At 57.9% G+C, this 55,269-nt stretch carries 61 protein-coding genes and 1 tRNA gene (2 of these 62 cut by a window edge); 24 read left to right on the top strand and 38 right to left on the bottom strand.

The genetic code is table 11. The features are described 5' to 3' along the window. The 9 genes from ACR0NO_RS01440 to ACR0NO_RS01400 all read left to right on the top strand — a co-directional run. Positions 1–386, top strand: the end of a protein-coding gene (locus ACR0NO_RS01440; RefSeq protein ID WP_480722732.1) for a sensor histidine kinase. 661 nt of this gene lie to the left of the window's left edge; 386 of the gene's 1,047 nt are visible here — the last part of the coding sequence; the start codon falls outside the window, past its left edge; its stop codon occupies positions 384–386. Between the two features lie 184 nt (positions 387–570). Next, positions 571–1,611 (top strand): substrate-binding domain-containing protein, encoded by a 1,041-nt coding sequence (locus ACR0NO_RS01435; protein ID WP_170548721.1) that lies wholly within the window; start codon positions 571–573, stop codon positions 1,609–1,611. 85 nt (positions 1,612–1,696) lie between these two features. Then, on the top strand, positions 1,697–3,169 hold the full coding sequence (gene pstC / locus ACR0NO_RS01430; RefSeq protein ID WP_170638703.1) for a phosphate ABC transporter permease subunit PstC: 1,473 nt from the start codon (positions 1,697–1,699) through the stop codon (positions 3,167–3,169). Further along, positions 3,166–4,497, top strand: coding sequence for a phosphate ABC transporter permease PstA (gene pstA, locus ACR0NO_RS01425; RefSeq protein ID WP_480722731.1), 1,332 nt, complete (start codon positions 3,166–3,168; stop codon positions 4,495–4,497). The genes pstC and pstA overlap by 4 nt, the downstream gene beginning before the upstream one ends. Positions 4,498–4,510: 13 nt before the next feature. Then, positions 4,511–5,308 (top strand): phosphate ABC transporter ATP-binding protein PstB, encoded by a 798-nt coding sequence (gene pstB / locus ACR0NO_RS01420; RefSeq protein WP_209254708.1) that lies wholly within the window; start codon positions 4,511–4,513, stop codon positions 5,306–5,308. Between the two features lie 16 nt (positions 5,309–5,324). Continuing rightward, entirely contained in the window at positions 5,325–6,032 is a 708-nt protein-coding gene (gene phoU / locus ACR0NO_RS01415) for a phosphate signaling complex protein PhoU (protein ID WP_170373720.1), read from the top strand. Positions 6,033–6,044: 12 nt separating this feature from the next. Further along, complete coding sequence (gene phoB / locus ACR0NO_RS01410; RefSeq protein WP_170373721.1) at positions 6,045–6,734, top strand: phosphate regulon transcriptional regulator PhoB; 690 nt, start codon at positions 6,045–6,047, stop codon at positions 6,732–6,734. Positions 6,735–6,860: 126 nt separating this feature from the next. After that, positions 6,861–8,090, top strand: a complete 1,230-nt coding sequence (locus tag ACR0NO_RS01405; RefSeq protein WP_480722730.1) for an acyl-CoA dehydrogenase — start codon at positions 6,861–6,863, stop codon at positions 8,088–8,090. Between the two features lie 120 nt (positions 8,091–8,210). Further along, positions 8,211–8,978 (top strand): SDR family oxidoreductase, encoded by a 768-nt coding sequence (locus ACR0NO_RS01400; protein ID WP_480722729.1) that lies wholly within the window; start codon positions 8,211–8,213, stop codon positions 8,976–8,978. Here ACR0NO_RS01400 and ACR0NO_RS01395 read toward each other — a convergent pair. Genes ACR0NO_RS01395 through ACR0NO_RS01380 form a run of 4 tightly spaced genes read right to left on the bottom strand, consistent with a single transcriptional unit; the run spans position 8,975 to position 12,984 of the window. Continuing rightward, positions 8,975–9,844 (bottom strand): acyl-CoA thioesterase, encoded by an 870-nt coding sequence (locus tag ACR0NO_RS01395; RefSeq protein WP_170638831.1) that lies wholly within the window; start codon positions 9,842–9,844, stop codon positions 8,975–8,977. The two genes, ACR0NO_RS01400 and ACR0NO_RS01395, sit on opposite strands and share 4 nt — an antisense overlap. Positions 9,845–9,895: 51 nt before the next feature. Beyond that, the gene (locus ACR0NO_RS01390; RefSeq protein WP_480722728.1) at positions 9,896–11,119 is read right to left on the bottom strand and encodes a serine hydrolase domain-containing protein; all 1,224 of its coding nucleotides are present in this window, start codon (positions 11,117–11,119) and stop codon (positions 9,896–9,898) included. 18 nt (positions 11,120–11,137) lie between these two features. Further along, entirely contained in the window at positions 11,138–12,163 is a 1,026-nt protein-coding gene (locus ACR0NO_RS01385) for a phosphotransferase family protein (protein WP_480722727.1), read from the bottom strand. 2 nt (positions 12,164–12,165) lie between these two features. Continuing rightward, entirely contained in the window at positions 12,166–12,984 is an 819-nt protein-coding gene (locus ACR0NO_RS01380; protein WP_480722726.1) for an SDR family NAD(P)-dependent oxidoreductase, read from the bottom strand. 105 nt (positions 12,985–13,089) lie between these two features. Between ACR0NO_RS01380 and ACR0NO_RS01375 the strand changes: the two genes are divergently transcribed. From ACR0NO_RS01375 to ACR0NO_RS01365, 3 genes are all read left to right on the top strand, one after another. Next, positions 13,090–14,091, top strand: a complete 1,002-nt coding sequence (locus tag ACR0NO_RS01375) for an NADPH:quinone oxidoreductase family protein (RefSeq protein ID WP_480722725.1) — start codon at positions 13,090–13,092, stop codon at positions 14,089–14,091. Between the two features lie 115 nt (positions 14,092–14,206). After that, on the top strand, positions 14,207–14,656 hold the full coding sequence (gene aroQ / locus ACR0NO_RS01370; protein WP_170665121.1) for a type II 3-dehydroquinate dehydratase: 450 nt from the start codon (positions 14,207–14,209) through the stop codon (positions 14,654–14,656). Then, a complete protein-coding gene (locus tag ACR0NO_RS01365; RefSeq protein WP_170373729.1) occupies positions 14,653–15,408 on the top strand; it encodes a LuxR family transcriptional regulator in 756 nt (251 codons plus the stop codon). Before aroQ ends, ACR0NO_RS01365 begins: the two co-directional genes overlap by 4 nt. Positions 15,409–15,770: 362 nt before the next feature. Here ACR0NO_RS01365 and tsf read toward each other — a convergent pair whose 3' ends face one another. From tsf to ACR0NO_RS01340, 5 genes are all read right to left on the bottom strand, one after another. After that, complete coding sequence (gene tsf, locus ACR0NO_RS01360) at positions 15,771–16,646, bottom strand: translation elongation factor Ts (protein ID WP_170373730.1); 876 nt, start codon at positions 16,644–16,646, stop codon at positions 15,771–15,773. 77 nt (positions 16,647–16,723) lie between these two features. Continuing rightward, a complete protein-coding gene (gene rpsB, locus ACR0NO_RS01355) occupies positions 16,724–17,506 on the bottom strand; it encodes a 30S ribosomal protein S2 (protein ID WP_170466928.1) in 783 nt (260 codons plus the stop codon). A 165-nt stretch (positions 17,507–17,671) separates the two neighbouring features. After that, positions 17,672–18,508, bottom strand: a complete 837-nt coding sequence (olsA, locus tag ACR0NO_RS01350) for a lyso-ornithine lipid O-acyltransferase (protein ID WP_480722724.1) — start codon at positions 18,506–18,508, stop codon at positions 17,672–17,674. A gap of 4 nt (positions 18,509–18,512) precedes the next feature. Then, positions 18,513–19,268 (bottom strand): L-ornithine N(alpha)-acyltransferase, encoded by a 756-nt coding sequence (gene olsB, locus ACR0NO_RS01345; RefSeq protein WP_480722723.1) that lies wholly within the window; start codon positions 19,266–19,268, stop codon positions 18,513–18,515. A 100-nt stretch (positions 19,269–19,368) separates the two neighbouring features. Further along, positions 19,369–19,551: a DUF3553 domain-containing protein gene (locus tag ACR0NO_RS01340; RefSeq protein WP_170393080.1), complete on the bottom strand. Its 183-nt coding sequence runs from the start codon at positions 19,549–19,551 to the stop codon at positions 19,369–19,371. A 40-nt stretch (positions 19,552–19,591) separates the two neighbouring features. Here ACR0NO_RS01340 and ACR0NO_RS01335 point away from each other — a divergent pair, with 40 nt between their 5' ends. After that, entirely contained in the window at positions 19,592–20,188 is a 597-nt protein-coding gene (locus ACR0NO_RS01335) for a histidine phosphotransferase family protein (RefSeq protein ID WP_480722722.1), read from the top strand. Here ACR0NO_RS01335 and ACR0NO_RS01330 read toward each other — a convergent pair. From ACR0NO_RS01330 to ACR0NO_RS01290, 9 genes are all read right to left on the bottom strand, one after another. Then, positions 20,185–21,447 carry a glutamate-5-semialdehyde dehydrogenase gene (locus ACR0NO_RS01330; protein ID WP_480722721.1) on the bottom strand — a complete coding sequence of 421 codons (1,263 nt, stop codon included), beginning with the start codon at positions 21,445–21,447 and terminating at the stop codon, positions 20,185–20,187. The two genes, ACR0NO_RS01335 and ACR0NO_RS01330, sit on opposite strands and share 4 nt — an antisense overlap. A 21-nt stretch (positions 21,448–21,468) precedes the next feature. After that, positions 21,469–22,575 (bottom strand): glutamate 5-kinase, encoded by a 1,107-nt coding sequence (proB, locus tag ACR0NO_RS01325; RefSeq protein ID WP_170466919.1) that lies wholly within the window; start codon positions 22,573–22,575, stop codon positions 21,469–21,471. Continuing rightward, positions 22,563–23,597: a GTPase ObgE gene (obgE, locus tag ACR0NO_RS01320; RefSeq protein ID WP_170458227.1), complete on the bottom strand. Its 1,035-nt coding sequence runs from the start codon at positions 23,595–23,597 to the stop codon at positions 22,563–22,565. Before obgE ends, proB begins: the two co-directional genes overlap by 13 nt. Positions 23,598–23,635: 38 nt before the next feature. Beyond that, entirely contained in the window at positions 23,636–24,172 is a 537-nt protein-coding gene (locus tag ACR0NO_RS01315) for a GNAT family N-acetyltransferase (RefSeq protein ID WP_170458229.1), read from the bottom strand. After that, entirely contained in the window at positions 24,169–24,777 is a 609-nt protein-coding gene (locus ACR0NO_RS01310; protein ID WP_170373740.1) for a LysE family translocator, read from the bottom strand. The genes ACR0NO_RS01315 and ACR0NO_RS01310 overlap by 4 nt, the downstream gene beginning before the upstream one ends. 96 nt (positions 24,778–24,873) lie before the next feature. Beyond that, on the bottom strand, positions 24,874–25,143 hold the full coding sequence (gene rpmA / locus ACR0NO_RS01305; protein WP_039535512.1) for a 50S ribosomal protein L27: 270 nt from the start codon (positions 25,141–25,143) through the stop codon (positions 24,874–24,876). 11 nt (positions 25,144–25,154) lie between these two features. Continuing rightward, a complete protein-coding gene (locus ACR0NO_RS01300) occupies positions 25,155–25,766 on the bottom strand; it encodes a 50S ribosomal protein L21 (protein ID WP_170373741.1) in 612 nt (203 codons plus the stop codon). Positions 25,767–25,975: 209 nt separating this feature from the next. Further along, on the bottom strand, positions 25,976–26,776 hold the full coding sequence (locus ACR0NO_RS01295; protein WP_480722720.1) for a DUF2059 domain-containing protein: 801 nt from the start codon (positions 26,774–26,776) through the stop codon (positions 25,976–25,978). Beyond that, a complete protein-coding gene (locus tag ACR0NO_RS01290; protein WP_480722719.1) occupies positions 26,776–27,618 on the bottom strand; it encodes a DUF2059 domain-containing protein in 843 nt (280 codons plus the stop codon). The genes ACR0NO_RS01295 and ACR0NO_RS01290 overlap by 1 nt, the downstream gene beginning before the upstream one ends. Positions 27,619–27,741: 123 nt before the next feature. Here ACR0NO_RS01290 and ACR0NO_RS01285 point away from each other — a divergent pair. The 3 genes from ACR0NO_RS01285 to ACR0NO_RS01275 all read left to right on the top strand — a co-directional run bounded on the left by ACR0NO_RS01285 (position 27,742) and on the right by ACR0NO_RS01275 (position 30,171). Continuing rightward, positions 27,742–27,831 (top strand) — tRNA-Ser (locus ACR0NO_RS01285). A gap of 581 nt (positions 27,832–28,412) precedes the next feature. Next, positions 28,413–28,967 (top strand): hypothetical protein, encoded by a 555-nt coding sequence (locus ACR0NO_RS01280; protein ID WP_480722718.1) that lies wholly within the window; start codon positions 28,413–28,415, stop codon positions 28,965–28,967. Positions 28,968–29,142: 175 nt separating this feature from the next. Beyond that, positions 29,143–30,171: an alcohol dehydrogenase catalytic domain-containing protein gene (locus ACR0NO_RS01275; protein WP_480722717.1), complete on the top strand. Its 1,029-nt coding sequence runs from the start codon at positions 29,143–29,145 to the stop codon at positions 30,169–30,171. A 62-nt stretch (positions 30,172–30,233) separates the two neighbouring features. Here ACR0NO_RS01275 and rpsI read toward each other — a convergent pair whose 3' ends face one another. The 3 genes from rpsI to ACR0NO_RS01260 all read right to left on the bottom strand — a co-directional run bounded on the left by rpsI (position 30,234) and on the right by ACR0NO_RS01260 (position 32,750). Next, positions 30,234–30,719 carry a 30S ribosomal protein S9 gene (gene rpsI / locus ACR0NO_RS01270; RefSeq protein ID WP_039535473.1) on the bottom strand — a complete coding sequence of 162 codons (486 nt, stop codon included), beginning with the start codon at positions 30,717–30,719 and terminating at the stop codon, positions 30,234–30,236. A 6-nt stretch (positions 30,720–30,725) separates the two neighbouring features. Beyond that, complete coding sequence (rplM, locus tag ACR0NO_RS01265; protein ID WP_170373746.1) at positions 30,726–31,184, bottom strand: 50S ribosomal protein L13; 459 nt, start codon at positions 31,182–31,184, stop codon at positions 30,726–30,728. A 162-nt stretch (positions 31,185–31,346) separates the two neighbouring features. Beyond that, a complete protein-coding gene (locus ACR0NO_RS01260; protein WP_480722716.1) occupies positions 31,347–32,750 on the bottom strand; it encodes an aminotransferase-like domain-containing protein in 1,404 nt (467 codons plus the stop codon). 99 nt (positions 32,751–32,849) lie between these two features. On the opposite strand from ACR0NO_RS01260, the gene ACR0NO_RS01255 reads away from it, so the two are divergent. Beyond that, positions 32,850–33,077 (top strand): DUF1127 domain-containing protein, encoded by a 228-nt coding sequence (locus ACR0NO_RS01255; RefSeq protein ID WP_480722715.1) that lies wholly within the window; start codon positions 32,850–32,852, stop codon positions 33,075–33,077. A gap of 63 nt (positions 33,078–33,140) precedes the next feature. Here ACR0NO_RS01255 and ACR0NO_RS01250 read toward each other — a convergent pair whose 3' ends face one another. Further along, positions 33,141–33,584 (bottom strand): PaaI family thioesterase, encoded by a 444-nt coding sequence (locus ACR0NO_RS01250; RefSeq protein ID WP_475215944.1) that lies wholly within the window; start codon positions 33,582–33,584, stop codon positions 33,141–33,143. A gap of 58 nt (positions 33,585–33,642) precedes the next feature. Between ACR0NO_RS01250 and ACR0NO_RS01245 the strand changes: the two genes are divergently transcribed. From ACR0NO_RS01245 to gluQRS, 4 genes are all read left to right on the top strand, one after another. After that, positions 33,643–34,428: an enoyl-CoA hydratase gene (locus ACR0NO_RS01245; protein ID WP_480722714.1), complete on the top strand. Its 786-nt coding sequence runs from the start codon at positions 33,643–33,645 to the stop codon at positions 34,426–34,428. A 256-nt stretch (positions 34,429–34,684) separates the two neighbouring features. Continuing rightward, positions 34,685–36,025 (top strand): methylenetetrahydrofolate--tRNA-(uracil(54)-C(5))-methyltransferase (FADH(2)-oxidizing) TrmFO, encoded by a 1,341-nt coding sequence (gene trmFO, locus ACR0NO_RS01240; RefSeq protein WP_480722713.1) that lies wholly within the window; start codon positions 34,685–34,687, stop codon positions 36,023–36,025. Between the two features lie 37 nt (positions 36,026–36,062). Beyond that, complete coding sequence (locus ACR0NO_RS01235; RefSeq protein ID WP_480722712.1) at positions 36,063–36,677, top strand: class I SAM-dependent DNA methyltransferase; 615 nt, start codon at positions 36,063–36,065, stop codon at positions 36,675–36,677. Further along, a complete protein-coding gene (gluQRS, locus tag ACR0NO_RS01230; RefSeq protein ID WP_480722711.1) occupies positions 36,674–37,546 on the top strand; it encodes a tRNA glutamyl-Q(34) synthetase GluQRS in 873 nt (290 codons plus the stop codon). Before ACR0NO_RS01235 ends, gluQRS begins: the two co-directional genes overlap by 4 nt. 55 nt (positions 37,547–37,601) lie before the next feature. On the opposite strand, the gene hisI is transcribed toward gluQRS, so the two are convergent. Beyond that, positions 37,602–37,991 (bottom strand): phosphoribosyl-AMP cyclohydrolase, encoded by a 390-nt coding sequence (gene hisI, locus ACR0NO_RS01225; RefSeq protein ID WP_480722710.1) that lies wholly within the window; start codon positions 37,989–37,991, stop codon positions 37,602–37,604. Positions 37,992–38,039: 48 nt separating this feature from the next. Here hisI and ACR0NO_RS01220 point away from each other — a divergent pair, with 48 nt between their 5' ends. Together ACR0NO_RS01220 and ACR0NO_RS01215 are read left to right on the top strand one after the other, a co-directional pair. After that, complete coding sequence (locus ACR0NO_RS01220; RefSeq protein ID WP_480722709.1) at positions 38,040–38,492, top strand: iron-sulfur cluster assembly scaffold protein; 453 nt, start codon at positions 38,040–38,042, stop codon at positions 38,490–38,492. A 59-nt stretch (positions 38,493–38,551) separates the two neighbouring features. After that, a complete protein-coding gene (locus tag ACR0NO_RS01215) occupies positions 38,552–39,190 on the top strand; it encodes a MarC family protein (RefSeq protein WP_480722833.1) in 639 nt (212 codons plus the stop codon). Positions 39,191–39,377: 187 nt separating this feature from the next. On the opposite strand, the gene ACR0NO_RS01210 is transcribed toward ACR0NO_RS01215, so the two are convergent. From ACR0NO_RS01210 to sciP, 5 genes are all read right to left on the bottom strand, one after another. Beyond that, on the bottom strand, positions 39,378–39,500 hold the full coding sequence (locus ACR0NO_RS01210) for a hypothetical protein (RefSeq protein WP_256439826.1): 123 nt from the start codon (positions 39,498–39,500) through the stop codon (positions 39,378–39,380). A gap of 113 nt (positions 39,501–39,613) precedes the next feature. Further along, positions 39,614–41,704 (bottom strand): ATP-dependent DNA helicase RecG, encoded by a 2,091-nt coding sequence (gene recG / locus ACR0NO_RS01205; RefSeq protein WP_480722708.1) that lies wholly within the window; start codon positions 41,702–41,704, stop codon positions 39,614–39,616. Beyond that, on the bottom strand, positions 41,701–43,953 hold the full coding sequence (ligA, locus tag ACR0NO_RS01200; protein WP_480722707.1) for an NAD-dependent DNA ligase LigA: 2,253 nt from the start codon (positions 43,951–43,953) through the stop codon (positions 41,701–41,703). The genes recG and ligA overlap by 4 nt, the downstream gene beginning before the upstream one ends. A 125-nt stretch (positions 43,954–44,078) precedes the next feature. Continuing rightward, positions 44,079–44,795: a response regulator transcription factor CtrA gene (ctrA, locus tag ACR0NO_RS01195; RefSeq protein ID WP_170466869.1), complete on the bottom strand. Its 717-nt coding sequence runs from the start codon at positions 44,793–44,795 to the stop codon at positions 44,079–44,081. Positions 44,796–44,879: 84 nt separating this feature from the next. Beyond that, positions 44,880–45,173 carry a CtrA inhibitor SciP gene (gene sciP / locus ACR0NO_RS01190; RefSeq protein WP_170548619.1) on the bottom strand — a complete coding sequence of 98 codons (294 nt, stop codon included), beginning with the start codon at positions 45,171–45,173 and terminating at the stop codon, positions 44,880–44,882. Between the two features lie 128 nt (positions 45,174–45,301). On the opposite strand from sciP, the gene mnmA reads away from it, so the two are divergent. Beyond that, positions 45,302–46,447, top strand: coding sequence for a tRNA 2-thiouridine(34) synthase MnmA (mnmA, locus tag ACR0NO_RS01185; protein ID WP_480722706.1), 1,146 nt, complete (start codon positions 45,302–45,304; stop codon positions 46,445–46,447). On the opposite strand, the gene ACR0NO_RS01180 is transcribed toward mnmA, so the two are convergent. From ACR0NO_RS01180 to rseP, 10 genes are all read right to left on the bottom strand, one after another. Further along, entirely contained in the window at positions 46,444–46,989 is a 546-nt protein-coding gene (locus tag ACR0NO_RS01180; protein WP_480722705.1) for a carboxymuconolactone decarboxylase family protein, read from the bottom strand. The genes mnmA and ACR0NO_RS01180 overlap by 4 nt on opposite strands. A gap of 80 nt (positions 46,990–47,069) precedes the next feature. After that, the gene (locus ACR0NO_RS01175) at positions 47,070–47,645 is read right to left on the bottom strand and encodes a hypothetical protein (protein ID WP_170638668.1); all 576 of its coding nucleotides are present in this window, start codon (positions 47,643–47,645) and stop codon (positions 47,070–47,072) included. Further along, positions 47,638–48,804 (bottom strand): lipid-A-disaccharide synthase, encoded by a 1,167-nt coding sequence (gene lpxB, locus ACR0NO_RS01170; RefSeq protein ID WP_480722704.1) that lies wholly within the window; start codon positions 48,802–48,804, stop codon positions 47,638–47,640. The genes ACR0NO_RS01175 and lpxB overlap by 8 nt, the downstream gene beginning before the upstream one ends. After that, positions 48,804–49,598: an LpxI family protein gene (locus ACR0NO_RS01165; protein WP_480722703.1), complete on the bottom strand. Its 795-nt coding sequence runs from the start codon at positions 49,596–49,598 to the stop codon at positions 48,804–48,806. The genes lpxB and ACR0NO_RS01165 overlap by 1 nt, the downstream gene beginning before the upstream one ends. A gap of 4 nt (positions 49,599–49,602) precedes the next feature. Then, positions 49,603–50,388 carry an acyl-ACP--UDP-N-acetylglucosamine O-acyltransferase gene (gene lpxA, locus ACR0NO_RS01160; RefSeq protein ID WP_170458277.1) on the bottom strand — a complete coding sequence of 262 codons (786 nt, stop codon included), beginning with the start codon at positions 50,386–50,388 and terminating at the stop codon, positions 49,603–49,605. Further along, a complete protein-coding gene (fabZ, locus tag ACR0NO_RS01155; protein WP_170373767.1) occupies positions 50,385–50,858 on the bottom strand; it encodes a 3-hydroxyacyl-ACP dehydratase FabZ in 474 nt (157 codons plus the stop codon). Before fabZ ends, lpxA begins: the two co-directional genes overlap by 4 nt. Positions 50,859–50,933: 75 nt before the next feature. Then, complete coding sequence (locus tag ACR0NO_RS01150; protein ID WP_480722702.1) at positions 50,934–51,518, bottom strand: OmpH/Skp family outer membrane protein; 585 nt, start codon at positions 51,516–51,518, stop codon at positions 50,934–50,936. Between the two features lie 6 nt (positions 51,519–51,524). Next, positions 51,525–53,885, bottom strand: coding sequence for an outer membrane protein assembly factor BamA (gene bamA, locus ACR0NO_RS01145; protein ID WP_170373769.1), 2,361 nt, complete (start codon positions 53,883–53,885; stop codon positions 51,525–51,527). A 125-nt stretch (positions 53,886–54,010) separates the two neighbouring features. Then, the gene (locus tag ACR0NO_RS01140) at positions 54,011–54,139 is read right to left on the bottom strand and encodes a hypothetical protein (RefSeq protein WP_419737989.1); all 129 of its coding nucleotides are present in this window, start codon (positions 54,137–54,139) and stop codon (positions 54,011–54,013) included. 80 nt (positions 54,140–54,219) lie between these two features. Then, positions 54,220–55,269, bottom strand: the 3' portion of a protein-coding gene (gene rseP, locus ACR0NO_RS01135) for an RIP metalloprotease RseP (RefSeq protein ID WP_170700583.1). The gene runs 303 nt beyond the window's last position; 1,050 of the gene's 1,353 nt are visible here — the last part of the coding sequence; the start codon falls outside the window, past its right edge; its stop codon occupies positions 54,220–54,222.

Here is a 55,269-nt window from a genome sequence, read left to right as displayed (position 1 = left end):
ATGCGCCTGAGGGTCCGGTGACCATGACCGGCGACAGCGATCAGTTGCGTCAAGTGTTTACCAACCTGGTCGAGAACGGCATCAAATATGGCGGCAGCGGCGGCAGTGTCGAGTTGCGCGTGACCACCTCAGAGAGAGACACGGCGATGCGTGGCCCGGCAGTTCGGGTGCAGATCATCGATCGGGGGCCAGGCATTGATTCCGTTCACCTGCCGCGACTCACCGAGCGGTTCTATCGCGCCGACAGTCACAGATCGCGCCAATTGGGCGGAACCGGGCTTGGACTCGCGATTGTGAAGCATATCGTCAACCGTCACCGCGGTCGCCTTCGGGTGGAAAGCGATTTGGGAAAAGGCACTGTTTTTACAGTGATTTTACCGCGTTAGAAGGCGGGCTTCCATAAAGCCGTCAAAGCCGCGCCGAAAGATTTATGACAGCAGGACGTAAGAAAAACCCCGCTTGTCATAAAACTGTTACGTACCTGTCACAAAAGCCTTACGCACGGGGCCTAGTGGTTCGCGCAAGATCATCATGGGGGTGATCAAAAACCCAATTCTCAAGGAGACTGAAATGTCCTTTGTAAAACTGTCGGCTTCTGCGCTGGCAATTGCTGCCGTTTCGGCAACCACTGCTGCAGCTCGTGACAACGTTCAGGTTGCTGGTTCGTCAACCGTTCTGCCTTACGCATCGATCGTCGCAGAACTGTTTGGCGAGAACACCGACTTCCCGACACCGGTTGTTGAATCGGGTGGTTCGTCGGCTGGCCTGAAACGTTTCTGCGAAGGCGTTGGCGAGAACACCATCGACGTTGCAAACGCGTCGCGCGCTATCCGTGAGAAAGAAATCAAAGCCTGTGCCGAAAACGGCGTGACCGACATCATGGAAGTCCGCATCGGCTACGACGGCATCGTCTTTGCAAGCCAGCAGTCTGGCCCTGCCTTCAACGCGTTTGAGCCTTCGGACATCTTCAACGCTCTGGGCGCAAAGGTTCTGAAAGACGGCGAGATCGTCGACAACCCATACAACACTTGGGCCGAGTTCAACGGCGACCTGCCTGACGTTGAAATCGCAGGCTTCATCCCCGGCACCAAGCACGGCACCCGTGAAGTGTTCGAAGAAAAAGTTCTGCTGATCGGCTGTGAAGCAACTGGCGCCATGGAAGCGATGATCGCTGGCGGCATGAGCGAAGATGACGCAGAAGACGCATGCTTGGCTGTTCGTACCGATGGCAAATCGGTCGACATCGACGGTGACTACACCGAGACCCTGGCCCGTATCGACACCAACCCGAACGGCATCGGCGTCTTCGGTCTGGCGTTCTACGAGAACAACACCGACAAGCTGAAAGTTGCGACCATGTCGGGTATCGCACCATCGACCGAGACCATCTCGACCGGTGAATATCCTGTATCGCGTCCGCTGTTCTTCTACGTGAAGAAAGCTCATATCGGCGTGATCCCTGGTCTGAAAGAATACGCTCAGTTCTTCGTCGCTGACGAAATCGCTGGCCCCTCGAGCCCGCTGGCCAATTATGGTCTGGTTGCCGACCCTGAGCTGGCAAAAACTCAGGAAGCGATTAACAACGAAGTGACCATGGGTTCGGGCAGCTAAGCCGATCTATGGATGAATGTTTGGGGCGGCGGATCTCGCCGTCCCTTTCTGCGACTTTGGCCCAGTCAGGAATAGTGGGGATATGATGCCGATATTTTGGCTTGTTCTGATCGTTTTGGCGATCGCTGTGCTCGGCTATGTTCTGGGACGGGCCCGCGCAATTCAAAGCGCAGGAGGCGAACCGCGAGACTTGCATTCGCTGCCGGCCTATTACGGCGCAAATGTTCTTTTGAAGACGATTGTCCCGGCTTTTGGCCTTCTCATTATCTGGCTGCTTGTTCAGCCGTTGTATGTGAACTCCAAGGTCTCGGGCATGATCCCCGATACCTCAGTCAAAGAGGGTTCCTCCCTAAGTTTGGTCATGGCCGAGGTGCGTCGCACAGCAAGCGGACTTCAAGCCGCCGTGTCGCAGGGGAATATGACCGAAGCAGCCGCTAGTGACCCCCAAGCCGATCTGACCGAAGTGACTCAGAATTTGAAAGATGCGGGTCAGGTGGTTACATCTGATATCACCCAACCGGTGTTAAACGCGGCACAGAGCCATCGCGCGTTGAATGCAACCGGATATGGAATCATGACCGTCGTGGTTCTGGTGGTGGCGCTGATTGGCGCCGGGGCAGGCTGGATGCAAACCAAGGCGGACTATCGCGCCCGCAACGTTGTTGAGCAGGGTGTGCGCTTTCTGCTCCTGGCAGCGGCCTCGATTGCTATTCTGACCACTGTTGGCATTGTTCTGTCTCTGGTTTTCAATACGTGGGAGTTTTTCAAGCTTTACCCAGCGCCAGAGTTCTTTTTTGGCCTGACCTGGTCGCCCAGCTTTTCGGGCCGGGGCGGGTTGTCGGAACTTGGGATCATCCCGCTGCTTTGGGGCACGCTCTATATTTCTATCGTTGCTCTGCTGGTGGCTGTGCCGATTGGGCTGTTTGCCGCGATTTACCTCAGCGAATATGCATCGCCCGCCGTGCGGTCTGTTGCCAAGCCGTTGCTGGAGGTTCTGGCGGGCATTCCAACCATCGTATACGGCTTGTTCGCCCTGCTGACCGTCGGTCCTCTTTTGTTGGACGTCTTTGGTGACAACGGATTGGGCTGGATGAAGGCGGGTACGGCCGTGATGACGGCCGGTCTGGTGATGGGCATCATGCTGATCCCATTTGTCTCGTCGCTGTCAGACGACATCATCAACGCCGTGCCACAGGCGATGCGCGACGGGTCCTATGGCCTGGGCGCTACGCAGTCCGAGACCATTCGTCAGGTGGTTCTGCCTGCCGCGCTACCGGGCATCGTAGGTGCGATCCTGCTGGCAGCCTCACGTGCTATTGGTGAGACCATGATCGTGGTTCTGGGGGCAGGGGCAGCCGCGCGGCTTAGCCTGAACCCGTTTGAGGCGATGACAACCGTCACCGCAAAAATCGTAAGCCAGTTGACCGGCGACGCAGACTTTGCCTCGCCAGAAGCGCTGGTTGCCTTTGCGCTTGGCATGACACTGTTCGTTGTCACGCTGGGCCTGAACGTCTTTGCCCTTTACATCGTGCGCAAGTACCGGGAGCAGTACGAATGACCGACGCAAGCATGCAAAACACAGAAACGGGTCGCCAAGCTGTTTCCCTGACTGCGTATGATGCGCGGACCCGCAAACGCGCCAAGGCGGAAAAACGCTTCCGTGCCTATGGTATCGTCGCGATTGCGACCGGTCTGTTCTTCCTGATCGTCCTGTTCGCATCGATCCTGTCCGAGGGTATTCCGGCCTTCACCCGGACCGTTGTCAGCGTAGAGTTCACCCTGACCCAACCAGAACAGGAAGAGGCTGAAAGCACGCTGTTCAAGACCAAAGCCTATTCGGACCTATTCATCGCGGCACTGAACAAAGAGCTCGATGAAAGCGGTCTCCAAGTCGATTTCGACGAAGCGGCAATTGAGCGTCTGCTGGGTAAAGTTGGCGGAACCATCCGAACCTTCTATTCAGACAACCCGGACAAATTAGGCGAGCCTATCGAGTTTGATCTGGCGGCCTCAAGCCGCGTCGATGGATACTTTAAGGGCCGGGTGTCGCGTGACACCATACAGGATAGTCGCTTCCTCCAGAAAAGCGATCTGGATCTGGTCGATGCACTTAAGGAAGCTGGAATCATCAAACAGGTCTTCAACTGGCCGTTCATCACCGGGGCAGACTCGGGCGTGGACAACCCTGGCGGCGCTGGCATCGGTGCTTCGGTTGTCGGATCGTTCTTCATGATGCTGGTGGTTCTGGCGCTTTCGCTGCCGATTGGCGTAGCCGCGTCGATCTATCTGGAAGAATTCGCGCCGCAAAACAGGTTCACCGATCTGATTGAGGTGAATATTTCGAACCTGGCTGCGGTTCCTTCGATCGTGTTTGGTATCCTTGGTCTGGCTGTCTTCATTCAGTTCATGCACCTGCCGCAATCGGCCCCGCTGGTCGGTGGTCTGGTGCTGACCTTGATGACCTTGCCAACGATCATCATCTCGACCCGGGCGTCGCTGAAAGCAGTTCCGCCGTCGATCCGTGATGCCGCGCTTGGGGTAGGGGCTTCCAAAATGCAGGCCGTCTTCCACCACGTTCTGCCGCTGGCCGCGCCCGGTATCCTGACCGGCACAATCATTGGTCTGGCGCAGGCGCTGGGGGAAACCGCTCCGCTTTTGCTGATCGGGATGGTGGGCTTTGTTGCCCGTGGCTACCCAGACGGATTCCTTGCCGGGTTCACAGAACCAAACTCAGCTATGCCTGCCCAGATTTACACTTGGGCTGCGCGCGCAGACGTTGGGTTCTACGAAAAAGCTTGGGGCGGGATCATCATCCTTTTGATTTTCCTGCTGACAATGAACATCATCGCAATCATTCTGCGCCGCCGCTTTGAACGCCGCTGGTAAGAAGGGCAGACCCATGAACGACATGTCACGAGTGGAGAGACAAGTGGATACCAATGAAATCAAGCTGGAGTGCCGGGACTGCCAAGTCTTTTACGGTGACACTCACGCGATCAAAGATGTGAATGTCGATATCGAAGACAAGACTGTCACAGCCTTCATCGGTCCTTCGGGCTGCGGTAAATCCACGTTCCTGCGCTGTCTGAACCGGATGAACGACACAATCGATGTTGCTCGGGTACAGGGCAGCTTCAAACTGGACGGCGAGGACATCTACGACAAACGCGTTGATCCTGTTCAGCTGCGCGCCAAGGTTGGGATGGTGTTCCAGAAACCCAACCCGTTCCCAAAGTCGATCTATGACAATGTGGCCTATGGCCCGCGCATCCACGGTCTTGCCAAGAACAAAGCGGAACTGGATGAGATCGTCGAGAAATCCCTGCGTCGCGGTGCGATCTGGGAAGAGGTCAAGGATCGTCTGGACGCTCCGGGCACTGGCCTGTCTGGCGGTCAGCAGCAGCGCTTGTGCATTGCGCGCGCCGTGGCGACAGAACCCGAAGTTCTTCTGATGGACGAGCCTTGCTCGGCGCTGGACCCGATTGCGACTGCCCAGGTCGAAGAGTTGATTGACGAACTTCGCGCTCAGTATTCGGTGGTCATCGTGACCCACTCGATGCAGCAGGCGGCGCGTGTCAGCCAGAAAACGGCCTTTTTCCATTTGGGTAACCTCGTCGAGTTCGGCGAAACAGGACAGATTTTCACCAACCCGGTGGACCCGCGCACCGAAAGCTACATCACCGGCCGGATCGGCTGAGCACAGGTATTCCGACATGAACGATTCAGAACAACATATTGCCTCTGTCTTCGACCGCGATCTCGAAGCGATCCAGGCACATATCATGAAGATGGGCGGTCTGGTCGAAGCCGCGATCATGGGCGCCGCCCGCTCGCTAGAAACGCGGGACGAGGAACTCGCCCAGCAGGTGCGTCAGGGCGACAAAGCCATCGACGCGCTCGAGGACATCATCAACGAGGAAACCGCCCGCCTGATCGCCTTACGCGCACCCACAGCGAGTGACCTGCGGTTGGTGCTGTCGGTGCTGAAGGTCTCGGCCAACCTTGAACGGATCGGCGACTATTCCAAGAACATCGCCAAGCGGACCACGGTGCTGGTGAACTCGGGCGAGATCAACGGGAGCGCCTCGGCGCTGCGCCGCATGGCGCGCGAGGTTGAGGTCATGCTGCGCGACGCGCTGGACGCCTATATCCAACGGGATGCTGAACTGGCTGCCGATGTCATCGACCGCGACGAAGAGGTGGACCAGATGTATAACGGATTGTTCCGCGAATTCCTGACCTTCATGGCCGAGGATCCGCGCAGCATTTCGTCCTGCATGCACTTGCATTTCATCGCAAAGAATATCGAGCGCATGGGCGACCACGTGACCGCGATTGCCGAGCAGGTCGTTTATCTGGTCACCGGCGAGCGCCCAACCGAGTCGCGCCCCAAGGCCGACACAACGTCGCAAACCGTCTAGGAGACGCCTCCAATGTCTGCAGATCAACCAACGGTTCTGGTGGTCGAAGATGAGCTCGCCCAGCGTGAAGTGCTGGCCTACAACCTCGAGGCCGAAGGCTTTCGCGTCTCGAAAGCCGCCAGCGGTGACGAGGCGCTGTTGTTGGTAGACGAAGACAGCCCGGACATCATCGTTCTGGACTGGATGATGCCCAACCTCAGCGGGATCGAGGTCTGCCGACGCCTGAAAACACGGCCAGACACCCGTTCTATTCCGATCATCATGCTCTCGGCGCGTTCGGAAGAGGTCGACAAGGTGCGTGGGCTTGAGACCGGCGCAGATGACTATGTGGTCAAGCCATACTCAGTCGTGGAACTCATGGCTCGGGTGCGGACCCAATTGCGCCGTGTACGCCCAGCGACGGTGGGTATTCGCCTGGAATTCGACGATATCATACTGGATTCCGAAACCCACAAGGTCAGCCGTGGCAGCCATTCGCTGAAACTGGGTCCGACCGAATTCCGCCTTCTCAGCACCTTCATGGAAAAACCCGGCCGGGTCTGGAGCCGCGAACAATTGCTGGACCGGGTCTGGGGGCGCGACATCTATGTCGACACAAGGACTGTCGATGTGCATATCGGCCGTTTGCGCAAGGCGTTGACCCAGCATGGCGGCAATGATCCGGTGCGGACCGTGCGCGGGGCAGGGTACGCCTTGGGATAAAAGGGAAGGGGGTGCTTATCCCCTGACCTATGACATTTACTCATAATCGGGTGTCAAACTCTTGCTGTTTTTTCGTGAAGTGCCACGTTACTGTGCGAGCGACTTCAGACAAACCGGAGACACCCGATGAACGCCCCTGCCACCAAACCGACTTTGCGCGCAAAAGATGCGCCGGATCTGGGTAAGTTTGCCTGGGACGATCCGTTCCGTCTGTCCGACCAGCTGTCCGAAGACGAGCGCATGATCTCCGACAGCGCGCGCGCATACGCGCAGGAAAAGCTGCAGCCCCGCGTCACCGCCGCATTCCAGAACGAAGAAACCGACCCCGAGATCTTCCGCGAAATGGGTGGAATGGGCCTTCTGGGCACCACTATCCCCGAGGAATATGGCGGCCTTGGCGGCGGCTACGTGTCCTACGGCCTGGTCGCGCGCGAGGTTGAACGCGTGGACTCCGGTTATCGCTCGATGATGTCGGTGCAAAGCTCGCTGGTGATGTACCCGATCTATGCCTACGGGTCCGAGGAGCAGCGCCGCAAATACCTGCCGAAACTGGCTTCGGGCGAATGGATCGGCTGTTTCGGCTTGACCGAGGCGGATGCCGGGTCGGACCCCGCCGGCATGAAAACACGGGCCGAAAAGATCGACGGCGGGTACCGCCTGACCGGCACCAAGATGTGGATTTCAAACGCGCCGATCGCGGATGTCTTCGTTGTCTGGGCCAAGTCGGACGCGCATGACGGCAAGATCCGAGGCTTCGTTCTGGACAAGGGTCAGCCCGGCCTTTCTGCACCGAAAATCGAAAACAAACTCAGCCTGCGGGCCTCGATCACCGGGGAAATCGTGCTGGATGGCGTCGAGGTGGGCGAGGGTGCTTTGCTGCCTCATGTGCAAGGTCTAAAAGGCCCGTTCGGCTGTCTGAACCGCGCGCGGTATGGGATCAGCTGGGGCGTGATGGGTGCAGCCGAACATTGCTGGCATGCAGCGCTGCAATACGGTTTGGACCGTAAGCAGTTCAATAAACCGCTTGCGCAAACGCAGCTGTATCAGCGCAAACTGGCCGATATGCAGACTGAAATTGCCTTGGCTCTGCAAGCAAGCCTGCGCGTCGGTCGTCTGATGGATCAGGCCGAAGCCGCGCCCGAGATGGTCTCAATCGTGAAACGCAACAACTGCGGCAAAGCGCTGGACATCGCGCGCATGGCGCGTGACATGCACGGCGGCAACGGTATCTCGCTGGAATTCCAGGTTATCCGCCACATGGTCAATCTGGAAACTGTAAACACCTATGAGGGCACTCATGACGTTCACGCTCTTATCCTTGGACGTGCGCAAACTGGGCTGCAGGCTTTTTTCTAGGTCTTAAAGGCGGTTAGGTGTATGGTTTGATCTAGGGCGACACTAATCTGTAATACGTGTAATTGGTATTATGGTAAATATTTTGACCGCTAATCAAACCTAACCACCAAGGATAACGATTTGGAACTGAGCGGAAAGACAGTTGTCATAACCGGTGCTGCTGGCGGTATTGGCAAAGGTCTCGCCGAGAGGTTCTCTGCAGATGGCGCCACCGTTGTCTGTTCCGACATCGACCAAGCATCTGCGAAAGCCTTGGCGGAGGAAATCGGCGGGCACGCGTTTCCGTGCGACGTCTCCAGCGAAGCGCAGATCAAAGCCCTGATCGAGCATGTCGAGGATGAGATTGCTCCGATCGACCTGTTTTGCGCCAATGCAGGAATTCTGACACTCGGCGGTTTGGACGTGCCAGATGAAGACTGGAACCGTACTTGGGACATCAACGTGATGTCTCATGTCTGGATGGCACGTCACCTTGTTCCACGGTTCGTCAAGCGCGGCCATGGCTACATCATGATCACGGCGTCGGCCGCCGGGCTTTTGAACCAACCCGGCGCGGCGCCGTATGGCGTCACCAAACACGCGGCCATCGGTTTTGCAGAATGGTTGGCGTTGACCTACGGCCATAAAGGTTTGAAGGTTTCGGCACTATGCCCACAAGCCGTCAGATCCGAGATGACACGCGGTCATGAAACCTCGGTCGCGGCAATTGACGGCATGCTCGAGCCGGAGGATGTCGCACAGGCCTGTGTGGACGGTATTCTAGCCGAGCAATTCCTGATCCTGCCGCATCCCGAAGTCCTTCAATACATGCGTCACAAAACGGCCGACTATGACCGATGGCTGATCGGTATGAACAAGTTAAATCAACAGTTTATAGGCGACACTTAAGAGCGCCCATTTGGTCGCCGCATCAATCCTTCTTGCGCAACTGACGCCACCAGAACTCCATCCTCGGAATAGATGGAGCCGCGATTGAAAGACCGCCCCTGCCCCGTCCACGGTGATTCCATCACATAGAGATGCCAGTTTTCAAAACGCACCGGCGCATGAAACCACAGCGCGTGATCCAAGCTCGCTGCGTTTACCTGACCTGTGAACCAGCTCAGTCCATGGGGCCGCATGCCGGAGCTCATCAGGCTCATGTCTGAGGCATAGGCCAGTATCAGGTGTTGCGTACGCGGGTCGGTTGACGCTGCTCCAGGCATTCGGAACCAGATCTTGTTCTGATCGTCGGAAATTTCAGGTCGAAATGGGTCGAGATGGTCTACTTCGCGCACTTCTATTGGCCGCTCGCGCAACAGTTCTTTTTTCATCTTTTCAGGGACTTGATCCACATACTTGTGGCGTAGTTCGCTGCGCGATGGATGGGTTTCTGGGCTCTCAGAAGACGGCATCGGATGCTGATGAGACCACCCCTCATCCTCAACATGAAAGGATGCAGACATATTGAGGATCTGCTTACCATGTTGAATCGCAACCACGCGCCGCGTGGTGAAAGAACCGCCGTCTCTGGCACGATCCACTTGATAAACAACGGGAATACTGGGGTCACCCGGACGGATGAAATAAGCATGCAAGGAATGGCAGAGCCTGTCATCAACCGTTCTGTAAGCCGCTGCTAGCGCCTGCGCGATGACCTGACCGCCAAAGATACGTGTCGGTGTCTCACCGCCGGACCCAGTGCCCCGGAACAGGTCAACCTCAAGCCGTTCGATGTTCAGAAGGTCCAGAAGAATACGCTCAGCTTCGGTCATGGGTTGCTCGATCTTGTTCATTTGGGGGATGAGGTACCAACACCCGCGCCATCAATCAATCACCGCACCTAAGACCAGAGCTTTGAGTTCCGCGCGGGACGGGTAAGAGCTGGACGGCGACAATTGAGTGAAGAACACAGCCGTCAAATCCAAGGACCGGTCAATCCAGAAATAGGTCGACGCCATACCACCCCAACTGAAATCCCCGACCGAACCAGGCACTCCGGTACGACCCGGATTCAGCAAGACAGAGCCGCCCAATCCGAACCCCATACCTTCCATCGGTTGTTCCGCAAAACTACTGGGGCCCATTGAGGCAATATCGCCGGGTAAGTGATTGATTATCATGAAATCTACCGTCTTCGGTCCCAATAACCGTTCGCCCGCAGCCTGCCCTCGGTTCCGCAGCATTTCAGCAAACCGGCTATAGTCGTCTATCGTTCCGACCAAGCCACCACCGCCCGAGAACGTAGTGGTGGCTTCGAACGGAGAAGATCCCGCTTGATCCACCAGCCTGAGCGAATCCTCGGACTGTTCGGCCGAGTTGAGATCCATCGCGTCGCCGGCCAAAGGCGTATAGAGCGACGCAAATCCATCGCCGGCATCTTTCGGGACCACAAAGCCCGTCTCTCGCATCCCGAGCGGCTCAAAGATCTCCTGCTGGAAGAATTGGTCCAACGTCTTTCCCGAGACGACCTCAACAACGCGACCTAGGACGTCGGTGCTGACCGAATACTCCCACCGGCTGCCCGGTTGAAACGCCAGAGGCAGCGCGGCGAGATCACTTACTCTATCCTTCAGAAGCCCTTGATTTGGTTTGAAGATCATATCCCGCTCGTCCATCGCCGATGGCAGAAGACCGGGATTGAATGGGTAGCTGAACCCGCTCGTGTGGGTCAGTAGCTGATGCAGAGTCGGCGGTGGCGCGGCTTCGGTCTGATCCAATCGCTCGGCATTGGTAACCAACGCCTGAGGCGCGGCAAATTCGGGCAGATACGCGGACAAAGGTGCGCCAAGGTGGATCAATCCGCGCTCGACCAGCATCATCACCGCAACTGATGTGATCGGTTTGGTCATCGAGTAGATACGGACCAGCGTGTCACGCTCGAACGGCAGTTCGGCTTCGATATTGCGCTGGCCGCAAGCGCGGAAGAAGACCTCCTGCCCTTTGTGTTTCAGAAGAACCGAACTGCCGGGATATTTTCGTTTATCTACATAGCGTTGCATCCACGGGCGAATGCGATCCAACCTGTCTTGATCCCACGTTACCGGCATTCCAAAGCTCCCTCTGCCCTAGGCGTCCAAAGCCGACAAACCATGCTGCGCAAAGAGCGGCACGTAGTCACCGAACAGTTTCGCCCGCCCCGGGTCCGATGCGTTGCCGTCCAGCGCGCGTTTGTAGACGCCCTGCAGAATGGCGGCCATTCGGAAGAAGTTAAAGGCAAGATAGAAGCCGAAATCTTTGATTTCCGCCAGCCCGCGCCGCGCGCAATATTGCTCGATATAGTCTCTATCACTGGGTAATCCGAGGGTTTTGCGGTCGATCCCGGCCAGCCCCCGCCCTTCTGGACCCGGAGGCAGCTGCCATTGCATGATCACTGCGGCGAGGTCGGCGTAAGGATGGCCGATCGTCGACAACTCCCAATCCAGCACGCCGATGCACCGCGTGCCGCTGCGTTCAAACATCAAGTTGTCGATCCGATAATCGCCATGCACAAGACTGCGCTGACCATCGTCTTCGGGCAAAGCCCCCTCCAACCCCGCGATCAGCGCATCCATCTGAGCGATCTTGTTTGTCTCAGAGGCGCGGTACTGCTTTGTCCAGCGCGCGATCTGACGTTCGAAATAATTCCCGCTGGGGCCATAGTCGGCGAGGCCCGCTGCGTCGATATCGACGGAATGCAGCGCGGCCAGCACCCGGTTCATTTCATCCATGACGGCGGTGCGTGTCTCGTTGCTTTCACCGGTCAGAGTTGGTTCCAGGAAAACACGGCCCTCAAGGTGTTCCATCACGTAAAAAGCGGACCCTATGACTGAGGTATCTTCGCATAGAAGAAACATCTCAGGCACAGGGACATCGCTGCCTGCAAGCGCCTGTTGCACACGAAATTCGCGCTCCACTGCATGCGCAGATTTAAGAATCTTTCCCATAGGTTTACGGCGCAGAACGTAGTTTCGACCCGGTGTCTCAAGTGCGAAAGTCGGGTTGGATTGCCCGATATCGAACTTGCGGGCGTTCAGAGGGCCGCGATACCCCGAGAGGTTCGCGGAAAGGTACGCATCGACGGCGTCCAGATCCAATGGGTTTTTCGTATTCATCGTCAAAACGCTTCGGCAAAGATGTTGCCTGCTGTGACCACGTTGATGCCTCCGGACACGGGGATGACGGCTCCGGTCACGTAGCTGCCCCCTCGCCCGCAGAGAAACAGCATGCAGCCAGCGATGTCATCATCACGCCCAACTCGGCCCAGAGGAACCGATTTGCCCACCTTCTCGCGCGTCGTCTCATCCGCAGTTGCAAAAGCGGTCATGCGTGAGACGAACGGGCCGGGCGCCAGAGCGTTGACGGTGACGTGATACGGCGACAGTTCCTTGGCCAGGATTTTGGTCAGATGCAGGACGGCCGCCTTGGAGGCCGAATAGCTGTATGCCCCGTCGCCCATAGGAACCTCACCCATGACCGAGCCCACATTGACCACCCGCGCCGGGTCTTCGGCGGTGCCGGATTTCATGAGCAAGGGCAGTAGTTTCTGCGTCAGCTCAAACACGCCCGCAACGTTGACGGACATCACTTTGTCCCACGCGTCATGAGGGAATTGACCTAAAGGCGCGCCCCAGGACACACCGGAATTATTCATCAAAATATCGAGGCGTTCCGTCCGTTTATTGATCTCGGCAACGACTTCGTCGATTCCGTCTTTGCTGCCCAGATCCCCTGCAAACCCCTCGGCACTGCCGGGGGCATCCAGCGCGTTCAGCTCCGCCGCGACGGCCTCGCAGGCGTCACCTTTACGGGAGGCGATCAGCACATGCGCGCCAGCCCGAACAAGCGACTCGGCGGCCATGCGGCCAATTCCGGTGGCACCGCCCGTGACCAGAGCCACCTTTCCATCCAGAGAAAACAGGGTTTCCGGGGTCATGCCGCACTCCTCGCTTGTCGTAGGGGAAAGAGGGTGCGCCGTTGACAGCGCGCGATCCCGCCCCAAAATTCCATCTGCAAGAATAACAGGAACAATGAGGGCAACATGCAAGCATTACTCAGCGTCGCAGCGGGCGGACCGGAGATTCTGGAACTGACCACCCTGTCCGATCCGACCCCGGGCCGCGGAGAGATTCTGGTTGGAATTAAAGCCGCCGGGGTGAACTTTCCCGATACGCTGATGATCCGCGACCTCTATCAGATCAAGCCACCGCGCCCCTTTGCCCCTGGCGGCGAAATCGCAGGTGAGGTGCTTGCGCTTGGCGACGGTGTCGAAGGGTTCGAAGTCGGAGATCGTGTACTGGCGCTGACCGGTCATGGCGGCTTTGCCACGCATCTTGGGATGAAAGCCAAGGACGCAATCAAGTTTCCCGATACCATGCCCTTTGATGAGGCGGCGTGTTTTATCTTCACTTACGGTACCTCCTACCATGCTCTTAAGGACCGAGCGGCCCTCCAACCCAGTGAGACGCTGTTGGTTCTGGGGGCCGCGGGTGGTGTCGGATCGGCGGCGATCGAGTTGGGCAAAGCCATGGGCGCGCGAGTCATCGCTGCGGTTTCCACGCCAGACAAAGCTGAATTCTGCCGCTCAATCGGAGCGGATGAGACGATCCAGTATCCCAGAAACCCGGACAAGGACGCTCAGAAAGCTTTCTCAAAAGATATCAAGGCACTGGCGGGCGCCGAGGGTGTCGATGTCATCTATGATGCAGTGGGCGGAGCCTATGCGGAACCCGCGTTGCGAAGCATTGCGTGGAAGGGGCGATATCTCGTCGTCGGATTTCCAGCTGGAATCCCCAGCGTACCGCTCAATCTCGCGCTGCTGAAAGGGTGCCAGATCGTTGGCGTCTTCTGGGGGGCCTCCGTCTTTCGGGAGCCTGACGCTCACGCCGAAAACCTAAGCGAATTGTTTGACTTATACGCCGCAGGTAAAGTCAAACCCCGCATCACGGCGCGCTTCCCCCTTTCCGAGGGCGCGGCGGCAATCGAGCTGCTTTCTCAGCGCTCCGTTCTCGGAAAGGTTGTGGTCACAATGGACGAAACCTAACTGGAACGGGTTGCATCAAAGGCATCTTTGTCAGCCCACTCGCCTCATTGGAGCATTGTCCGGTAGACATCCCCACCAAATGCCGTTTAAGAAACGAATATGGGGACGGAGATTTATGAATAAAATTCTTGTGTTGAATGGCCCGAACCTCAATCTTTTGGGCACCCGACAGCCTGAGGTTTACGGCAGCACCACCTTGAAAATGGTGGAAGAGCAATGCGTTGCGCATGGCGCGTCTATCGGGCTTGAGGTTTCGACATTTCAGTCCAACCACGAAGGTGCTCTGATTGACGCCATCCATCAGGCCCGTGGCACGCAGAACGGTTTGGTTCTGAATGCAGGCGCCTATACCCACACGTCGATTGCCCTGATGGATGCGATTGCCTCAGTGGAGCTGCCTTTGGTCGAGGTTCACCTGTCCAACATCCACGCGCGGGAAAGCTTCCGCCACAAGTCCTACATCGCGTCGGTTGCCCTTGGGCAGATCTGCGGTTTTGGTGCGCAGAGCTATGTTTTGGCGCTGGATGCCTTGGCAGCTCATCTAAAATCAGGGGACGTTGCATGAAGCTGAAGGAATATCTTCGCTTTGTTAGCTATGCCAGAACCCTGGAAGAGCTTTGGGATGCCCATTGCCGACAGATGGCCATATACGGGTTTGACCGACTGATTTATGGCTACACTCAATATCGTACTGCCACGTCCTTGGGCGACCCTGAAGATTTTGTCATCCTCAGCAATCATCGGCGTGAATATGTTGACGGCTTCCTCGGTGACAGCAGGTATTCCAACGCTCCGATGCTGCAATGGGCTTTGAACAACGATGGCGCGGCAAGCTGGGGATTGATTCAGGATTTGGCTTCGAACGGGGAACTCACGCCCGAACAGCAGAAGGTTGTGGATTTCAACAAGTCGCACAACGTGCTTGCTGGATATACTGTCAGCTTCAACTCAGTCTCCGTGCGGTCCAAGGGTGCGATCTCGCTATCGGCCGAAGAAAACCGCAACCAGGACGAGATTGACGACATGTGGGAAGAGCATGGCGAGGATATTCTTCTGATGAACAACATCGCTCATCTCAAGATCCTGACGCTTCCCTACACACCTCCGAATCGTTCGCTCACCAAACGCCAGCGAGAGGCGCTGCAATGGGTCGGTGATGGCAAAACGACTCAGGATATAGCCCTGCTGATGGGGCTGACGGCGGCGACAGTAGAAAAACACCTGAGGCTGGCACGCGAATCGCTTTCGGTCGAGACGACGGCCCAGGCCGTTCTGAAAGCCGCCCTACACAACCAGATGTATGTTATGGAAGCCTGACCACAAGAGATTGACGCCAAACCGCGTCAATTTACCTTAGGTAAGGAAATCATGACTTCCCATCTTCACGGGAAAATTGCAGATTGATACCGTTCCGTGAGTGGTGGCTTTAGCCAAGGAACATTCGATTGGATCTTTGCAATACCAGAGCTCTCCAATCACTCTGACTTTTGGAGCGCCTATTCGTCCGCGTACCGACGTCGGAATTTTGGAGGGTCCCGACCATCCCCATCATGCGGGGCCCTCCATTCACCTTCTGCTTGAACAGACAAATCTATCTCTGACTCGAAAAAACCGGCCACGTTCGACGTGACCGGTTCTGAATGTCGTCAGGCCCCGCAACCGGGGCCTAGAGCAAAGACTCAGCCTTGTGCCGCTTTGGCAACTTCCGCAGCAAAGTCTTCTTTTTCGACCACGATGCCTTCGCCAACTTCCAGACGGATGAAGCCGGTGATGGTTGCGCCTGCTTCTTTGGCCGCTGCTTCAACAGTCAGGTCAGGGTTCACAACGAAGGACTGGTTGAGCAGAGTCGACTCAGCCACGAATTTCTTCATGCGGCCTTCGATCATCTTCTCGATCACCTGTTCCGGCTTGCCGGATTCGCGGGCGATGTCCATCTGAACCTGCTTTTCTTTCTCGACAACAGCCGGATCCATGTCGGCCTCGGACAGAGCTGCCGGGTTCACAGCTGCGATGTGCATCGCAACCTGCTTGCCGATCGCTTCGTCGCCACCGGTCAGAGCAACCAGAACACCGATTTTGCCCATGCCGTTTGTGGCTGCGTTGTGCACGTAAGACACAACGGTGTCGCCCGACAGTTTCGACATGCGCCGCACCGACATGTTTTCACCGATGGTGGCGATCTTGTCAGTGATCGTGTCTGCAACGGACTTTCCGCCCAGATCAGCAGCCAACAGAGCTTCGACATTGTCGACGCCTTCAGCAGCGTAGGTGATCTTGCCGACCATTTCCTGGAACTCAGCGTTCTTCGCAACGAAGTCGGTTTCCGAGTTCACTTCGACAGCAACACCGTTGCCACCGTTGACGTGAACAGCAACCAGACCTTCTGCTGCGGTACGGCCCGATTTCTTAGCCGCTTTGGCCAGGCCTTTGGTGCGCAACCAGTCAACGGCCTCGTCCATGTTGCCGCCGGTTTCGGTCAGGGCTTTTTTCGCGTCCATCATGCCTGCGCCGGTTGCGTCGCGCAGTTCTTTAACCATTGCTGCTGTGATTGCCATCTTTTGGCTCTCCTCAATTCAAACGGAATTGGGGCAGGTCATACCCTGCCCCATGTGTCAATTACGTGACGGGCAGCTTACGCTTCGGCTGGAGCTTCAGCGGCTTCTTCTGCAACGACTTCTTCAACCGGTGCTTCTTCGAAGGCACCCAGGTCAACGCCTGCAGCGCCCATCTGAGCAGTCATACCGTCCAGAGCGGCACGTGCGGCCAGGTCACAGTACAGCGAGATCGCGCGGGCTGCGTCGTCGTTGCCAGGGATGATGTAGTCAACGCCGTCGGGCGAGCAGTTGGTGTCGACAACAGCCACAACCGGGATACCCAGCTTGTTGGCTTCTGCGATGGCCAGTGCTTCTTTTTTGACGTCGATGACGAACAGCAGGTCAGGAACACCGCCCATCTCGCGGATACCGCCCAGCGAAGCCTGCAGCTTCTGCTGGTCACGCTCCATGCCCAAACGCTCTTTCTTGGTCAGACCTTCTGCGCCCGCTTCCATGGCTTCGTCGATCTGGTTCAGACGGTTGATCGACTGGGAAACGGTTTTCCAGTTGGTCAGAGTGCCGCCCAGCCAGCGGTGGTTCATGTAGTACTGAGCCGACTTTTCAGCCGCTTCAGCGATCGGGCCAGCAGCCTGACGCTTTGTACCAACGAACAGAACGCGGCCACCTTTTGCGACGGTGTCACGAACAGCCTGCAGAGCCTGGTCCAGCATCGGAACGGTCTGGGTCAGGTCCATGATGTGGATGCCATTGCGCGAGCCGTAGATGAACGGGCCCATGCGGGGATTCCAACGCTGTGTCTGATGACCAAAGTGAACGCCAGCTTCCAGCAGCTGACGCATGGAGAACTCGGGAAGAGCCATGCTATTTTCCTTTTCCGGTTTGCGCCTTGGCGGGGGTGAAAGAAGCGGATGCTCCAACCGGCGGTCTTGATGAGGATGTCTCCCTCAAAAAGCCCAAACCCCGCCTGCGGGTTTGAATGGCGCGCGTATACGGCAGGTTTGGATGCAGCGCAAGTGCCAATCGCCCTATTTTTCAAGCCGCGCCAAGCTATGCGCATGACGGACGGCCTCTTCGCAATGCGCCGCCAGCGCTTTGCGGTTTTCAAAGTCACTGACCTTGGCTGGCGCATGATAAATCAGCTCGACCGCCCCCTGCCTGCGCGCGCCGAGTGTCTTCAGCAGATGCGGGCCGAACTCCATGTCACCCCACCAACCGTAAAACCGGTCCGGTTCACCCACAGGTGCATGAAACACCACCGAGACCGGCTGAACATACATGAAATCTCGCAGCTCATCTGCGAAGAACGCGGCAAAGAGCGTTGTTTTAAATGACAAAACCCTGAGGCCATCGGTCGAGGTTCCCTCCGGGAAAAACAGCAGCTTATGCCCCGCTTTCAGGCGAGTTTCGAACACCTGTGTTTGTTCTTTTGCCTTCTTCCGGTCCCGTTCGATAAAGACCGTTCCGGTCGCGCGCGCCAACCAGCCGATACCGGGCCATTTCGCCACCTCGGCCTTGGATACGAAATACACCCGTTTGCGGGCATTCAGAGCAAAGATGTCGAGCCATGAGGTGTGGTTAGCCACCACCGCACCACGCTCAGCCATCAGATCTCCGGAAGTGCGAAAACCTATGCCCAGAATGCGAAAGGCGTTGCGGCAAACAAATTGTGTGATGAACGGGGTTATAGGTCGGCGAATACCGAACAAGGGGAGTTCAATCAGGCGTATCATCAGTAGGATGATCAAGCCACCAAAGACCAACAGCGCCAAAGGTACACCACGCAAGAAAACCAGTATCCACCCCAGAGGGCCAAGGTGAATCGCATCCGGCGCGTCGTCACTGTTCCAAAGCGGATCGTTCACGGGTTTAAGCTCCGCTATAGATGCGCTTTTGCCGCTCGTTCATCCGCGCGGTATCTAGGATCAAACAGACATCGGTGGTGTTGAAGCTGTGGTCGATAAAGGCCCCCTCGCCCACAAACCCGCCCAAACGGAGATAAGCTTTGATCAGCGCGGGCACCTGCACCATGGCCGCCCGGCGATCGAGGTCTTCGGGTGCCACGAGGTTCATGGATTGAAAAACATCCGGCTGCGCGCGGACCCGCAGATCGTCGGGGGCCAGATGGTTGTGATGCAGCATCGACAAGGGCTGGGCGAGCGCCGTGACATCGGTGCCGTGAAAGCTGGCGACGCCGAACAGAACCTCGATCTCACGCTCGGTGACATACGCAGCAAGACCATTCCACAGGTGATACATCGCCGTGCCGCCGCGATAGTCCGGATGCAGGCAGGATCGGCCAAGCTCTAGCAGCTTGCGACCGCCTTGCTTAAGAACGGTCAGATCATATTCATCTTCGGAGTAAAACTGCCCCAACCCTGCTGCACGTTCGCCCGGTAACAGCCTGTAGACGCCGACAGTTTCCCCGGTTTGATCATCTATCGCCAGCATGTGATCGAAATACGGGTCGAACTTGTCCTGCTCCAGCCCGGCATCGTGATCGACCATCTCTCCGCCACCACCTAGCTCGCGTACAAACACGTCGTAGCGTAGGCGCTGCGCGGCGCGCAGGTCGTGTTCGGTTTCAGCGAGTCGGATGGTGAAAGAAGGGCCTGAATCCGGCATGTCGTTCCTTGAAGTTGCCTCCGGCTGATACCGCAGCTGTTCCCCCAAAGGCAATACGGGTCCCATGTGATGACTGGCGTTAACCTTTCCTAAACCAGTTTCACGGATCAAAGACCGGCATCAAGGCGATACGCGTTCCGTCGATTACCACTTTCCCCTGCTCGCGGAAGTTCACGGTGATCTTGCCCCCGATATTGGACTGCACCTGTCCAACGCCCCAATCGGGGAAATCGGGGTGGCGGACGAACATGCCCGGTGCAAGTATGGCATTGAGGTCTGTCATAGCGGCTCCGGTCCGGTGGCAGATACAGAAGGAGGTACGCATGGGCGCCACGGACGTCAACCTGGCCGAGCTGATTGGCTCGCGCATCTGTCACGATCTGATCAGCCCGATCGGGGCCATCACCAACGGGCTGGAGCTGTTGGATATGGTTGGCGCGGTACAAGGCCCCGAGATGGAGCTGATCTCGGGCAGTGTCGGCAGCGCCGGCGCGCGCATTCGGTTTTTCCGAGTGGCCTTTGGCTCGGCAAGTGACCAGCCATTGGGGCGTAGCGAGGTGGCCGAGTTGCTGAAAGACGTGGAGCGCGCCGGTCGTGTGCGGGTCAATTGGAACCTGACCGAAGCCGTGCCGCGCAATCAGGTCAAACTGGCCTTTCTGGCCCTGATGTGCTGCGAGAGTGCAATGCCGTTTGGTGGGCAGGTCGATATCTCGACCTCTGACACCGGTTGGCAGGTGACTGGCACAGCCGACAAATTTAACATTGACAATGACTTGTGGAAGAATGCTGCCACGGGCAACTTCGCCAACAAAGTCACCCCGGCGCAGGTTCAGTTTGCTTTGCTGCCGGAAACGGCCGCGGCCATGGGGCGGCGAGTTGCGGTCGAGACCGGCACAACCCGCGTGACCTTGAGGTTCTAGGCGCGGGTCGTTCCGTTCCCGCGCACAAGATATTGAAAACTGGTCAACTGCGCCGCGCCGACCGGACCGCGTGCATGCATTTTGCCCGTGGCAATTCCGATTTCAGCGCCCATTCCGAACTCACCGCCATCCGCAAACTGCGTTGAGGCGTTGTGCATCAGGATCGCGCTGTCCAGCCGCTCAAAGAAGCGCGCAGCCGCCGCGTCATCCTCGGTCATAATGCAATCTGTGTGGTTCGAGCCATATTGCTGGATATGCGCGATGGCGGCGTCAATGTCGGCAACGGGTTTGGCAGCAATGATGCTGTCCAGAAACTCTTTGCCCCAATCCTCAGAGGTGGCTGACGTGGTTCCATCGACGGCCAGAACACCTTCGGAATGAACCTCGACCCCGGCGGCCATAAGCGCTGCAATCACGTCGCGCCCAAGGGTTTTGGCCACATCCTGATGGATCAGAAGACACTCTGCCGCGCCACATATACCGGTACGCCGGGTCTTGGCGTTCAGCACCACGTCCAACGTCTTTTGCGGGTCGGCGGCCTTGTCGATGTAGATATGCACGATACCCTCAAGATGGGCGAAGACCGGCACGCGCGCCTCACGCTGAACCAGCCCAACTAGTCCTTTGCCGCCACGGGGAACGATGACGTCGACATAGTCGGTCATGGTCAACAATTCCTGCACCGCCGCGCGGTCACGGGTCGGCACAAGTTGAATTGAATCCTCAGGCAGTTTCGCGGCCTTCAGACCTTCGACCAGACAGGCGTGGATGGCGGTGGAGGAGTGAAAACTCTCGGATCCACCGCGCAGGATCACGGCGTTACCGGACTTCAGGCATAACGCGCCAGCATCGGCGGTTACATTAGGGCGGCTTTCGTATATCACCCCAATGACACCCAACGGCGTGCGCACACGCTGAATATTGAGGCCCGAGGGCATGTCCCACTCGGTCATCACCTCGCCCACCGGATCGGTCTGATCAGCCACCGTGCGCAGGCCATCGACCATGCCCTGAATGCGGTCCTCATCCAGCATCAGACGGTCCATCATGGCAGGGCTCAGGCCCTTTTCACGCCCGAACTCCAGATCCTTCTTGTTGGCGTCGATAATCTGAGCGCGATTGGCCCAGACAGCCTCAGCCGCGGCGATCAGGGCTGCATGTTTGCGCTCCGCCGAGGCAAAGGCCAGCTCGCGCGCGGCAGCTTTGGCGCGTTTACCCAGATCGGCCATCAGAGCGGGAATATTGTCGAGATCCTTCATAACCTTAGCCTTTCTGCGCCTTTATAGCGCCAAATCGTCCCTGTGAATCAGCGCTGCGCGACCAGGATAGCCCAGCGTTGCCTCAATCTCTGAAGATTTTCGTCCTTTGATTGCGTCAGCCTCTTGCGCGGTATAGCGGCTGATGCCCTGCGCCAGTCGACGCTCTTGCAGGTCAAGAATGGCGACCGGATCGCCGCGTCCAAAATCGCCGGTCACTTCGACGATACCCGCTGGCAACAGGCTTTTGCCATTTGAAAGCGCCTTTGCGGCGCCATCGTCAATCGTTATCTCTCCGCGCGGTTTCATCGCCGAGATCCAGCGCTTGCGCGCCGCATGCGGATCAAGCGTTGCCGTGAACCACGTGCTGTTTGCGCCATTCTCAAGCGATTGCAAAGGGTTGAGCGTCGATCCTTCGGTGATCGCCATATCGCAACCTGCAGCTGTCGCCATCTTGGCCGCCATCAACTTGGTCTTCATGCCGCCCTTGGAAAGGCCAGAGCCAGCGTCTCCGGCCATCGCCTCAATCTCGGGCGTGATTTGGTCGATCGTGTCGTAGCGCGTGGCCGAGGCATCCTCGTTAGGATTGCCGGTATAAAACCCGTCCACATCCGACAGAAGGATCAATTGGTCCGCACCAACGGTTACCGCGATCTGTGCTGCCAGCCGATCATTGTCGCCGTAGCGGATTTCATCCGTAGCGACTGTATCGTTTTCGTTGACAATGGGAACAACGCCAAGGCCCAAAAGCGTCTCAAGTGTCGCGCGAGAGTTGAGATAGCGGCGACGATCCTCGCTATCCTCGAGCGTCACCAGCACTTGGGCCGTGGTGATCTGGTGCGGGGTCAGCGCCTCTTCATAGGCACGCGCCAGACGGATCTGACCAACAGCAGCTGCGGCCTGAGATTGCTCCAGAGCCAACGCCGCTGCAGGTAAGCCCAAAACACCGCGCCCCAAAGCGATCGAGCCAGAAGACACCAGAATCACATCCGTGCCCTGCCCTTTCAGCCAGGCCACATCCTGAGCCAGTGATTTCAGCCAATCCGAGCGTAGCTGTCCCGTGTTCCGATCCACCAGCAAAGCGGACCCGATCTTGACCACCAGCCGACGGGCTGCGGTCAGGGTTGCCACGGCGCGGCCTCCTCGGCGGGTTTCTGGCGCAGGCGGTTTTCGTCGATCTGAGCACGCAGGGCGCGCAGCACCTCGGTTACGCCCAGATGCGCGACACCTGACATCGTCATGACCGGGCCACCAACGGCCTCTTCCAGTTCGGCCTTGGCCAAATCACGTTCTTCGTCATCCAGAGCGTCGACCTTGTTCAGCACCGTGATCCGAGGTTTCTCGGCCAGTTCTCCGCCATAAGCCTCAAGCTCATGGATGATGGTGCGGTAGTCATCGGCCACGGTTTCCGAGGTGCCATCGACCAGATGCAGCAACACCGCACAGCGCTCAACGTGACCGAGGAACCGGTCGCCGATCCCGCGCCCTTCATGAGCCCCTTCGATCAGGCCGGGAATGTCGGCCACCACAAATTCCACATTGTCCACGCCGACCACGCCCAGATTGGGGTGCAGAGTGGTAAACGGATAGTCGGCGATTTTAGGCCGCGCGTTCGAAGTTGCGGCCAGAAAGGTCGATTTTCCGGCATTGGGCATGCCCAACAAGCCAACATCCGCGATCAGTTTCAGCCGCAGCCAGATCGTGCGATCAATACCCGCCTGCCCCGGATTTGCCCGGCGCGGCGCCTGGTTGGTTGCGGATTTGAAGTGGAGATTGCCAAAACCGCCATTGCCGCCTTTCGCCAGCAGAACCCGCTGCCCGACCTCGGTCAGGTCGCAGATCACTGTCTCTTCGTCCTCATCCAGAATCTCAGTCCCGACGGGAACGCGCAGGATGATGTCGTCACCATCCTTGCCCGTACGTTGCTGACCGCGGCCCGGTTGTCCGTTCTTGGCAAAGAAGTGCTGCTGATAGCGGAAGTCGATCAGGGTGTTCAGCCCGTCCACGACCTCGGCCCAGACGGACCCGCCTTTGCCGCCGTCCCCGCCATCAGGGCCGCCGTATTCAATGTACTTTTCGCGTCGGAAGCTGACGCAGCCGCCACCTCCGGCCCCGGACCGGATGTAGACCTTTGCTAGATCGAGAAATTTCATAGTCTGTCCCCTACTGCAAAGGCCCCATCGGCCACAAGTCAGAGTTTCTTTGTATAGGTCCAGGTGGGCACATTCGCGTCGCGCGCCACCGAGTAGCTTTCTGCATCGCCCAGATACTGGAACCCGCAATGGGTCAGCACCCGCGCCGAGGCCGGGTTGTCCTGAAACACGCTGGCGAACATATTGGCGTTCTCAAGCGGATTGGCACCGACCAGGGCTTCCACAGCCATCGAGGCAATGCCCGTGTTCCAATAGACAGGCGCAACCCAATAGCCAACCTCGGACTGGTTGCGATCGAGCCGCTGCAAAGAGATCAGGCCGATTAGCTCGGGCCCGCCGTCTTTGGTGGCGTCCATCGCCCAGACGTCCTCATCCCGGTCTTCCGCCATCGAGCGGGTCACGAAGGCCTCGATCGAGCCCGGCGGCAACGGGTGCGGGATCGATGTGGTCATACGCGCCACACGCTCATCGCCTGCGTAATGTTCGATAAGCCCCATATCCGACCGACGCAGAGGGCGCAGATCGAACCGCTCGGTTTCGATGACCGGCTGATTTATGATTGCTTCAAGTTTCATGAGTGCGTTCCTCCTCCGAACAACACAAAAAGTACGGACGCAACAGTCAGACTGGCGAGCGTCCACATCAGATATTTTTCCGCAGGCCGACCTTCAACCACATGGGCGATCCGGTCCCCTGCAAATGTCCAGATCGGGTGCAAAACGATCTGGCAGAACAACAAACAAAGAGCGATCGTGAGCGTCGCCTCAAAACTGGACGTCCCCGCCGCGACAAACCCCGTGAACCCTGCAATGATCATCGCCCAGGCCTTGGGGTTCAGCGGATGCACGATGAGCCCAGACAAAAAGCCCGGCGCGTTCCCTTCCGCCGCTGCACGAGACAGCCTAAGATTGGCAATCTTCCAGGCCAGCCAGCAAATATAGGCGGCAGAAGCGTATTTCAGCACCTCAAACGCCAGCGGAGCCTGATCGGCAACCTGCATCAGACCAAAGCCCACCGGCCAGATGATCAGCTGCTTGCCCAACACGACCCCGGCCACAAAAGGCAATGCGGCGCGAAAGCCATAGCGCGCACCTGTTCCCATCAGGACCATGTTGGCCGGTCCCGGCGTGCCGACCTGTGAGGCGGCAAAGATGAGAAAGCTGGTGGTTGCGACGGGCATTGCTGTTCTGGATCACGGTTGCGTTAAAACGAAAAAGGGACCGGCATTTTCTGCCGGTCCCCCATGAATTTTTTATTAAACCTTCTGGGTTTCGGCTTACTCTGCGGCCTCCGCCACTGGCAGGACCGAAATGAAGGTGCGGTTTTTGAGTCCCTTGTGGAACTTCACGGCGCCATCGGTGGTTGCAAAGATTGTGTGGTCTTTGCCCATGCCTACGCCTTCGCCCGGCCAGAACTTGGTGCCGCGCTGACGTACGATGATGTTGCCTGCGATGGCCGCCTGGCCACCATACAGTTTCACGCCAAGGCGGCGACCCGCTGAGTCGCGACCGTTACGGGAGGAACCGCCAGCTTTTTTATGTGCCATTCTCTCTCTCCTTAGCCTTGAGCCAGCTCTTTGGCTTGCTCAACCCATTCGGGCTTCACTTTGATGGTGTCGATAGCAGCAATCTGCTCGTCCGACAAGGCGGCCAGAGCGGCAAAGCTTTCGATACCGGCTTCAACCAGCTTCTTGGCAGCGGCAGGGCCAACACCGTTCAGCTTGGTCAGATCGTCAGCGGCAGCAGCGGCGGGTGCCTCTGCTTTGGCTTCTGCTTTCTTGGCAGGCTTTGCAGCAGGTGCCGCTTCGCCGGCCGGAGCAGAACCGGTTGCAGCTTTGATGCCCGACTTGTCAGCGCCCGACGACAGGATGTCGGTGATTTTGACCAGAGTCAGTTTCTGACGGTGACCAACGGTACGCTTCGAGCTGTGCTTACGACGGCGCTTGACGAATTTGATGACCTTGTCACCTTTGATCTGTTCGATCACTTCGGCCTGTACGCCTGCGCCTTCAACGAAAGGTGCGCCAACAACCGGAGCGTCGCCGCCCAGCATCAGAACATCGTTGAATTGAACTTTTTCACCTGCGTCTGCAGCCAGTTTTTCAACGCGGAGCACGTCGCCCGCCTGAACCTTGTACTGCTTGCCGCCAGTCTTGAGGACCGCAAACATGCGTCTTTCCTTTTCTAACCCGCGTTCTGTGGTCCCCTCCCGGGCGTTTTTGGCTTGAAAGCCACCTCGAACAGCGCGCCCTGTTTGGGCTGTGTGGAAGACCCCGCGAGGTTTCGAAGGGTCATATAATAACGACACCCGGCGCGGAGAACCGGCCGGGATGCGCGCTTATCCACATAATGAAAGGCAAAGTCAACACCCAAGACCGGTCAGAGATCCGAGGATTGCCAAACCTGCGCCACCGCCGCACCCAGACGGTACGAGATCCCATCAAACATCTCGTCAAACCCCTTGAACAGGGCCGCGTTCAAGGCCTGCCCGGTCTCGGTTCGAGAAAACGCGATATTCTCGCGCATCTCGACCTCATCCAGCGGTTGATAGGCCAGAAGCAGAAAGGAGTACAACCACGTGGTCGTTTCGGCCGTCACAGTGTCTTTCTGCATCAGTAACTCGTCCAGAACCTCTTCGTATTCGGCAAGGCTGTCGCCGTAGAGACCCAGGAAAAAGTTGTAATCCGAACTCAGCGAGCCTTGGACATTCTGGTCAATCAGGTCATTTGCACGGATGTATTCCTCGACCAGTTCGAACCTCGGCGAGTCGGGTTCGGTGCCCTCATAGGCCTCATTCGCCATCTCTTCGATCGCCTCATCGGCAAAGGCTTTGCGGGCCGAATTCTCCAGCGTCACGATCGTCTGCCCCAGATCGCTCTCGAAGAAAAAGATTGCCTGGTCCATCTGCTCCTTCGTCATGCCCTCGGCGAAGGCTTCGGTCAGACGAGACTTCATCCAAGAATGGTTATAGATCTCCTGAACCTGATCCTGAAACAGAGGACCTCCGTCACCGTCCAACAGGCTCTCTTCGAGTTCCTGCTGATGGACCATGCCTTCGTCGATCAGAATGCCCACAACCTGATCCAGCTTCATGGCATGCGCCAGCCGATTGGCCCGCTCATTCGCGACAGCTGGCAGCGCCCAAAGCAATGTCACCGCAAAGGCTAGTGCCAGTCGCATCAGATATCCTGAGCCGGATGAAGGTCTGCCATGCGGACAGCCAGAACCTCAAACCGCATGGCCATGATTTCATATTGGATCGCGTTCAGAAGCTCATAGACCTCTTGCATCAATGGCTGTTCAAGCGCCTCGGCATAGGCCTCGACCTCCGCGTCCGAGAAATCCTGATACGTGTAAGCCGCCCCTGCCAGCGCCGAAAGTTGCAGTGCCTGGCGCATCCCGGCCTCATTCTGCCGCAGCATCAACCGCAGCTCATCTGCGTCCAACTGCAGGTCGATCACGCCAGACGCGCTGGCCGCCAGAAGAAACCGCAATTGGATCTCCTGCAAAGCGCGCAACGAAGTCCCGCTGGCATCAATCGCATTGTTCATCCGCTTGAGCTGCTCCACCCGGGGCGAGCCATCCTGCACGAGGCCAGCTACGATTTCCTGCCCCTCCTGCTGTTTAGCCTCTTCATCGTCATTCAGATGCGCCGCGTTTTCGACCTCAACCAATCGTTGCCCCAGATCCGAAGCATAAAACTCGACCGCATGAGCCAACGCCTCATCGCTCAACGTCTCTTCAAGAATCGAGACCGCCGTTTCATGCATAAGCTGGGTATCGAAAACCTCTTCGGTAAGGCGGGTCCAGTCTGATCCGAATCCATCGGGATCAATGCCCAGCATTTCAGGGGCAGAGCCGGACGCCAGCGCAATACTCTCCAGCGCCACGTCAAACCCGGTGGTATTGAGGAATGCTTCGATCCGGTCGCGATTGGCCGCAACCGAAGAAACGGGGACCAAAACAAGCGCGACAAGCAGCGCGAGCAATGGGACAATAGAACGCTCAACTCGATTTTTCATGACTATCAGCCTAGGTGTTTTGTTGCGGCAGGCAATGGAAAATCCAAGGAATGTGATTTCTGGGAATTTTCTGCTTGCACCCCTGCGCGTTCCTCACTAAATCCCCCCCTCACAGACCCCCGCGGAGAGGTGCCGGAGTGGTCGAACGGGGCGGTCTCGAAAACCGTTGTGGGTGCAAGCCCACCCAGGGTTCGAATCCCTGTCTCTCCGCCATAATTTCCAATTGGTTTCTTTGCTTTAATAGACCGACTGGCCTATTGCTCTGCGCAAAGAGAGGGGCTGGCCAAGACCCCCTCATCCAGCCCCCCTCACACCGCCCCTCACATTCAACCACAAAGTGAGAGATCAGTGCCCCTTTGGCCCAATAGGCCTATTCAAACAAAAGACGTTACTCGTTAATTTGGGGACCGAACCCGAGCGCGACCCCCACCATGCCTCTTTTACCCCGTCTGACTGCAGTGTCGGTCATTTTGGGGTCAAAGGCAGTGAAGTCCTTCACATAAGACCAAAAATTCGACCGAGCAGTAAAGTGCGAGCATCGTCGCAGGTTTCGCTCGGCACCACGTTCTCGCGCAACGCCTATACCTCAAACGCCAGGCTCGACGCGGTAATGCGATATCATCGAAATTCAATGCAAAGCGCAAAGCGGTGGGCGCTTTGTCGCCGGATCAAGTCGCCCAATCAGCGTAGCTTGGCCCAAACCCGTATTCTGCTGAGAAATCACAAGAATTCCCCTTTGAGTCATCCTAGATTTGGATCATCCCAGCGGCACAAATTTCCAAAGGAGACTCATAATGTCGCGTACTCTTCTTATCATCATCGTCCTCGTCGGTCTTGGCGCGGGCGGGTATTTTTATCTCAACCAACCCGAACCGACGCCAGCCGAAAGACTTGAAGCCGCGGCCGAGGATGCGAGCGATGCGGTCAGCGAAGCGGCCTCGGCCGTGCAGGACGCCGCAAGCGAAGCGCTGGAATCGGCCACAGAACAAGCCAGCGAAGCGGCGTCATCACTGACCGAACAGGCCTCTGAGGCCGCGTCATCTGTCGCGGATCAGGCCACTGACGCCGCCAATTCGATAGCGGATCAGGCCTCCGAGGCTGCAGATCAAGCCGGTGATCAGATTGCCTCGCTGGCCGACCAAGGTCAGGAGTTGTTCAACTCTTGGGTTGAAGAGGGCATGCTGACAGCTCAGAACTTCGATTATGACGCCATGGTCGCCTCGGTCCAGAACAGCGAGATGGCACAGGGTGTCAAAGATCAGGTGATCAAGATCCTGGATGAGATCAAAGCCTCGCCCGAGGCCGTTCTGACGAAGCTCCAGGACCTGCAAAATGCGATGAGCCAATAAGGGTCAGGCCGTCCATGGGCGGCCTTCTCCACATGCCGCGACGTTAGACAGCGGCAGAATTGACGCGGCGCGGGGCTTTTGTTTGGCTTGACCCAACAAGAACCCCGCGCCGTTTTTCTTCGCCGTCAGGCTGAAGGCTGATCCGGTAAACCTGGCGCCACTCAAGGACTTACCAATGACCGACTTGCCCTCCACCATGCGCGCCGTTGTCCTGAAACATGACGGCTATTCCGGCACCATGACAGGCCCCACGATCAAAGACGCGTCTGAGTGGTTGGTAGATACCGAATTGCCCGTCCCTACCCCCGGCCCCGGACAGGTTTTGATCCGGCTGCGCACCGCTTCGGTCAATCCGTCGGACATTCACTTCATCAAAGGCGAATACGGCCAACCCCGTGTCAAAGGTGCCGCTGCGGGCTTTGAAGGGTGCGGAGATGTTGTGGCAACGGGCAAAGGAGCGGAAGGTCTACAAGGCCTGCGCGTCGCCTTTGTTGCCGCCGGATCAGGGGCTTGGGCGGAATATGTCGTGACCCAGATGCAAATGTGCATCCCTCTGCGCCCCGACATCTCGGACGATGACGGGGCTGCGCAGATCGTCAATCCGCTGACCGCGATGGCTATGGTTGATATAGCCAAGGAAAACGGAGATGCGTTTGTTGTTTCAGCCGCCACCAGCCAGTTGGGTAAGCTGATGTGCAGCCTTGGGCGGGATCTGGGCTTGAAGCCCATCGCCATGGTGCGGCGCGCCGAGACTGTTCCGATGCTGAAAGAGCTTGGGGCTGCGGAAGTTCTGGTCACAACGGACCCTGACGTTGCGCACCAATTTGCCGAACTGAGCGCCAAGCTGAAGCCCCGCGTCTTTCTCGACGCTGTCATAGACCCTCTGTCCGAGCAGATCTTCTGCGCCATGCCCAATCGCGCGCGCTGGATTTGCTATGGCAAACTCGGCAGCGACGCCCCGACCCTGACCCAAACCGGGCAACTGATCTTCATGGGCAAACGGATCGAAGGATTCTGGCTAACAAACTGGATGATGACCACCCCTCCAGCCGATCAGATGCGCGTCGTGACCGAGGTTCAGGCGCGTTTCGCGGACGGGCGTTGGAAAACGGATGTATCCGAGCGTCTAACGCTGGGCGATCTGATCTCCAACCTAGCGGACGCTTTGAAAACGAGCGACGGGAAGGTGATGATCACGCGTTAACTGTATTAACAGAAAAAGGGCCCGCACTTGCGAGCCCTTTCGATATTCGTTGTTCGCGGCGATTAACGCTTCGAGAACTGGAACGAACGACGCGCTTTGCGCTTACCGTATTTCTTACGTTCCACAACGCGGCTGTCGCGGGTCAGGAAGCCAGCGGCTTTCAGAGCGCCACGCAGCGACGGATCGTACAGTTGCAGCGCTTTCGAGATGCCGTGCTTGACCGCACCGGCCTGACCGGTCAGGCCACCGCCTTTGACGGTTGCAACAACGTCGAACTCACCTTCCACACCGGCAACCTGGAACGGCTGGCGCAGGATCAGCTGCAGAACGGGACGAGCGAAGTACTTGTCCTGGTCTTTGCCGTTCACGGTGACCTTGCCGGAACCCGGCTTGATCCAAACGCGGGCAACAGCGTCTTTGCGCTTGCCGGTAGCGTAGGAGCGGCCCAGCTCGTCGCGTACGGGTTCACGTACGATGACTTCTTCGGCCACGGTTTCAACGCCTGCGACGGCGCTCAGCTCTTCGAGAGTATTGATCTGATCAGCCATCGGTCATTAGCTCCGGGTGTTTTTCTTGTTCATGGACTTAACGTCCAGAACTTCGGGGGCCTGGGCTTCATGCGGGTGCTCGGCACCGGCGTAAACGCGCAGGTTGGTCATTTGCTGACGCGCCAGACGGTTGCCCGGCAGCATGCGCTTGACGGCCTGAACGACAACGCGCTCAGGATGTGCACCTTCCAGGATCTGCTGTTTGGTGCGCGACTTGATGCCGCCCGGGTGGCCAGTGTGCCAGTAGAAGTTCTCTTCGCGCTTCTTGCCGGTCATCTGGATTTTGTCAGCGTTGATCACAATGACGTTGTCGCCCATGTCCATGTTCGGGGTGAACGACGCTTTGTGCTTGCCACGCAGGCGCATGGCGACGATCGAAGCAAGACGGCCCAGAACAACGCCCTCGGCGTCGATCAGGATCCATTTCTTGTCGATGTCTGCAGGTGTTGCAGAAAAGGTTTTCATGGCAGGATAGTCCTGTTTGATGTGAAAGACCGCCCCAAGACAGAGCGGTCCGAATTCGATGGAGGGGGTTTAGACCTGCTTAGAATGCACGTCAACACACGCAATCAAGTTTTTATTGTTCTTTTTTAATGACTTACAAAATAGGTATTATTTTACCCCAATCTAAACGCTGATTTGTTCAGGCGGATTATCCAGTAAAGCCCGCAGGCGGAGCATCGCATCCTCGAACCTCTGCAGGGATACATGCCCGTTCATCGCAATGCGCACCGCATTTGGTGCTCGCCCATCGCGCAGCGCGAACTCATCTGCAGACCGCAGCTGAATCCCTTCTCGCTCGGCAGCACGGCTGAAGGCCGCAGCCCGCCAACCCGACGGCAAATGCAGCCAAACAAACGGCACATCAGGCGCCCAGTTCAGATCGAACCCGCCCAAGGCATTCACTGTCACCCGCACATACTCTCCCATCCGCGAGCGTACATCCCGCGCGATTTGACGCGTGCGAGGGTCAGAGAGCAACAACCGGGTCAGTTCAGCCAGTGGCTGCGCCAAGCCAAAATACCCGTATTCGGCTGAGCGGCGCAGATCCACGCTCCGGTCTCTGGGCGCAATAGCGAAGCCGACGCGCAGGGACGGAGTCAGCACTTTCGAGATCGAAGACACATGCCACCCACGCTCTGGGGCCATCGCGCGGAAGCTTGGTTCCTTCGCGTCTCCCATCCGGTAGCAGTCGTCCTCAACGATCTGTACATCGTATTTCCGTGCGATTTCCACGATTTCCTTGCGCCGCTCTAAAGGGGTGTGCAGTCCGGTCGGGTTCTGAACCTCGGGCGAAACACAGACCGCCTGCGCCGGCGTCTGGCGCAGAACATGCTCCATCGCTGCCGGGTCGATGCCCCATTTGTCCATTCGGATGCCAACCACATCGGCCCGCATCAACTCTGCCGCGCGACGGAACCCAGCATAAGAAAGGTCTTCGACCATCACGATCGGTTTGGGACCTTGCAGAATGGTCTGGAATACAAGGCACAGGCCGTTCTGACCTCCGTGTGTCAGTACAATGTCGTCGTCGCTCAACTTGCCAAGCGGCAGGTTCGACAACCATTCAACCACTGCCTGGCGCATGGGTTTATACGCATCGCGTGTCGGATAGTTCATGAACAAGGCCGGATCCGACTGCGCGACTTTCTGTAGACACTCGCGGATCAGAGACACCTGCCCCATATCTGCAAGCCTCGGGCTGAACAGGCTGACGTGATTGGCATTCTGAGCCTCAGCCAGATGAAGCTGCCTGGACCAGACATCGTCCAGAATCGGGGATTTGGGAGGGGCTACAAATGTACCACGTCCGACCTCAGCTTGTAGTAAGCCCTCTTCGGTCAGAATCGTATAGGCCCGCGCGACGGTTCCCGGAGTGATCTGGAGCCGATACGCAAGTTCGCGCACAGGGGGCAGTTTGGCCCCGATATCTAACGTCTTACTTTCAATCGCTTTTCGTATTGTATCAGCCACTAACGCATACTTGGGCCCTTTGGATTTTGGCAGCGTCTCCGGCCAAATTGTATCCATTACAATTCTTCCTTTGCATTTGACACAATTGCGAATGTATCAAACATATGTACCGAACATTGCTACTTTGTGTCAATACAATTTGAAAGGAATACTGAGATGACACGCACAATGCACACTCCCGCCCTTACACTGCTGAACGCCAGCCCCCGGCTGCCGCTGATCGCTGTGCTGGCCGTGCAGTTTGCGGCGGCGGTCACTCAATGGGAACGCCGTCGTCGCAGTCGCGTCAATCTGGGAAGGCTGGATGACAGGTTGCTCAAGGACGTAGGCCTGACCCGTCTGCAAGCCGATCGCGAAATCAAGCGCTATTTCTGGCAACTTTAACCCATCCCCAGTCCCAAATTCATTTGGGACCTCTTCCCTGGCCGGGGTTCGCCCCGGCCCTTTTTATCCGAATTTTGCAGCCAAAGACCCGGCCGGCGGGATGGAATAGGTCATACTGGCCCGCGCCACGGGTTGATCTGCCCCAACCGAGTAAATCAATACATCGCCAACGGCCAGAGTGCGCCCCAGTTTCAGAAGGCGACATTCAGCGATCAGATCTTTGCCACCTTCAGGTTTGCGCAAAAAGTCCAGAGAGCTGTTGGTCGTCACCGCCAAGGACTGACGCCCCTTGCGCGCCAACACCATGGCATAGACGCAAACATCTGCCAGACCGAACATCGACGGCCCTGAAACTGTACCACCGGGGCGTAAATGACGGTCCTCGACCACAAGGCGCATGGTGATCGTCTCCTCGGTCAGGTCCTCAACCACGAAATCGCGATGAACCTGTGGGAATACCTCTTTAAGGTACTGCGACAGCTCGTCTTTGCTTAACGCCAATCCCATGCTTCCCCTCCTTAACTTCTCGCCCTAGAGTTGGCCCAACAGCCAGCGGGAGGGCAAGATGGCAATTTTGGAACGTAACGACACAGGTGCCATCGCGCGGCTGCACATGAACGCGCCCGAAAGGCTGAACGCGCTGAGCGACGAGATGCTGGCCGCCTTGCAGTCCGAGTTCGACACGCTGCGCGATGACCGCTCGATCCGTGCAGTTATACTGTCGGGCGAAGGCAAGGCCTTCTGCGCTGGACATGATCTGAAACAGATGACGGCCGGACGTCAGTCTGAGGATGGCGGCAAGGCCTATTTTCAAGACCTCTTTAACCGTTGTGCGCGGATGATGATGTCAATTCAGTCCCTGCCCCAACCCGTTATTGCGCAGGTGCACGGCATTGCCACAGCAGCCGGTTGTCAATTGGTTGCCACCTGCGATCTGGCCGTCGCCGCCGAAGGCACGCGTTTTGGAGTGAACGGAGTGAATATCGGCCTGTTCTGCTCAACCCCCATGGTCGCGCTCAGCCGCAACATCCCCAGAAAACAGGCATTTGAGATGCTGACCACCGGAGGTTTCCTCTCAGCCGAACGCGCGCAGGAACTGGGGCTGATCAATCGGGTTGTCCCTGAAGCTCAACTCAACGACCAAACCCTCGCCTTGGCCGAACAGATCGCAGGCAAGCTGGGCGTCGCCGTCAAAATCGGAAAAGAGGCGTTTTATCAACAACTTCAGATGCCGCTGGATCAAGCCTATGCCTATACCGGAGAGGTAATGGTGCAGAATATGCTGCATCGCGATACCGAAGAAGGCATTTCTGCGTTTATCGAAAAACGCCCCCCGAATTGGTCTCAATAAGACAATTATTCCGAACATTTTTCACTACTGTCATCATTTTTGCACTTTTCAAAAGGGCAACACTGTGGCAATGCTGGGACGAGGCTAAGGCCTCACGTACACTTTTGGGTCGCCGTGGGCGGAAGGTCCCTCCAAGCTGGTTTCTCTCACTGGCGTTGACATTCCCGCAGCGGCGACCCCAAGACCCCCCTAAAATCTGTAGCATTTGGCGGTTGCTCTGTTGCGCCTGCTTGGGCTCTGCCCTATGTGGCAGCGCATGACACAAGCATTGCATATCGTGGGCGGCGGCATGGCCGGGTCCGAGGCCGCATGGCAAGCGGCGGAAATGGGCGTGGATGTTGTGATCCACGAAATGCGCCCCACTGTGGGCACCTTTGCGCACCAGACCGGCAATCTGGCCGAGATGGTGTGTTCCAACTCGTTCCGCTCGGACGATGATGAGCAAAACGCCGTGGGTCTGCTGCATTGGGAAATGCGCGCCGCCAATGGTTTGATCATGACAACTGCCGATGCCCACCGTCTGCCCGCAGGCGGGGCGCTGGCCGTCGACCGCGATCCGTTTGCCGAGGCGGTCACGGCCAAACTGCGCGCGCATTCCCGGATCACGGTGACGGATGAAGAAGTTACCTCTCTGCCCGACGACGGGCAGTGGATCTTTGCCACCGGTCCTCTGACCTCAGCAAAGTTGGGTGAGGCCATTCAGGCCGAAACCGGTTCGGACGCGCTGGCGTTTTTTGATGCCATCGCGCCGATTGTCTATGCCGAGAGCATCGACATGAGCAAAGCCTGGATGCAGTCCCGCTATGACAAAGGCGAGACTGAGGAAGAGCGGACAGCCTATCTGAACTGCCCCATGGACCGCGATCAGTACGAGGCCTTCATCGACGCCCTTCTGGCCGCCGATAAAACTGAGTTCCACGAGGGCGAAACCGCCGGTTATTTTGATGGCTGCCTGCCGATCGAGGTTATGTCTGAACGGGGTCGTGAGACCCTGCGCCACGGGCCGATGAAGCCCGTCGGCTTGACCAACCCCCATCAGCCAGACGTGAAACCGCATGCCATTGTGCAGCTGCGTCGCGACAACGCGCTTGGTACGCTGTTCAACATCGTGGGTTTCCAAACCAAGATGAAATACGGTGCCCAGACCGAGGTATTCCGTATGATTCCCGGTCTGGAGAACGCCAGCTTCGCGCGCCTTGGCGGGATACATCGCAACACGTTCATCAACTCTCCGACGCTTCTGGACGCCCAGATGCGGTTGAAATCAAAGCCGAACATTCGTTTCGCCGGTCAGATCACCGGTGTCGAAGGCTATGTCGAAAGCGCGGCTATGGGGCTTTTGGCAGGTCGACTGGCGGCAGCTGAAATTCTCGGCCGCGCCCTGCCCGAGGTACCGCAGGACAGCGCCATGGGCGCGTTGATCCATCACATCACCGGCGGCGCAGAAGCCAAGACGTTTCAGCCCATGAACGTCAATTTCGGCCTGTTCCGCCCTGTAGATGGCCTGAAAGGTGGCCGCCGGGGACGCAAAGACCGCTACAAGGCCTACACCGACCGCGCCAAGGCTGAATGGACGGAGTGGCTCGCGCAAAGCTGACTGGACGATAGACGATCCAGCGGCTTAACATGCGGTTATGAGTGACAAGTTTTTCAAGGACACATACGGATCAAAATCTCCGCAGGACACCCAAGCGCACTATCAGAAATGGGCCGCAACCTATGAGGATTCTGTCGCGGAACAGGGATATGCCACGCCGGGCCGGGTTGCCAAAGCGCTGTGGTCCAAGAGGCCTGAGGCACAAACTCCCATCCTCGACTACGGCTGTGGAACGGGGTTGTCCGGTCTTGCGCTGCGCTCAGTCGGGTTTGAAGTGATCGACGGAATGGACCCCACGCCCAATATGCTTGAGGAGGCCAAAGCGAAGAACGTCTATCGGGCGCTGATCGGCTTTGACATCTCTGATCCTGAACCCATTGAACACGGCGCTTACTCAACCATTTCAGCCATCGGAGTGATCGGTGCCGGAGCAGCACCGCCTGAAACTCTGGACCTCCTCATGCATGCGCTTCCCAAGGGTGGTCTATTGGCATTCTCTTATAATGATCATGCACTTGCGGACTACTCTTACACCTCACGCCTGAACGACTGGCTGGACATGGGGGCCGCGCGCCTGCTGTTAAAGGAATACGGGCCGCATCTGCCCGGAATGAACATGAAATCTGACGTGTACATACTCGAAAAGACGTGACTTTTACGACTCGCTTCGCGCCTTCCCCTACAGGTCCCCTGCATCTTGGACACGCCTATTCGGCGATGCTGGCCAGTGACATGGCTGCCTCCGAAGGCGGCACATTCCTGCTGCGGATCGAGGATATCGACCAGTCCCGTGCACGACCGCAGTGGGAAAAACAGATCTACGCAGATCTCGAATGGCTGGGCCTCAGATGGCCGACACCCGTTATGAGGCAATCTGATCGCATGCAGATCTATGAACAGGCCCTCGATACCCTGTGGTTGAAAGGTCTTTTGTACCCTTGCACCTGCAATCGCAAGGATATCGCCGCAGCGGCCAGCGCCCCTCAGGAAGGGGCACCTCTGCACGGGCCGGATGGGATCATCTATCCCGGCACCTGTCGGCACAAAGCGAGCCTAAACAGCGTAGAACGACCTAAAGACACGCCCCTCAGGCTTGATATGGCTATGGCGGCACAATCCGTTCTGTCACATGGGAGCGGCAGTTTTCTCGAGCTAGGCACTGGACCAAATGGGGAAACTGGACGGATTTCCTTCGACAAGGCCGAACTGGAAACAACGATCGGTGATGTCGTCCTTTCCCGCCGAGGTATGGGCACCTCCTACCACCTGTCCGTCGTCCTCGACGATGCGGCGCAGGGTGTGACCCATATCATTCGCGGTCAGGATCTGTTTGAGGCAACGCGTATCCACGTCCTGTTGCAGGCTCTGCTGGGCTTACCCACGCCCGAATACCTGCACCACCGCTTGATCCGCGACCCGAACGGCAAACGCCTCGCCAAACGAGACGACGCTCGCGCCATCGCAAAATACAGGGTCGAAGGCGCAACCCCTCAGGACATCCGCGCCATGGTCGGCCTTTGACACCGCTTTGTCGTTTCAAAAATACTCAAACCGAAGGTAGCGACATCTGCGCCACTCACTCCATCGGTTTCATCAACTCGACTTCTTCACCGTCGCGCGCGGCCGTGTAGAAGCACGACCGGCGATTTGTGTGACACGCCGCGCCAGTCTGACGGATCACGACCAAGATGCAATCCCGGTCGCAATCAAAGCGGAAATCGACCAGCTCCTGAATATGCCCGGACGTCTCGCCCTTGATCCAGAACGCCTGGCGCGAGCGCGACCAATAGGTGACGCGCCGCGTCTCCAACGTGCGCTTAACCGCTTGCTGATTCATCCAAGCCATCATCAGGACCTCACCCGAGGCGTGATCCTGCGCGATGGCGGGGATCAGCCCGGCTTCGTTATATTTGAGATTGGATGGATCGAACGTGACTGTGTCAGACATGACAAAAACCTTTTGCATCCCGAGGGCTGACCACTATGTATGGGGAACACGGAACGAGGGAAAGCCATGAGCGGCGAGAACGACCTGATTAAGCTGTACTCCGGGCGCATTCTGGCGCTGGCGGCTGATATCCCGCATCTTGATCGGCTGGATCAGCCTGATGCGACGGTCAAGAAACGCTCGCCGCTTTGCGGATCAACCGTAACCGTTGACGTGACGATGAAAGACGGACGTGTTAGCGATTTCGGGCAGGACGTCAAAGCCTGCGCCCTCGGTCAGGCAGCTGCTTCGGTGGTTGGCGATGCGGTGATTGGTGCAACGCGGGCACAAGTTGAAACCGCCCGAGATCAGCTGAAGACCATGCTAAAAAAGGACGGCCCTGCCCCGGATGCCCCGTTTGACGGGCTTGAAGTTCTGATCCCCGCCCGCGAATACAAAAACCGCCATGCCTCAATCATGCTGGCGCTTGAGGCAACAGCTGAAGCGATGGAACAGGCCGAACAGTCGAACTGCGCCTAAGCTTGGTGTTTTGGCCTAAACCTGTTTAATTTCACCCAAACTTCGGTGGAGGAATGGGATTGAACAACCTGCTCGAACACTTCGTGACGTTGTGGGTTGTCATTGACCCGATCGGCACAATTCCTGTTTTCATCGCCGTCACTGCGGGCCTCGAAGCCGCTGCACGGCGCAAAACGGCGATGCTCGCGTCGTTGATCAGTGCCGGCGTGCTGCTGTTCTTCCTCGTCTTCGGACAATTACTGATCGAGGCGTTAGATATCGGGTTGAACTCGTTCCAAGTCGCCGGAGGGATCATCCTGTTCCTGTTCGCGCTGACAATGATCTTTGGCGAAAGCAAGCAGGAGATCGAACAACGCGCCGCCGAAGACGACAAGGAAGATAAGGTCCATACGCACAACCCGGCGATCTTCCCTCTGGCTGTGCCATCCCTGGCCTCACCCGGTGCGATGCTGGCGATCGTGATCCTGACCGACAACCACCGCTACAGCGCCGCCGACCAGGGGATTACTGCCCTCGTCATGTTGTCGGTCGTGCTTATCGCCTTTGTTCTGATGCTTCTGGCCGAGCCGATCATACGCCTTATCGGTCATTCCGGCGCGGCAATCATCAGCCGGGTGATGGGGATGATCCTGGCCTCGGTCGCAGTGAATTCCGTTCTGTCGGCGATGTTGGAAATCATAAAGACCGGCCAGCTGTAAAAAAAAACCGCCGCTCCTTCCGGGCGGGAAGGGCGGCGGCAGGCAATGCGTTTCTCGTGTGGGGTCCGGGATACCGCGCGGGGCCGAGGCATGGCCCCTCAAGGGGTTTGGGACAGGCAGGTCACCCTTGATTTCACTGGGGATGACAGGCGCGGGCTATTCGGCACGAGATCGCAGGCAAAAAGAGTTAGAAGCCGACCGGAAGGTGAAGAGCCACCATCAGCATAACGACCAGAGACGCAACACCCGCTGCATCCTGCAGGATGGTCGAGTGCGAGCGTGTGATTACGGTCTTGATCTGGGTCAGCATGGGTCACCTCCGGGTCAGGGATTTAATCCTTTGTTGACCTTTTGTTCTCATATTTCCCCGAGTCGGTAAAGAACTTTTTAAGAACATTTGCGAACTTTATGGATACTTCGTTACTAACCCACTGAAATCAAACGGATCGCCTGATCCTGTTTCATCAGCCAAAGCAGAACACGCGCGGCCTTTCCCCGGTCCGAAGTCAGTTTGGGATCGGTGTTCAGCAAGGCCCGCGCATCGGTCTGGGCCACGGCCATCAATCCGGCCTGCCGTTCCAGATCCGCAATACGAAACTTGGGCAGCCCGGATTGGGCGGTTCCAATCAGATCCCCCGCACCGCGCATCTGCAAATCGGTCTCTGAGATGCGAAAGCCATCTTCGGTCTCACGCAGGACCTCCAACCGTTTGCGGCCGCCCTCACTGAGAGGTGCCTGATACATCAGAAGACAGGTCGAATCCGCATCCCCTCGGCCAACGCGTCCGCGCAACTGGTGCAGTTGAGCCAGACCAAAAATCTCAGCCCGTTCGATCACCATGATCGAGGCATTGGGGACGTTTACGCCGACCTCGATCACAGTCGTCGCCACCAGAACCTTGGTTTCACCTGTCTGGAAAGCGGTCATGGCGGCATCTTTTTCGGCAGGCGGCATCTGCCCGTGGACCAAGCCAACGGTGCCCTCGCCCAAGATAGCGCGCAGCCGTTTGAACCGCTCTTCCGCCGCTGTCAGGTCGGAGACCTCGGATTCGTCGACCAGCGGACAGACCCAGTAACACTGCCGCCCTTCCTCAATGGCGCGGCGCAGATGGGCGACGACTTCTTCCATCCGTCCGGTGCTTACAATCGCGGTCTTGATCGGTTTTCGCCCCGGCGGTTTTTCGTCCAGAACCGAGACATCCATATCGCCGTATTGCGCCAGAGCGAGACTGCGCGGGATTGGCGTGGCTGTCATGACTAGAACATCAGCACCCTGCCCTTTTTCCGACAGCTCCATCCGCTGGCGCACGCCAAAGCGATGCTGTTCGTCGACAATCGCCAGACGCAAGGCCTTGAACGCCACATCATTTTGGAACACCGCATGGGTGCCCACAAGTATTTGGATATAGCCAGCCTCCAAAGCAGCCAGCTTGGCCCGACGCTCGGCCCCCTTGTCGCGTCCGGTCAGGATTTCCAACACAACGCCAGCCTCTTCTGCCAAGGGGCGCAACCCCTCAAGATGTTGGCGCGCCAGAATCTCGGTCGGAGCCATCATGACCCCCTGCCCCCCGGCCTCGACAGCGACCAGCAGAGCCATAAACGCCACCAGCGTTTTGCCTGCGCCCACGTCACCCTGAAGCAGCCGGTTCATGCGCGATTCCGAGGCCATATCGCCCGCGATTTCATCTATCGCCCGCGTCTGCGCACCAGTTGGACGATAAGGCAGTCTCGCCAGAACCTTCGATTGCAACTTGCCCGTGCCAACACTGACAATCCCGCGTGCTTTGCGTTCCCGCTGCCGCGCCAGAGCCAGCGTCAACTGATGCGCCAACAGCTCATCATAGGCCAAACGCTCCCGCGCCGGGGCGAATGAGGCCACGTCATCCGCACCTTGTGGACTATGTGCGGCCTGAATTGCCGCGTGCCATGAAAGCCAGTTCTGACTGCTGATCTGCGCCGGATCAGCCCATTCGGCCAGGTCGGGCGCGCGCGCCAAGGCGCTGCGGACGGCCTTGAACATGGTCTTCTGCGTGATCCCCTGCGTCAGATGATAAACCGGCTCGAACTCCGGTATTTCCGAGGCTTGATCTACGGGCAGCATATGATCGGGATGCACCATCTGTGCCATGCCGTCGAACAGCTCCAACTTGCCCGAGATAACACGGCGCGAACCCTCCGGCAGAATTTTCTTCAGGTAGTCGCCACGCGCGTGAAAGAACACCAGTTGGAAATCGGCCTGACTGTCCTCGACATGGACCCGATACGCGCCGCCCCTATTCCGAGATGGGCGATGCGGGCCGACCGTCACCTCAACCGTCAACGTCGACGGCAGATCAACCCCTTGGATCGTGTCGCGCCTGCGTCGATCAATCACCGCATAGGGCAAGCCAAACAGAACGTCTCGCGGGCTTTCCATCCCGGCCTGCGCCATCGCCTGAGCGGTCTTCGGGCCGACCCCCTCCAAGGTTTCAACCCCAGCAAACAGGGGAAACAAGGATTCTGGCCGTCCGCTCATGCGCCGTCGATCAGCTGCAACCAGCCATCCTCATCCAGGGTTTCGATCCCCAGCTCTGCCGCCTTTTTAGCCTTCGAGCCAGCGCCCGGCCCCGCAACCAAAATATCGGTCTTCTTACTCACCGACCCTGAGACTTTGGCCCCCAACGCCTCGGCCCGTGCCTTGGCTTCGGCGCGTGTCATCTTTTCCAGCGTGCCGGTGAAAACCACGGTCTTGCCCGCCACCGGGCTTTCTGAGGCTGGCGCATCAGGTGGCACAACGGTCAAATGCGCCTTGAGCGCATCAAAGGCCTGTCGCTCCTCAACATTGGCGAAGGCGTCGGACAGAGCCAAACCAACCGTCGCGCCGATCCCGTCAACCGCAATCAGATCCGTCCACGCGGCCGAGGCCTCCTCGGGCACGGACAATTCCGCGATGGCGGCGGTGCGGCTTTCCTTGATCCGCGCCCGACGCCCGTCAGAGGCAGCGGCCAACCGTTCAACCTCTTCCGCTTGATCCGCGGCGCGATACGCAAGCGCCGCCGGTCTCGCGGTATCGACAGCTTGGGACATTGCCTCCCAGTCGCGGTAATGTAGCGCAAGATCACGCGCGACGACCTCACCGACATGGCGGATGCCAAGGCCAAACAGCAAGCGCGCAAAGGGAATGGTCCGTTTTTCATCAATGGCTGCAAACAGATTACTGGCCGAGGTGTCCCCCCATCCTTCGCGATTTTTCAAACGGGACAGAGCACTTGAGTCCCGCTCTTGCAGATTGAAGATATCGGCAGGAGTTTTGATCGGCAGGACGGGATCTTCATAGAACATCTCGATCTGTTTTGCGCCCAAGCCTTCGATATCGAAGGCTTTACGAGACACGAAATGCTTTAACTTCTCAACGGCTTGCGCCGGGCAGATCATACCGCCCGTACAGCGCCGCACCGCGTCACCTTCTTCGCGCACCGCCGCACTTCCACACTTCCCACACGTGCGCGGGAACTCATAAGGAACCGCATCTTCAGGCCGTTTCGACAGGTCGACATCGGCGATTTTGGGGATCACATCCCCGGCGCGGTAGACCTGTACCCAATCCCCCTCGCGGATGTCCTTGCCATCCCGGATGGTGCCCCCCTTGGCATCGCGCCCGGCGATATAGTCTTCGTTGTGCAGCGTTGCATTCGAAACCACAACTCCGCCAACTGTGACCGGATGCAAACGCGCAACAGGGCTGAGCGCGCCGGTGCGGCCGACCTGAATGTCAATCGCTTCAAGCCGGGTCCAGGCCAGTTCAGCGGGAAATTTATGCGCGATGGCCCATCTGGGTGTCGTCGATCGAAACCCGAGACGGGCTTGCAGGCCAAGGTCATCCACTTTGTAGACCACACCATCGATATCATAACCCAGCGTCGCGCGCTGTTCTTCGATCGACCGGTAGTGCGCCAACATGTCCTGAGTTGTCTTGCACAAACGTGTCAGCGGATTGGTCGAGAACCCAAAGCTTTTCAGACGCTCAATCGCTCCATCTTGCGTCTCCGCCAGAGGGGCCGACAGCTCTCCCCACGCGTAGGCAAAGAACTTCAGCGGTCGCGCGCGCGTGATTTCGGCATCCAACTGTCGCAACGAACCGGCTGCAGCATTTCTGGGGTTGGCAAAGGGTTTGCCGCCAGCCTCAGCCTGACGTTGGTTGAGCGCTCCGAAATCCGCGTGAGACATGTAGACCTCACCGCGCACCTCCAGAATATCGGGGGCGCCTGCGATAGTATGTGGGATATCCGAGATCGTTCGGGCATTCGCCGTCACATTCTCTCCCACTTCTCCATCGCCCCGCGTGGCGGCTTGGACCAGTTTTCCCTGCTCATACCGCAGAGACAACGAAAGCCCGTCGATCTTGGGCTCAGCCGTATAGGCCAAAGGCGCGTCCGCAGACAGGCCGAGATATTTGCGAATCGAGCGGTCGAAATCCGCGACATCCTCATCATCAAACGCATTACCCAATGACATCATGCGCTGTGCATGCGTGACCTTGGAGAACCCGTCGGCCGCGCGCGCGCCAACCTGATCACTTGGACTGTCAGAGCGTTTTAGATGCGGAAATTTCTCTTCTATTTCGCCATTGCGCCGTTTCAGCGCATCGTATTCGGCATCCGAAATCTCGGGCGCGTCTTCCCCGTGATACAGCCTGTTGGCCCGCAAGAGCAGTTCTGCAAGGCGCGCGAGTTCGGCGCGTGCCTCTTCCTCTGTCAGGTCTGCTATCGAGATGGAATTGCTCATGGCCTCGCCCTGTCACTTTATTCTGGACCTCAGTGATAGGGCGAGGTCATGGCTAGGTCCAGATGTGCTGAGCCGTGAGTGGAAATGCCACCCTTTGGACCATAGGGGGCAAGTGTCTTCGAACGTCAGGCGTTGACCGCCATCCGCGTCTCGTCGAGGGAGTTGCTTTGCGGGTCCCGCAACACATAGCCGCGCCCCCATACGGTTTCGATGTAGTTGTCACCGCCCGTCGCGTTGCTGAGCTTCTTGCGCAGCTTGCAAATAAACACGTCGATGATCTTCAATTCAGGTTCATCCATGCCGCCATAGAGGTGGTTGAGGAACATCTCTTTCGTAAGGGTTGTGCCCTTTCGCAAGCTCAACAGTTCGAGCATCTGGTATTCCTTGCCGGTCAGATGCACCGTCTGACCATCAACCTCGACGGTTTTCGCATCCAGATTGACCGCAACCCGACCGGTGTGAATCACCGATTGCGAATGGCCTTTAGAGCGGCGAATGATCGCGTGGATACGGGCCACCAGTTCTTCGCGGTGGAACGGTTTGGTCAGATAATCGTCTGCCCCAAACCCGAAGCCCTTGATTTTGCTTTCGGTATCATCAGCACCGGACAGGATCAAAATCGGCGTTTCCACCCGCGCAATACGCAGTTGGCGCAGAACCTCATGCCCGTTCATATCCGGCAGGTTCAGGTCCAAAAGAATGAGATCGTAATCATAGAGTTTCGCCAGGTCGATTCCTTCTTCCCCAAGGTCCGTCGCATACACGTTAAGGTTGGCATGCGTCAGCATCAATTCAATGCTTTTGGATGTGGTCGGATCATCCTCGACAAGAAGTATTCTCATTTCACTGCTCCAATTCGTGTCAAAACTTCCAATTAAAAATAAACCTGACCAAGAATGGTTAATCTTGCGTTACCGTTGAATTGTTTATTCACGTTCGCCTTTAGGTTGTCTATATTTTTTTAGCGCGGTAACTTTCAGAGCATCAACGCCATGCTCTGCCACAGCAGAGACCCAGATGTTGAATTCCTCATCGCTGATGCCGTAGCGTTTCTTGGCCTCGGACAAAGTGATCAGGCCATATAGTACCCCGCGCACGACAAGGATCTTGCGCGACGCCACCCAGCGCCGCGTATCTGGCGGCGGCAGATCGGCCTGCGACAAAATCGTGCCATCCGGCAGGGTTACAGACCGCGGACCTTCAACTTTGTGCAAATACATCTCTCAACCCTTCTCTGCTGCGACAAAGTTGACACCAGCCTACTTAATGCTGCGTGAAACCGCCCCTTGAGAGTGTCTAGAATTTTCTTATATTCTGCCGGTCTTTCTTAACCCGGACTGGAATCGCCATGGCCCTCGCCGCCGAGACCCAACTCAATTCGCTTGGCTTTGCCAAACCGCCCTCGGAAACGCGGGTGGTGGTTGCTATGTCGGGCGGCGTCGACAGCTCCGTCGTGGCCGCGTATCTGGCGGATCAGGGCTATGATGTCGTGGGCGTCACGTTACAGCTGTACGACCACGGTGCCGCGCTGGCTAAAAAAGGCGCATGCTGTGCCGGGATCGACATCCATGACGCGCGACGTGTGGCCGAAGAGCGTGGTTTCCCGCATTACGTTCTGGATTATGAGAACATCTTCAAGGACGCGGTAATTGACGAATTCGCCGACAGTTATCTGGCGGGCGCGACCCCGGTGCCCTGCATTCGCTGCAATGAGCGGGTAAAGTTCAAAGACCTGCTGGAAACGGCCAAAGACCTAGAAGCTGATTGCATGGCGACCGGCCACTATATCCAGCGGAAGATGGGGCCCAATGGGCCGGAGCTGCACAGCGCCGAGGATGCGAACCGAGATCAGTCCTACTTCCTGTTCTCGACCACGCCCGAGCAGCTGGATTTCCTGCGCTTCCCTCTGGGACACCTGCCCTCGAAGGATGCGACCCGCGAAATGGCTGCGCAATACGGCCTGGCGGTGGCCGACAAGCCCGACAGTCAGGACATCTGTTTCGTGCCCAATGGCAACTATGCCAGCGTCATCGAAAAGCTACGCCCCGGCGCCGCCGAACCCGGTGAGATTGTCCATGCCGATGGCCGCGTTTTGGCTAAGCACAACGGCGTGATCCACTACACGATCGGTCAGCGCCGCGGGCTGGGTATCGGAGGCCTGAGCGAGCCGCTTTATGTGGTGAAACTGGATGTCGACAAAAAACAGGTCGTCGTCGGCCCGAAAGAGATGCTGGCCACGCGAACCGTTCCCGTGCGCGAGATCAACTGGCTGGGCGATGAACCCTTCACGTCACGCGACGAATGGCATGTGTCGGTCAAAGTGCGATCAACCCGTCCCCCGCGCGAGGCGATCATTCGACCATTGTCTGAAACCACGGCCGAGGTCGAACTGCTGACACCCGAGGAAGGCATTTCGCCCGGTCAGGCCTGCGTGTTCTACGACCCAAACAGCAGTCGCATTTTTGGTGGCGGCTGGATTTGGAGCGGTTACTAGGCCGAGACCGGCGTGACCTCGGGTTCGATCTGGATCTGAAGCGCATCGTTGAACCGATTGAACGCCCCGCACAGGGCAATGCGCCATGTCAGCTCAACGATCTGCGCCTCGGTGAACCACTCTTTCAGGTCCGAGACCTCAGCGTCGCGCATCCGGCCTGAGCGGGTGGTCACCGCCTCGGCATAGCGGACCACTGCCTTGTCACAGGAATCCAGTTCGGGGTGATCTTCGACCTCCGGCAGCCGCGCGACGCCTTCTGCGCTGAGACCTGCCACAGTCAGCAAGGGCGTGTGATGCGACACGCAATAGGTGCAGGCATTCAGTTTGGAGACGGTGACCATCGCCAGCTCCAACGCGCGGCGCGGAAGGGTCGCCTGCGCGCGCAAGTTGGTGAGCATCCCGCTGACATGTTCCAGAACCGGCGGGCAATGCGCCGCCACTCGCGCCCAATTGTCGAACGGCCCATATGCGCCCAATTCCGCATGCGCCGCGCGCGCGGCCGGTGTCATATCATCGTCGGTCAAAGCGGGAATACGGGTCATTAGGGCTCTCCTTCTGCCGCAGGGTATCGCAAGCTGCAGGTCCAACTGCAACGCCGCTTCGTTCACAACACCGACACAGATCAGAGAATATCGGTCGGCGAGTTCAGCAGAATGTAGAGACCGACGCAGACCATGATATAAGGTGCGATCTTCTCAAGCCGCGTGACGCGCGGACCTAGTTTCTGCGCATGAGGCGCACCCCAGGCAGCAACGGCTGCCAAACTTGCCGAAGCACAAACCGCGCCAATCAGAGCCGCCAGCCGGTATGTGGGACTAGAATCTGCAAGCAAGGGTGTCATCACGGCGAATGTATCAACCGACAGGCTGAGAAACAGCGTCACGACCGAGGTCACCGCGCCCTTTGGGGTGTCGTCTGTTTGCTCAACGCCAGAAATCTGCTGCCAGATACCGCGCAGACCCAGAGCCAATGGAACAATCCCAAGATACCCGATCCACTCTGGCAGTCCGCTCTGGCTCAGGCCTGTTGCGACGGCCAATGAAAGGCACAGGACAAGCCCATGCGCGACGGCAAACCCCATCAACGAGCGGCGGTGATCCATCACCAGCATCAACCCCAACAACACGGCCAAATTGTCGAGATTGGTCGACACCATCACAAGCCCGGCCGAGATCGAAAAGAGCAGATACTCAAGCATCAGCTTTGGCCATCCGGGCCAGCAAGGCCTTGGCGGCGCGCAGGCCCGGTGCCTCTCCGCCGCGGCCGAGACGATCCATCGTAAGCGTCATGGCCTCACGCTGGGCCTCCGGCTGCGTTGCAACACGTTCCAGGGCTTCGGCGATCTGGTCGGGCTGGCAATCGTCCAACAGACACTCGGGCACCGTCCGCGTGTCCGAAACCAGATTGACCAGCGTCGCCGTGTCCAGATGCACCATCCGTTTTGCGATCAGAGTTGTCAGCCAGTTGAGGTTATAGGCAATCACCATCGGCGTGGCCTGAGCCGCCAGTTCCAGTGACACAGTGCCTGACGCTGCCAAGGCCAGATCAGCCGCCGCAAAGGCGGCCCGCTTTTGCTCCACTGCCTGATCTGAGGGCAGATCACGTGGATCAACCACCACGGGCGATCCTGGCCAGCTACGCAAATGCTCGGTCACGGAGTCGACCATATGAGCCACCGCTGGCACAACAACCCGCGTTTCGGGGCGGGTCTTCAGGTAGAGGGAGAGCGCCTGACCAAAGACAGGTGCAAGCCGGTCGACCTCGCCCCGGCGAGAACCCGGCAGGGCCAGCAACAGCGGCGCATCCCCCAGATCATGGGCGTCTCGAAAGGCCTTGATCTCCGCTTCCGTCGCCTGCGGTTCGCTTGCGACCGGGTGGCCGACAAAATCGCACTCCATCCCAGCGCGTTCCATGTAGGGCGGCTCGAAAGGAAGCAGCGCTAGAACGTGATCGATCACCTTGGCCATCTTGTCCGCTCGACCCGGACGCCAGGCCCAGACGCTGGGGGCGACATAGTGAACAGTGCGAATGTCACTGCTCGCCTTGACCAGTTTGGCCACACGCAACGAGAAATCTGGGCTGTCGATGGTGATCAGAACATCTGGTTGGGTGTCCAATACCGCCTGTGCCGTCTCAGATATCCGGCGTTTAAGGTGGAAGAACTTGGGCAGCACCTCAACCAGGCCCATGACGCTGAGTTCGGACATGGGAAAGCGGCTTTTCAGACCCTGCGCCTGCATCAACGGCCCGCCTACCCCATCAAACGCGACGTCAGGGACCAGCGACTTTAGACCCTCCATCAAAGCGCCGCCCAGCCGGTCGCCCGAAGGTTCTCCGGCGACCAGAAAAACGCGCATCAGACGGCCCGCTCGCGCACAAAGAGGAACAGGCCAAGGCGGTTGCACTCGGCGATGACATGATCCCGCCGCAGCACCATCACACCACCTTTTTCGATGACGATGCCCGTCAGACCGGCGGCCACCGCATCGGTGACGGTTTCCGGACCGATGGCAGGCAGATCAACGCGCCGATCCTGATCGGGTTTCGGACCTTTGAACAGAACCCCGCCGCCCGCATCAGGCCGCTGGGTCAACGATTGCAACATCCACGCAGTGCCAAAAATGCTCTCAACCGCCAGAGCCTGCCCTTTGGAGACGGCACAGGCCTGACCGATATCGGCAATGCCCATCGCGCGCAGAATACCTGCGGCACGGTCGGCATCGGCCAGATCACCCTCGGACGGATGCGTCTCGGACAGGCATCCCAGCGGAGGCAGCAGATCCGGTGCGATCTCATGCGCGGCTTTGACGGCCAGGCCCGCATCTTCAAAGATACCGATCACAGCGCGCAAAGCGCCATCATCACCCGACATCATCGCCTTTTGAATGATCGGCACCAAAGGCATCGTTGCGGCATCAATCCGCGCGGGATCGACTTTAGGCCGCTGCACCGCACCCGCCATGCAGATCTGCGTCACGCCGCGCACCTTGAGATCCGCGAGAAAGCTGCCGAGCTGCTCCAGACGGAAAACGACGTCTACAGTCAGGCTCTCAGGTTCGAACCCCTCCATCGCGCAGACCAACGGACGGTCTGGCAGAGCGTCCACGACAGCGTCCGGCAGAACACCCGTTCCTGCGATCAAAGCCAGCATTTGGTTATTTCCTCGGCGTCAGGAACGAGCGATCAGATTGACCCGTGACGAACTCGACAATGCGTTGAACATATTCGCTGTCGGTACCCTCGCCTGCGCGATGGGCGCGTTCCTGAAAGGTCCCCTCGCCGCCGGACAATTCCTTGAACGCAGCACGCAGCGCCGAGATATCCTCACGCGATACACCGCGCCGTTTCAGACCAACAAGGTTCAGCCCATCCAACTCGCCGCGCGGCGCTTGCACCAGACCGTAGGGAATAACGTCATTCGGTACCATGGTCAGCGCGCCGATGATAGCGCCACGACCAACACGGACCCACTGGTGCAGGCCCGAGATTCCGCCAACGATTACGTCATCTTCGACGATACAATGCCCCGCCGCGCCCGCATGGTTCACCATGATCACACGGTTGCCGATCTGAACGTCGTGGGCCACGTGAACTCCGGCCATGAACAGGCAATCGTCACCGATCCGAGTCACACCACCACCGCCTTCGGTGCCGGTGTTGATGGTCACATGCTCGCGGATGCGGTTGCGCTGGCCGATCTCAAGCCGCGTATTCTCGCCCCCGAATTTCAAATCCTGCGGAATCTCTCCGATCACCGAGAAGTTGAAGATCACCGTATCGTCGCCGACCGTGGTGTCGCCCGTGACGACCACATGCGTCTTCAGCTCGACCCGGTCGCCCAGTTTGACCTGAGGACCCACATAGCAGAACGGACCGATAACGCAGTCCTGACCGATCTGCGCACCGTCTTCGATGATTGCGCTTGGGTGAATGCCGCTCATGTTGTTTTTTCCATGTCCCAATCCACATAGGCCGAGAATTCGGCTTCGGCTGCGACTTCACCATCAACGGTCGCGCGTCCATTGAACTTGAACAGCTTGCCGCCCTTCTTGCCGCGCAGGGTTTCGACATGCATCTCCAGCACGTCACCCGGCACCACCTTGCGGCGGAATTTGCATTTATCGATGCTCATGAAATAGATCAGCAGCTCGGTATCAATGACATCCATGCCGACACCCAGCATCACGCCCGAGGTCTGCGCCATCGCCTCAACAATGGTCACGCCCGGCATGATCGGCGTTCCGGGGAAGTGACCCTGGAAATGAGGCTCGTTCATGGTGACATTCTTGATACCACGGGCCGATTGATAGCCATCGATGTCGACCACCTTATCGACCAGCAGAAACGGATAGCGATGCGGCAATATCCGCTGAATCAGCTGAATGTCGGCGCTTTTTGTTTCCGTCGTCATCGTTCAATCGTCCCGTTATTTGGATGTGTCAGTTTCCGCGTGGTTAGCAATACCGGCCCCTGAGGGCAAGCGAACCTATTCGCCTGAGCCGTCCTGAAGGCCGGTTCCATCGCCAATTGCGGCATTGATGCGGGCAATCGCTTCATCGGTAATGTCCGAGGTGTCGGCGCTGAGGAATACATTTGCGCGTTCCAGCACCACAGCCGCACCCGTCTCGCGCATAAGTTCGATCAGAACAGGCTGCGCCAAGGCATAAAACGTTTGGCGGCTTTCTTCGCTACGTCGGGCCAAAGCGTCCAGTTTGGCGCGCTGGCCTTCGCGATGCGATTGCACCTTTTCGTCGAAGGCCTGCGCCAGAGGCCGGAAATCCTCAGGGGCCAGCTCGGCGCGCTTCTGTGTCAGGTCTTTCTCTTCGCTGCTGAGTTCCGCGACGATCCGCTCATTCTCTTCCGCGAGCTGCGCGCCCTCGTATTCGATCTCGCGCAGCACGCGCTGGCCGAACGCCGAATCCGCAAACAACCGGTCACTTGAGATGGTCAGGACCAGCGGATCACGCACGCCCAATTGCTGCGCTAACGCTTGGGACGCAAGCACAAGGCCCAGCAAAAGGCAAAGGGCCCGAACCGGGCCCCATGCGCGTCTGGATATTCGCAACCGCATGCCGGATCAGAACCGAGCCTGAACGGTCAGGTCGAAATTCTGTTCCTTATCGAAGTCTTCCTTCTTCAACGCTTTCGAGAAGTTGAAACGCAGCGGGCCGAACGGTGTTTCCCACAGAACCGACACACCGATGACGTGACGAATGGAGCCATCCGCACCCACAATATTTGCACCTGCGGTATTTACGTCATTGATGTTGTAAAGGTTGCCGACGTCGTAGAACAAACCGCCCCGTAGGCCCAGTTCTTCCGGCAGCCCTAATGGGAAGTCACTTTCGAACCGCGCCACCCAGTAGTAGTTGCCGCCGATGGCGTCGTCCTGCCCGTTGGACAGATCACGCGGGCCAAGACCGGCCGGCTCAAATCCGCGGAAGGTGTTCGGCCCCAGAACGAAACGGTCGATGGTACGGCTGAAGTCATTCCCCGACCAATGCAGCGCGCCGGCCTCGAGCGTTGCGCGCAGAACGACTTCTTCGTTCCAAACACGGGTTTGCGCGATCGTGCGCGCCGTGGTCTTGAAGTACTTGTTATCGCCACCCAGACCGGCTGCATCGAAGCCAAGTTCGAACAGAACACCCGCATTGGGGTTCAGGCCGCCGATACGGCTGTCATAGACATAGGTCAGGCCAAAGCTGCTGTTGACCCGCTCACCTTGCGCGATTTCCGATGTGATGACCGCACCGTTCGTCTCGTTGTCCTGCTGGGTCATTTCCGAGCGTTCCCAGCCATAGCGCACACGCAGGGCCGACAGTTCGCCGATCGCATAGGTCAGCTGTGGGTTAAAGAACAACCGGTCCGTATCGTAGCTGGCAAAGCTTGAGTTCGTGGTAGCAATACCCAGACCCAGATCAAAACGCAGTTTGCGGCCCAAAAGGTACGGCTCAGTAAAGCTTAGCGAGTATTGCTCGGAGTCCTGAGCGGTCGAGATCGTCAAACCAAGGTTCTGGCCCCGACCCAGAAAGTTCGATTCATTCAGGCCGATGGCAACACCGAAACCATCCGAGACCGAGTAGCTACCACCAAGGCTCAGTGAGCCGGTGGGTTGTTCCTCGACATCAACATCCAGGATCACCTGGCTGGGCGAGGATCCTTCTCGCGGCTCGACCTCGGCGTTAGCAAAGAAGCCCAGGGCGTTGATCCGCTCAGCCGCTTGGCGAATTTCGCGTGGGTTGAAAGGGTCGCCTTCCACGGTGTCGAACTGACGACGGATCACCCGATCCAGCGTAGTTGTGTTGCCCTCAATATCAATACGCTCCACGAAAATCCGCGGCCCACGGCTGAGGACGAATTCCACGTCCAGCGTCAGATCGCGCGGGTTCCGCGTGACTCGCGGTTCGACTCTCAGGAAATCCACGCCCTGCTTCACACCCAGCCGTTCCTGACGCGCAATCGAGTTCTCTATCAGGGTCGGCGAATAGGTCACGCCCGGCTTGATCTTGAGAGCATCCTGATAGATCGACGGATCCACACCCGGGATCTCGCTTACGGTCGTGATTTTACCGAACGAGAACTTCTGCCCTTCGGTGATGTTCATGACCAGGAAAAAAGCATCCCGCTCACGGGTGAATTCCACGTTGGCACTGTTCACACGAAAATCGACATAACCGCGTGACAGGTAGAAATCCCTAATGACCTGCTTGTCGAATTCGATCCGGTCCCCGATGAATGTATCGTTGCGGAAGAACGTCCGCAGGAAGGTCGCCTGTTTGGTCTCAAGCACGCGACGAAGGCGGCGGTCCGAGAAGGCACGGTTGCCGACAAAGCTGACACGTTCAACCTCGATCGTGGTGCCTTCTGCGACTTCAAACACCAGATCGACGCGGTTGTCGTTTCGGCGGATGACGCGCGGGATCACAGTTGCCGATACCCGGCCTTGGGCGGAATAGACTTCGGCAATCAGATCGGCGTCCGCCTCGGCTGCCTGCGGAGTGAAAACACGGCGCGGCTCGGACGAGATCACATCAAGCAGAAGGTCATCTTTGACGCGGCGATTCCCTTCGATGCTGATCTGGTTGATCGTCGGGTATTCCTGCACCTCGATCACCAGAGTCGTGCCACGAGGTGTCAATTCGACTGTTTCAAAAACACCACTGTCAAGCACACGCTGATAGGCGTCGTTCAACTGACCGGCCGAAACAGTCTGCCCGGGTTCGATTCCCGTCCGTTGGATGATTGTGCCGGTCTCGATGCGCCGGTTGCCCTCAACCTCGAAGGAGTTGATGGTAAAGTTTTGCGCCTGCGCTGCATGCGGCAAAGCCAGTAAACCCATTGCCGCAGTAAGAAAAAGAAATGATCGTGTGCGCCACAAAATCTTGTTTGTTGTCATCTGCCCTCCGCAGGATATACCCGCGCCTCGCCCGTCAGCCATTTTTTCTCTACCCAAAAATTTAGGACTTAATGCTGAGTAACGAGATTGAATGCGCTTGTCAAAACTCCAAAACTATCGGGGCGACGATAGGTCACCTGACACGCATTCTTACAGGGTTTTGGGAATCAGAGACCGGCGAGATACGCGCCGCCGGCAAGCGCCAGCGCCGTCAGACCAAAGCACAAAAGCACATCCCAGTTCAGAACAAACAGGACGCTGACACTCTGATAGGATTTTTGAATAGCTTTGGTCATGGCCGCCTCATTTTCAGCGGCTATTTTTTACCCCTGAAATGAGGCAGCAATGCGGCGTGATTGCGCCGCTTGCGCCACAATCAGCAGAACAGATCGTTACTGACCGAGAAAACCATGAGGCTGAGAACGACCGCAATCCCGAGGGTCATCAAAATCCGCAGGGCCTTGTCGCTGGGCGGTTTGCCCGAGACCGCCTCATAGGCGTAGAACACCAGGTGCCCTCCGTCCAAAGCCGGGATCGGGAAAAGGTTCAAAAGACCCACGGCCGTTGACAGTACCGCGATAAAGAAGATGAAGTTCTGCGCACCCTGGCTGGCCATGGCGCCCGAGGTCTCGGCAATTCCGATCGGACCCGAAATGTTACATGTGCTAATCGCGCCGGTAATCATGTGCCACATGCCGGACAGAGACCCTTCGATGATGCGCCCGGTCTGACCCACGCCGCCAACCAGCGAATCCCAAAGCCCCGCAGGCTCGGTCGCCGGTTGCAGCATCATGCCGCCAACGATCCCGATCCGCCAATGGGTGACGAACCCACCATCCGGCTTCGGTTCATCTGTCCGACGCGGAGCAAGCGCGAATTCAAGCTCGGCCCCGTCACGCCAGACGTTGAGTAGCAACACCCGACCGTCCGAGCCTTCGACATGTTCTTTCAGCTGCTCGAAGGCAAAGATCGGATCTCCATCGACCGAGGTGATGACGTCGCCGCCTTCCAGCTGGATATCAAACGCCGCACTGCGCGGCGTGACCTGCTGGATCAGTGGTGGGAACAGCCAAGGGGCTGAGACATTCAACGTTTCGCCATCGCGCAGAACAGTATAGTCCAGCACCGGCTCGACCGGCAGCGCGTCGGTGAAGTCGCTCCACGCGCCTTCTTCATCGAAATCAGGGACTTCAATCCCGGCAATGGCCAGAATCTCATCGCCCTCCCGCAGCCCCTGCTCTGTTCCCGGCAGCGGCTTCAGTTCACCAACCGTCAGTGGCTCACGCGTGACGCCCTGAGACCAGAAGATCAGGCCAAAGACCAGAATCGACATGACGAAGTTGAACACCGGCCCGGCCGCCACAGTGGCAGTTCGCGCCCACAAGGGCGCTCCGTGCATGGTGTGGCGCAGATATTCCGGCTGCTG

This window comes from Ruegeria sp. CL3, from assembly GCF_056536505.1.
The sequence above is the reverse complement of the archived record's forward strand: the minus strand, read 5'-3'. Positions and strand labels throughout refer to the sequence as shown.

Coding starts and splice junctions, on each gene's coding strand:
- ACR0NO_RS01435 (WP_170548721.1), top strand. CDS start 571: ATGTCCTTTGTAAAACTGTCGGCTTCTGCGCTGGCAATTGCTGCCGTT.
- pstC (WP_170638703.1), top strand. CDS start 1,697: ATGCCGATATTTTGGCTTGTTCTGATCGTTTTGGCGATCGCTGTGCTC.
- pstA (WP_480722731.1), top strand. CDS start 3,166: ATGACCGACGCAAGCATGCAAAACACAGAAACGGGTCGCCAAGCTGTT.
- pstB (WP_209254708.1), top strand. CDS start 4,511: ATGAACGACATGTCACGAGTGGAGAGACAAGTGGATACCAATGAAATC.
- phoU (WP_170373720.1), top strand. CDS start 5,325: ATGAACGATTCAGAACAACATATTGCCTCTGTCTTCGACCGCGATCTC.
- phoB (WP_170373721.1), top strand. CDS start 6,045: ATGTCTGCAGATCAACCAACGGTTCTGGTGGTCGAAGATGAGCTCGCC.
- ACR0NO_RS01405 (WP_480722730.1), top strand. CDS start 6,861: ATGAACGCCCCTGCCACCAAACCGACTTTGCGCGCAAAAGATGCGCCG.
- ACR0NO_RS01395 (WP_170638831.1), bottom strand. CDS start 9,844: ATGACCGAAGCTGAGCGTATTCTTCTGGACCTTCTGAACATCGAACGG.
- ACR0NO_RS01390 (WP_480722728.1), bottom strand. CDS start 11,119: ATGCCGGTAACGTGGGATCAAGACAGGTTGGATCGCATTCGCCCGTGG.
- ACR0NO_RS01385 (WP_480722727.1), bottom strand. CDS start 12,163: ATGAATACGAAAAACCCATTGGATCTGGACGCCGTCGATGCGTACCTT.
- ACR0NO_RS01380 (WP_480722726.1), bottom strand. CDS start 12,984: ATGACCCCGGAAACCCTGTTTTCTCTGGATGGAAAGGTGGCTCTGGTC.
- ACR0NO_RS01375 (WP_480722725.1), top strand. CDS start 13,090: ATGCAAGCATTACTCAGCGTCGCAGCGGGCGGACCGGAGATTCTGGAA.
- aroQ (WP_170665121.1), top strand. CDS start 14,207: ATGAATAAAATTCTTGTGTTGAATGGCCCGAACCTCAATCTTTTGGGC.
- ACR0NO_RS01365 (WP_170373729.1), top strand. CDS start 14,653: ATGAAGCTGAAGGAATATCTTCGCTTTGTTAGCTATGCCAGAACCCTG.
- tsf (WP_170373730.1), bottom strand. CDS start 16,646: ATGGCAATCACAGCAGCAATGGTTAAAGAACTGCGCGACGCAACCGGC.
- rpsB (WP_170466928.1), bottom strand. CDS start 17,506: ATGGCTCTTCCCGAGTTCTCCATGCGTCAGCTGCTGGAAGCTGGCGTT.
- olsB (WP_480722723.1), bottom strand. CDS start 19,268: ATGCCGGATTCAGGCCCTTCTTTCACCATCCGACTCGCTGAAACCGAA.
- ACR0NO_RS01340 (WP_170393080.1), bottom strand. CDS start 19,551: ATGACAGACCTCAATGCCATACTTGCACCGGGCATGTTCGTCCGCCAC.
- ACR0NO_RS01335 (WP_480722722.1), top strand. CDS start 19,592: ATGGGCGCCACGGACGTCAACCTGGCCGAGCTGATTGGCTCGCGCATC.
- ACR0NO_RS01330 (WP_480722721.1), bottom strand. CDS start 21,447: ATGAAGGATCTCGACAATATTCCCGCTCTGATGGCCGATCTGGGTAAA.
- obgE (WP_170458227.1), bottom strand. CDS start 23,597: ATGAAATTTCTCGATCTAGCAAAGGTCTACATCCGGTCCGGGGCCGGA.
- ACR0NO_RS01315 (WP_170458229.1), bottom strand. CDS start 24,172: ATGAAACTTGAAGCAATCATAAATCAGCCGGTCATCGAAACCGAGCGG.
- ACR0NO_RS01310 (WP_170373740.1), bottom strand. CDS start 24,777: ATGCCCGTCGCAACCACCAGCTTTCTCATCTTTGCCGCCTCACAGGTC.
- rpmA (WP_039535512.1), bottom strand. CDS start 25,143: ATGGCACATAAAAAAGCTGGCGGTTCCTCCCGTAACGGTCGCGACTCA.
- ACR0NO_RS01300 (WP_170373741.1), bottom strand. CDS start 25,766: ATGTTTGCGGTCCTCAAGACTGGCGGCAAGCAGTACAAGGTTCAGGCG.
- ACR0NO_RS01295 (WP_480722720.1), bottom strand. CDS start 26,776: ATGCGACTGGCACTAGCCTTTGCGGTGACATTGCTTTGGGCGCTGCCA.
- ACR0NO_RS01290 (WP_480722719.1), bottom strand. CDS start 27,618: ATGAAAAATCGAGTTGAGCGTTCTATTGTCCCATTGCTCGCGCTGCTT.
- ACR0NO_RS01280 (WP_480722718.1), top strand. CDS start 28,413: ATGTCGCGTACTCTTCTTATCATCATCGTCCTCGTCGGTCTTGGCGCG.
- ACR0NO_RS01275 (WP_480722717.1), top strand. CDS start 29,143: ATGACCGACTTGCCCTCCACCATGCGCGCCGTTGTCCTGAAACATGAC.
- rpsI (WP_039535473.1), bottom strand. CDS start 30,719: ATGGCTGATCAGATCAATACTCTCGAAGAGCTGAGCGCCGTCGCAGGC.
- rplM (WP_170373746.1), bottom strand. CDS start 31,184: ATGAAAACCTTTTCTGCAACACCTGCAGACATCGACAAGAAATGGATC.
- ACR0NO_RS01260 (WP_480722716.1), bottom strand. CDS start 32,750: ATGGATACAATTTGGCCGGAGACGCTGCCAAAATCCAAAGGGCCCAAG.
- ACR0NO_RS01255 (WP_480722715.1), top strand. CDS start 32,850: ATGACACGCACAATGCACACTCCCGCCCTTACACTGCTGAACGCCAGC.
- ACR0NO_RS01250 (WP_475215944.1), bottom strand. CDS start 33,584: ATGGGATTGGCGTTAAGCAAAGACGAGCTGTCGCAGTACCTTAAAGAG.
- ACR0NO_RS01245 (WP_480722714.1), top strand. CDS start 33,643: ATGGCAATTTTGGAACGTAACGACACAGGTGCCATCGCGCGGCTGCAC.
- trmFO (WP_480722713.1), top strand. CDS start 34,685: ATGACACAAGCATTGCATATCGTGGGCGGCGGCATGGCCGGGTCCGAG.
- ACR0NO_RS01235 (WP_480722712.1), top strand. CDS start 36,063: ATGAGTGACAAGTTTTTCAAGGACACATACGGATCAAAATCTCCGCAG.
- hisI (WP_480722710.1), bottom strand. CDS start 37,991: ATGCAAAAGGTTTTTGTCATGTCTGACACAGTCACGTTCGATCCATCC.
- ACR0NO_RS01220 (WP_480722709.1), top strand. CDS start 38,040: ATGAGCGGCGAGAACGACCTGATTAAGCTGTACTCCGGGCGCATTCTG.
- ACR0NO_RS01210 (WP_256439826.1), bottom strand. CDS start 39,500: ATGCTGACCCAGATCAAGACCGTAATCACACGCTCGCACTCGACCATC.
- recG (WP_480722708.1), bottom strand. CDS start 41,704: ATGAGCGGACGGCCAGAATCCTTGTTTCCCCTGTTTGCTGGGGTTGAA.
- ligA (WP_480722707.1), bottom strand. CDS start 43,953: ATGAGCAATTCCATCTCGATAGCAGACCTGACAGAGGAAGAGGCACGC.
- ctrA (WP_170466869.1), bottom strand. CDS start 44,795: ATGAGAATACTTCTTGTCGAGGATGATCCGACCACATCCAAAAGCATT.
- sciP (WP_170548619.1), bottom strand. CDS start 45,173: ATGTATTTGCACAAAGTTGAAGGTCCGCGGTCTGTAACCCTGCCGGAT.
- mnmA (WP_480722706.1), top strand. CDS start 45,302: ATGGCCCTCGCCGCCGAGACCCAACTCAATTCGCTTGGCTTTGCCAAA.
- ACR0NO_RS01180 (WP_480722705.1), bottom strand. CDS start 46,989: ATGACCCGTATTCCCGCTTTGACCGACGATGATATGACACCGGCCGCG.
- ACR0NO_RS01175 (WP_170638668.1), bottom strand. CDS start 47,645: ATGCTTGAGTATCTGCTCTTTTCGATCTCGGCCGGGCTTGTGATGGTG.
- lpxB (WP_480722704.1), bottom strand. CDS start 48,804: ATGCGCGTTTTTCTGGTCGCCGGAGAACCTTCGGGCGACCGGCTGGGC.
- ACR0NO_RS01165 (WP_480722703.1), bottom strand. CDS start 49,598: ATGCTGGCTTTGATCGCAGGAACGGGTGTTCTGCCGGACGCTGTCGTG.
- lpxA (WP_170458277.1), bottom strand. CDS start 50,388: ATGAGCGGCATTCACCCAAGCGCAATCATCGAAGACGGTGCGCAGATC.
- fabZ (WP_170373767.1), bottom strand. CDS start 50,858: ATGACGACGGAAACAAAAAGCGCCGACATTCAGCTGATTCAGCGGATA.
- ACR0NO_RS01150 (WP_480722702.1), bottom strand. CDS start 51,518: ATGCGGTTGCGAATATCCAGACGCGCATGGGGCCCGGTTCGGGCCCTT.
- bamA (WP_170373769.1), bottom strand. CDS start 53,885: ATGGCTGACGGGCGAGGCGCGGGTATATCCTGCGGAGGGCAGATGACA.
- ACR0NO_RS01140 (WP_419737989.1), bottom strand. CDS start 54,139: ATGACCAAAGCTATTCAAAAATCCTATCAGAGTGTCAGCGTCCTGTTT.